Origin of the sequence: Corynebacterium atrinae, from assembly GCF_030408455.1 — a bacterium.
Lineage (GTDB): Bacteria > Actinomycetota > Actinomycetes > Mycobacteriales > Mycobacteriaceae > Corynebacterium > Corynebacterium atrinae.
This window is the reverse complement of record NZ_CP046977.1, coordinates 1,828,924-1,884,164: the sequence shown is the minus strand read 5'-3', so window position 1 is coordinate 1,884,164 and position 55,241 is coordinate 1,828,924. Positions and strand designations below refer to the sequence as shown.

General features: G+C 62.2%; 55 protein-coding genes, 1 tRNA gene and 1 other RNA gene (2 of these 57 only partly in view). 31 read left to right on the top strand and 26 right to left on the bottom strand.

Annotated features, from left to right (window positions below):
• From CATRI_RS09195 to uriH, 3 genes are all read left to right on the top strand, one after another.
• Positions 1 to 440 carry the 3' portion of a GNAT family N-acetyltransferase gene (locus tag CATRI_RS09195; RefSeq protein ID WP_290216864.1) on the top strand. The gene continues 352 nt to the left of window position 1, outside the view, so only the last 440 of its 792 coding nucleotides appear in the window; its start codon lies off the left edge, out of view; the stop codon is at positions 438 to 440.
• A gap of 175 nt (positions 441 to 615) precedes the next feature.
• Complete coding sequence (locus CATRI_RS09190; RefSeq protein ID WP_290216862.1) at positions 616 to 1,023, top strand: hypothetical protein; 408 nt, start codon at positions 616 to 618, stop codon at positions 1,021 to 1,023.
• Positions 1,024 to 1,027: 4 nt separating this feature from the next.
• Complete coding sequence (uriH, locus tag CATRI_RS09185; RefSeq protein WP_290216861.1) at positions 1,028 to 1,975, top strand: uridine-preferring nucleoside hydrolase UriH; 948 nt, start codon at positions 1,028 to 1,030, stop codon at positions 1,973 to 1,975.
• Here the strand turns inward: uriH and CATRI_RS09180 are convergent.
• Positions 1,972 to 2,772 carry an HAD-IIA family hydrolase gene (locus CATRI_RS09180; RefSeq protein ID WP_290216859.1) on the bottom strand — a complete coding sequence of 267 codons (801 nt, stop codon included), beginning with the start codon at positions 2,770 to 2,772 and terminating at the stop codon, positions 1,972 to 1,974. The two genes, uriH and CATRI_RS09180, sit on opposite strands and share 4 nt — an antisense overlap.
• A gap of 18 nt (positions 2,773 to 2,790) precedes the next feature.
• Positions 2,791 to 3,045 carry an acyl carrier protein gene (locus tag CATRI_RS09175; protein ID WP_290216857.1) on the bottom strand — a complete coding sequence of 85 codons (255 nt, stop codon included), beginning with the start codon at positions 3,043 to 3,045 and terminating at the stop codon, positions 2,791 to 2,793.
• Between the two features lie 45 nt (positions 3,046 to 3,090).
• On the opposite strand from CATRI_RS09175, the gene CATRI_RS09170 reads away from it, so the two are divergent.
• Positions 3,091 to 4,125, top strand: a complete 1,035-nt coding sequence (locus CATRI_RS09170; protein WP_290216855.1) for an alpha/beta fold hydrolase — start codon at positions 3,091 to 3,093, stop codon at positions 4,123 to 4,125.
• On the top strand, positions 4,122 to 4,934 hold the full coding sequence (locus tag CATRI_RS09165; RefSeq protein ID WP_290216853.1) for a serine hydrolase domain-containing protein: 813 nt from the start codon (positions 4,122 to 4,124) through the stop codon (positions 4,932 to 4,934). Before CATRI_RS09170 ends, CATRI_RS09165 begins: the two co-directional genes overlap by 4 nt.
• On the opposite strand, the gene CATRI_RS09160 is transcribed toward CATRI_RS09165, so the two are convergent.
• The gene (locus CATRI_RS09160) at positions 4,921 to 5,529 is read right to left on the bottom strand and encodes a DUF1707 SHOCT-like domain-containing protein (RefSeq protein WP_290216851.1); all 609 of its coding nucleotides are present in this window, start codon (positions 5,527 to 5,529) and stop codon (positions 4,921 to 4,923) included. The genes CATRI_RS09165 and CATRI_RS09160 overlap by 14 nt on opposite strands.
• A gap of 83 nt (positions 5,530 to 5,612) precedes the next feature.
• Positions 5,613 to 8,360, bottom strand: a complete 2,748-nt coding sequence (gene aceE / locus CATRI_RS09155) for a pyruvate dehydrogenase (acetyl-transferring), homodimeric type (RefSeq protein ID WP_290216848.1) — start codon at positions 8,358 to 8,360, stop codon at positions 5,613 to 5,615.
• A gap of 361 nt (positions 8,361 to 8,721) precedes the next feature.
• On the opposite strand from aceE, the gene CATRI_RS09150 reads away from it, so the two are divergent.
• The 4 genes from CATRI_RS09150 to CATRI_RS09135 all read left to right on the top strand — a co-directional run bounded on the left by CATRI_RS09150 (position 8,722) and on the right by CATRI_RS09135 (position 11,053).
• Entirely contained in the window at positions 8,722 to 9,153 is a 432-nt protein-coding gene (locus CATRI_RS09150; protein WP_290216846.1) for a DUF3052 domain-containing protein, read from the top strand.
• A 74-nt stretch (positions 9,154 to 9,227) separates the two neighbouring features.
• Positions 9,228 to 9,303, top strand: a tRNA-Val gene (locus tag CATRI_RS09145).
• Between the two features lie 236 nt (positions 9,304 to 9,539).
• Complete coding sequence (locus CATRI_RS09140; RefSeq protein WP_290216844.1) at positions 9,540 to 10,010, top strand: hypothetical protein; 471 nt, start codon at positions 9,540 to 9,542, stop codon at positions 10,008 to 10,010.
• A 242-nt stretch (positions 10,011 to 10,252) separates the two neighbouring features.
• Positions 10,253 to 11,053, top strand: a complete 801-nt coding sequence (locus CATRI_RS09135; protein ID WP_290216842.1) for a DDE-type integrase/transposase/recombinase — start codon at positions 10,253 to 10,255, stop codon at positions 11,051 to 11,053.
• A gap of 54 nt (positions 11,054 to 11,107) precedes the next feature.
• On the opposite strand, the gene CATRI_RS09130 is transcribed toward CATRI_RS09135, so the two are convergent.
• Genes CATRI_RS09130 through CATRI_RS09110 form a run of 5 tightly spaced genes read right to left on the bottom strand, consistent with a single transcriptional unit; the run spans position 11,108 to position 14,312 of the window.
• Entirely contained in the window at positions 11,108 to 11,419 is a 312-nt protein-coding gene (locus CATRI_RS09130) for a hypothetical protein (RefSeq protein ID WP_290216838.1), read from the bottom strand.
• The gene (locus CATRI_RS09125) at positions 11,416 to 12,153 is read right to left on the bottom strand and encodes a hypothetical protein (protein ID WP_290216835.1); all 738 of its coding nucleotides are present in this window, start codon (positions 12,151 to 12,153) and stop codon (positions 11,416 to 11,418) included. The genes CATRI_RS09130 and CATRI_RS09125 overlap by 4 nt, the downstream gene beginning before the upstream one ends.
• A gap of 52 nt (positions 12,154 to 12,205) precedes the next feature.
• The gene (locus tag CATRI_RS09120) at positions 12,206 to 13,126 is read right to left on the bottom strand and encodes an SURF1 family cytochrome oxidase biogenesis protein (protein ID WP_435384158.1); all 921 of its coding nucleotides are present in this window, start codon (positions 13,124 to 13,126) and stop codon (positions 12,206 to 12,208) included.
• A 15-nt stretch (positions 13,127 to 13,141) separates the two neighbouring features.
• Positions 13,142 to 13,663, bottom strand: coding sequence for a low molecular weight protein-tyrosine-phosphatase (locus tag CATRI_RS09115; protein ID WP_290216833.1), 522 nt, complete (start codon positions 13,661 to 13,663; stop codon positions 13,142 to 13,144).
• Positions 13,626 to 14,312 (bottom strand): HAD hydrolase-like protein, encoded by a 687-nt coding sequence (locus tag CATRI_RS09110; protein WP_435384157.1) that lies wholly within the window; start codon positions 14,310 to 14,312, stop codon positions 13,626 to 13,628. Before CATRI_RS09110 ends, CATRI_RS09115 begins: the two co-directional genes overlap by 38 nt.
• A 37-nt stretch (positions 14,313 to 14,349) precedes the next feature.
• Here CATRI_RS09110 and CATRI_RS09105 point away from each other — a divergent pair, with 37 nt between their 5' ends.
• The 5 genes from CATRI_RS09105 (at position 14,350) to CATRI_RS09085 (ending at position 19,273) form a co-directional block, all read left to right on the top strand.
• Complete coding sequence (locus CATRI_RS09105; protein WP_290216829.1) at positions 14,350 to 15,483, top strand: Nif3-like dinuclear metal center hexameric protein; 1,134 nt, start codon at positions 14,350 to 14,352, stop codon at positions 15,481 to 15,483.
• Positions 15,484 to 15,494: 11 nt separating this feature from the next.
• On the top strand, positions 15,495 to 16,217 hold the full coding sequence (locus tag CATRI_RS09100; protein WP_290216826.1) for a zinc ribbon domain-containing protein: 723 nt from the start codon (positions 15,495 to 15,497) through the stop codon (positions 16,215 to 16,217).
• 12 nt (positions 16,218 to 16,229) lie between these two features.
• Positions 16,230 to 17,369, top strand: a complete 1,140-nt coding sequence (locus tag CATRI_RS09095) for a bifunctional RNase H/acid phosphatase (protein WP_290216824.1) — start codon at positions 16,230 to 16,232, stop codon at positions 17,367 to 17,369.
• A gap of 49 nt (positions 17,370 to 17,418) precedes the next feature.
• An RNA gene (gene rnpB, locus CATRI_RS09090) (RNase P RNA component class A) lies at positions 17,419 to 17,821 on the top strand.
• A gap of 54 nt (positions 17,822 to 17,875) precedes the next feature.
• Positions 17,876 to 19,273: an RNB domain-containing ribonuclease gene (locus CATRI_RS09085; protein WP_290216822.1), complete on the top strand. Its 1,398-nt coding sequence runs from the start codon at positions 17,876 to 17,878 to the stop codon at positions 19,271 to 19,273.
• Here CATRI_RS09085 and CATRI_RS09080 read toward each other — a convergent pair.
• The gene (locus CATRI_RS09080; protein ID WP_290216820.1) at positions 19,270 to 20,508 is read right to left on the bottom strand and encodes a galactokinase family protein; all 1,239 of its coding nucleotides are present in this window, start codon (positions 20,506 to 20,508) and stop codon (positions 19,270 to 19,272) included. The genes CATRI_RS09085 and CATRI_RS09080 overlap by 4 nt on opposite strands.
• A gap of 134 nt (positions 20,509 to 20,642) precedes the next feature.
• On the opposite strand from CATRI_RS09080, the gene CATRI_RS09075 reads away from it, so the two are divergent.
• Positions 20,643 to 20,855 carry a hypothetical protein gene (locus CATRI_RS09075; RefSeq protein WP_290216819.1) on the top strand — a complete coding sequence of 71 codons (213 nt, stop codon included), beginning with the start codon at positions 20,643 to 20,645 and terminating at the stop codon, positions 20,853 to 20,855.
• Positions 20,856 to 20,916: 61 nt separating this feature from the next.
• On the opposite strand, the gene CATRI_RS09070 is transcribed toward CATRI_RS09075, so the two are convergent.
• The gene (locus CATRI_RS09070; RefSeq protein WP_290216817.1) at positions 20,917 to 22,773 is read right to left on the bottom strand and encodes a CYTH and CHAD domain-containing protein; all 1,857 of its coding nucleotides are present in this window, start codon (positions 22,771 to 22,773) and stop codon (positions 20,917 to 20,919) included.
• A gap of 64 nt (positions 22,774 to 22,837) precedes the next feature.
• Complete coding sequence (locus tag CATRI_RS09065; RefSeq protein WP_290216815.1) at positions 22,838 to 23,974, bottom strand: DUF2786 domain-containing protein; 1,137 nt, start codon at positions 23,972 to 23,974, stop codon at positions 22,838 to 22,840.
• 173 nt (positions 23,975 to 24,147) lie between these two features.
• On the opposite strand from CATRI_RS09065, the gene CATRI_RS09060 reads away from it, so the two are divergent.
• From CATRI_RS09060 to CATRI_RS09045, 4 genes are all read left to right on the top strand, one after another.
• The gene (locus CATRI_RS09060) at positions 24,148 to 25,485 is read left to right on the top strand and encodes a glutamine synthetase family protein (protein ID WP_290216813.1); all 1,338 of its coding nucleotides are present in this window, start codon (positions 24,148 to 24,150) and stop codon (positions 25,483 to 25,485) included.
• A gap of 18 nt (positions 25,486 to 25,503) precedes the next feature.
• On the top strand, positions 25,504 to 28,605 hold the full coding sequence (locus tag CATRI_RS09055; protein ID WP_290216811.1) for a bifunctional [glutamine synthetase] adenylyltransferase/[glutamine synthetase]-adenylyl-L-tyrosine phosphorylase: 3,102 nt from the start codon (positions 25,504 to 25,506) through the stop codon (positions 28,603 to 28,605).
• 95 nt (positions 28,606 to 28,700) lie between these two features.
• Positions 28,701 to 28,985: a hypothetical protein gene (locus tag CATRI_RS09050; RefSeq protein WP_290216810.1), complete on the top strand. Its 285-nt coding sequence runs from the start codon at positions 28,701 to 28,703 to the stop codon at positions 28,983 to 28,985.
• Positions 28,986 to 29,046: 61 nt separating this feature from the next.
• Positions 29,047 to 29,754, top strand: coding sequence for an AAA family ATPase (locus CATRI_RS09045; protein ID WP_290216808.1), 708 nt, complete (start codon positions 29,047 to 29,049; stop codon positions 29,752 to 29,754).
• A 20-nt stretch (positions 29,755 to 29,774) separates the two neighbouring features.
• Here CATRI_RS09045 and CATRI_RS09040 read toward each other — a convergent pair whose 3' ends face one another.
• The gene (locus tag CATRI_RS09040; RefSeq protein ID WP_290216806.1) at positions 29,775 to 31,130 is read right to left on the bottom strand and encodes an MFS transporter; all 1,356 of its coding nucleotides are present in this window, start codon (positions 31,128 to 31,130) and stop codon (positions 29,775 to 29,777) included.
• 104 nt (positions 31,131 to 31,234) lie between these two features.
• Here CATRI_RS09040 and thrC point away from each other — a divergent pair, with 104 nt between their 5' ends.
• The 6 genes from thrC to CATRI_RS09010 all read left to right on the top strand — a co-directional run bounded on the left by thrC (position 31,235) and on the right by CATRI_RS09010 (position 35,588).
• Entirely contained in the window at positions 31,235 to 32,683 is a 1,449-nt protein-coding gene (gene thrC, locus CATRI_RS09035; RefSeq protein ID WP_290216804.1) for a threonine synthase, read from the top strand.
• A gap of 12 nt (positions 32,684 to 32,695) precedes the next feature.
• Positions 32,696 to 32,854, top strand: a complete 159-nt coding sequence (locus CATRI_RS09030) for a hypothetical protein (protein WP_290216802.1) — start codon at positions 32,696 to 32,698, stop codon at positions 32,852 to 32,854.
• Positions 32,851 to 33,708, top strand: coding sequence for a trypsin-like serine protease (locus CATRI_RS09025; protein ID WP_290216800.1), 858 nt, complete (start codon positions 32,851 to 32,853; stop codon positions 33,706 to 33,708). The genes CATRI_RS09030 and CATRI_RS09025 overlap by 4 nt, the downstream gene beginning before the upstream one ends.
• Before the next feature lie 15 nt (positions 33,709 to 33,723).
• Positions 33,724 to 34,257 carry an NUDIX hydrolase gene (locus CATRI_RS09020; RefSeq protein ID WP_290216797.1) on the top strand — a complete coding sequence of 178 codons (534 nt, stop codon included), beginning with the start codon at positions 33,724 to 33,726 and terminating at the stop codon, positions 34,255 to 34,257.
• Between the two features lie 131 nt (positions 34,258 to 34,388).
• Positions 34,389 to 34,853, top strand: coding sequence for a DUF2231 domain-containing protein (locus CATRI_RS09015; protein ID WP_290216794.1), 465 nt, complete (start codon positions 34,389 to 34,391; stop codon positions 34,851 to 34,853).
• Positions 34,854 to 34,865: 12 nt separating this feature from the next.
• Entirely contained in the window at positions 34,866 to 35,588 is a 723-nt protein-coding gene (locus tag CATRI_RS09010) for a VIT1/CCC1 transporter family protein (protein ID WP_290216792.1), read from the top strand.
• On the opposite strand, the gene CATRI_RS09005 is transcribed toward CATRI_RS09010, so the two are convergent.
• Positions 35,585 to 35,941: a zinc ribbon domain-containing protein YjdM gene (locus CATRI_RS09005; RefSeq protein WP_290216791.1), complete on the bottom strand. Its 357-nt coding sequence runs from the start codon at positions 35,939 to 35,941 to the stop codon at positions 35,585 to 35,587. The genes CATRI_RS09010 and CATRI_RS09005 overlap by 4 nt on opposite strands.
• Positions 35,942 to 36,069: 128 nt before the next feature.
• Here CATRI_RS09005 and CATRI_RS09000 point away from each other — a divergent pair, with 128 nt between their 5' ends.
• The 4 genes from CATRI_RS09000 (at position 36,070) to CATRI_RS08985 (ending at position 39,329) form a co-directional block, all read left to right on the top strand.
• Complete coding sequence (locus CATRI_RS09000) at positions 36,070 to 37,029, top strand: metal ABC transporter substrate-binding protein (protein WP_290216788.1); 960 nt, start codon at positions 36,070 to 36,072, stop codon at positions 37,027 to 37,029.
• 37 nt (positions 37,030 to 37,066) lie between these two features.
• Positions 37,067 to 37,924 carry a metal ABC transporter permease gene (locus tag CATRI_RS08995; RefSeq protein ID WP_290216786.1) on the top strand — a complete coding sequence of 286 codons (858 nt, stop codon included), beginning with the start codon at positions 37,067 to 37,069 and terminating at the stop codon, positions 37,922 to 37,924.
• Positions 37,921 to 38,679, top strand: a complete 759-nt coding sequence (locus tag CATRI_RS08990; RefSeq protein ID WP_290216785.1) for a metal ABC transporter ATP-binding protein — start codon at positions 37,921 to 37,923, stop codon at positions 38,677 to 38,679. The genes CATRI_RS08995 and CATRI_RS08990 overlap by 4 nt, the downstream gene beginning before the upstream one ends.
• 89 nt (positions 38,680 to 38,768) lie before the next feature.
• On the top strand, positions 38,769 to 39,329 hold the full coding sequence (locus CATRI_RS08985; RefSeq protein WP_290216783.1) for an NADPH-dependent FMN reductase: 561 nt from the start codon (positions 38,769 to 38,771) through the stop codon (positions 39,327 to 39,329).
• A gap of 5 nt (positions 39,330 to 39,334) precedes the next feature.
• On the opposite strand, the gene CATRI_RS08980 is transcribed toward CATRI_RS08985, so the two are convergent.
• From CATRI_RS08980 to glnA, 4 genes are all read right to left on the bottom strand, one after another.
• Entirely contained in the window at positions 39,335 to 40,021 is a 687-nt protein-coding gene (locus CATRI_RS08980; protein ID WP_290216781.1) for a CPBP family intramembrane glutamic endopeptidase, read from the bottom strand.
• A gap of 242 nt (positions 40,022 to 40,263) precedes the next feature.
• A complete protein-coding gene (locus CATRI_RS08975) occupies positions 40,264 to 40,776 on the bottom strand; it encodes a TetR/AcrR family transcriptional regulator (RefSeq protein WP_290216779.1) in 513 nt (170 codons plus the stop codon).
• A gap of 9 nt (positions 40,777 to 40,785) precedes the next feature.
• Complete coding sequence (locus tag CATRI_RS08970; protein WP_290216776.1) at positions 40,786 to 41,298, bottom strand: SRPBCC family protein; 513 nt, start codon at positions 41,296 to 41,298, stop codon at positions 40,786 to 40,788.
• A 323-nt stretch (positions 41,299 to 41,621) separates the two neighbouring features.
• Positions 41,622 to 43,058 (bottom strand): type I glutamate--ammonia ligase, encoded by a 1,437-nt coding sequence (gene glnA, locus CATRI_RS08965; protein WP_290216774.1) that lies wholly within the window; start codon positions 43,056 to 43,058, stop codon positions 41,622 to 41,624.
• 152 nt (positions 43,059 to 43,210) lie between these two features.
• Here glnA and CATRI_RS08960 point away from each other — a divergent pair, with 152 nt between their 5' ends.
• Positions 43,211 to 43,687 carry an RDD family protein gene (locus CATRI_RS08960; protein WP_290216772.1) on the top strand — a complete coding sequence of 159 codons (477 nt, stop codon included), beginning with the start codon at positions 43,211 to 43,213 and terminating at the stop codon, positions 43,685 to 43,687.
• A gap of 6 nt (positions 43,688 to 43,693) precedes the next feature.
• Here the strand turns inward: CATRI_RS08960 and CATRI_RS08955 are convergent, their stop codons facing one another.
• The 8 genes from CATRI_RS08955 to sucB form a co-directional block, all read right to left on the bottom strand.
• Positions 43,694 to 45,313: an aspartate:alanine exchanger family transporter gene (locus CATRI_RS08955; protein ID WP_290216770.1), complete on the bottom strand. Its 1,620-nt coding sequence runs from the start codon at positions 45,311 to 45,313 to the stop codon at positions 43,694 to 43,696.
• Between the two features lie 104 nt (positions 45,314 to 45,417).
• Complete coding sequence (locus CATRI_RS08950; protein WP_290216768.1) at positions 45,418 to 46,209, bottom strand: DUF4191 domain-containing protein; 792 nt, start codon at positions 46,207 to 46,209, stop codon at positions 45,418 to 45,420.
• Positions 46,210 to 46,219: 10 nt separating this feature from the next.
• Positions 46,220 to 47,263 carry a lipoyl synthase gene (gene lipA / locus CATRI_RS08945; RefSeq protein WP_290216766.1) on the bottom strand — a complete coding sequence of 348 codons (1,044 nt, stop codon included), beginning with the start codon at positions 47,261 to 47,263 and terminating at the stop codon, positions 46,220 to 46,222.
• 61 nt (positions 47,264 to 47,324) lie between these two features.
• A complete protein-coding gene (lipB, locus tag CATRI_RS08940; protein ID WP_290216764.1) occupies positions 47,325 to 48,104 on the bottom strand; it encodes a lipoyl(octanoyl) transferase LipB in 780 nt (259 codons plus the stop codon).
• A gap of 82 nt (positions 48,105 to 48,186) precedes the next feature.
• Positions 48,187 to 48,576 (bottom strand): glycine cleavage system protein GcvH, encoded by a 390-nt coding sequence (gcvH, locus tag CATRI_RS08935; RefSeq protein WP_290216762.1) that lies wholly within the window; start codon positions 48,574 to 48,576, stop codon positions 48,187 to 48,189.
• A gap of 56 nt (positions 48,577 to 48,632) precedes the next feature.
• Positions 48,633 to 49,733 carry a glycine cleavage system aminomethyltransferase GcvT gene (gcvT, locus tag CATRI_RS08930; protein WP_290216760.1) on the bottom strand — a complete coding sequence of 367 codons (1,101 nt, stop codon included), beginning with the start codon at positions 49,731 to 49,733 and terminating at the stop codon, positions 48,633 to 48,635.
• Between the two features lie 14 nt (positions 49,734 to 49,747).
• Positions 49,748 to 52,627 (bottom strand): aminomethyl-transferring glycine dehydrogenase, encoded by a 2,880-nt coding sequence (gene gcvP, locus CATRI_RS08925; RefSeq protein WP_290216758.1) that lies wholly within the window; start codon positions 52,625 to 52,627, stop codon positions 49,748 to 49,750.
• A 349-nt stretch (positions 52,628 to 52,976) separates the two neighbouring features.
• Positions 52,977 to 55,004 carry a 2-oxoglutarate dehydrogenase, E2 component, dihydrolipoamide succinyltransferase gene (gene sucB / locus CATRI_RS08920; protein ID WP_290216756.1) on the bottom strand — a complete coding sequence of 676 codons (2,028 nt, stop codon included), beginning with the start codon at positions 55,002 to 55,004 and terminating at the stop codon, positions 52,977 to 52,979.
• A gap of 124 nt (positions 55,005 to 55,128) precedes the next feature.
• Here sucB and CATRI_RS08915 point away from each other — a divergent pair, with 124 nt between their 5' ends.
• On the top strand, positions 55,129 to 55,241 hold the 5' end (the start) of the coding sequence (locus tag CATRI_RS08915; RefSeq protein ID WP_290216754.1) for an oxidoreductase. 280 nt of this gene lie beyond the right edge of the window; the window shows 113 of its 393 coding nt (coding positions 1–113); the start codon lies at positions 55,129 to 55,131; the stop codon falls past the right edge of the window.

Here is a 55,241-nt window from a genome sequence, read left to right as displayed (position 1 = left end):
ACCTGCCGACTGGCTACCGCCTTGAGAAGGCGGAAAACGAACAAGACCTGCGCGAGGCATCGGCCCAGGCGGGCGCTGTGTTTGGGGATTCCCCCGAACGGACCCAGCGGAGGTGTGAGGAGCTTGTCGCGCGGGCGAACGCGGAGCCGGATAGCTTCGAGATGTGGCTGGTCCGCGGGCCGGAGGGCGATGTGGTGTGCACCGGCCGGGTTGATTTCGTCGCACACACTGACTTCGCTGGGCTGTGGGGCGGCGCCTGCAATGAGGCCCATCGTGGTCAGGGGATATATCGCGCGCTGACTGCTCAACGCGCGCGCTCGGCCCAGGAGCGGGGAAAGAAGTTTCTCCAGGTTGATTGCACGGAGTACTCGCGCCCAATCCTTCAGCGCGCCGGGTTGGTTCCGGTCACTGTCACCACTCCGGCCATCTGGACCCACTAAAGCCTCAACCTCTACTTGAATAAACGGGGGTTGAAGTGGAGGTTTAGAGTTGCCGGTGTGACGGGTGGGGAGAATACTCGGTGCCAATCGCAAGGTGCACGAGAGGCCGTTGGGGAAGACGAACCTCGTCTTGCACTGCTTAGGCAGTGTTCGTGTTGGCCGAAGGAAATTCGACATGACCACCCTTGCACCAGAACTCGCACGCTGGCTCGGCGCGGCCGACTCCTCGGTCATTGATGACCACCCGTGGGAGCACTCCGACGTGTCTGCGCACCTGCCCGACACGGCTGCCGCCGCCGTTCTCACCGTGACGGGGATGCCGCGCGCTCTGCGCCGGGACATCGAGACGGCGATGGTCGTCTGCGTCCCCTCCGGGTCGCAGTTGTCCGTCCCCGGGGCCGATCCGCTCACCGCTGAGTGGTTTACTGCTTGGCGACGCTCCGCGGGCCCTACCGAGGGCGTCTACCTCGCCTGTCGGCAGGTCATCACCGGCACGCCGGGTGAGTTGGCGCACCTCAGCACGGTGGTGAGCAATCTCGCCACCCGCCACCACTTCACGGCGGAGCTGGTTTTGGTTGACTGAAGGCATGACTCAGCCACGAAAGATCATCCTCGACTGCGATCCCGGCCACGACGATGCCGTCGCCATGTTGCTGGCCGCGGGTAGTCCCGCCATCGACCTGGTGGGGGTGACCACGATTGGTGGAAACCAGACCCTCGATAAGGTCACCCGCAACGCTCAGCGCGTGTTCACCATCGCCAACCTGCACGACATTCCCGTGTACGCGGGTTGCGCCCGACCGCTGGTACGGGCACCACGTACCGCCGGTGATATCCACGGCGATAGCGGGATGGACGTCGAAGGCTATGAGCTGCCTGATCCTACCGTCGAGGTGGAGGCGGGCCACGCCGTCGACTTCATCATCGACACTGTCATGGCCTCCGAACCCGGCAGCATCACTCTCGTGCCGATTGGGCCCCTGACCAATATCGCACTGGCGGCACGCAAGGAGCCCCGCATCGTGGAGCGAGTCGCGGAGGTGGTGCTCATGGGTGGGGGATACCACGAGGGAAATGCTTCCGCCGTGGCGGAGTTCAACGTCCTCGTTGACCCAGAGGCCGCGCACATCGTGTTCAACGAGCCGTGGGAGGTCACCATGGTGGGCTTGGACCTCACCCACCAAGCCCTCGCCACCGATGAAATCGAGGCGGAAGTCAAGGCCATCGGCTCCGACATCGCGGACTTCGTCGTTGCGCTGTTTGGGTCCTTCCGCAAGGCATATCGCGCCAACCAGGGCTTTGAGCACCCCCCGGTGCACGACCCCTGTGCGGTGGCTTACCTGATTGATCCCGCGGTCGTCGATACGCAGAAGGTGCCCGTGGACGTGGAACTGAATGGCACGCTGACAGCAGGCATGACGGTGGCGGATTTCCGCGCACCGGCGGGGGACGAGTGCCACACGCAGGTGGCAACCACCCTCGACCACCGCAAGTTCTGGGACCTCGTCATCGACGCCGTGCGGCGACTGTCTTAGGAGTAGTAGCCGTCGCCGAAGGGGTCGAGGATGTTGTCGGCGACGTCGGCAATACTGTCGGCGATCCGGGTCGGACGGTAGGGGTACCTGCTGACCTCGGAGTCATCGGAAATGCCGGAGCGGACGAGGATGGTGCGCATGCCGGCCTCGAGGCCTGATTTGACGTCGGTGTCCATGCGATCGCCGATCATGACGGCACGCTCGGAGTGAGCACCGATGACGTTAAGCGCCGAGCGCATCATCACCGGATTCGGCTTACCGATGTAATAGGGGTCCCGGCCCGTCGCCGCCGTAATGAGCGCCGCGACCGAGCCCGTGGCGGGGAGGATGCCCTGAGGGGCGGGGCCGGTGACATCGGGGTTGGTGCAGATGAAACGGGAACCGCCGAGGATGAGATTGATGGCAGTGGTGATCGACTCGAAGGAGTAGGTCCGGGTCTCACCCAGCACCACGAACTCCGGGTCAACATCCGTGAGGATCCAGCCCTGGCTGTGCAACAGAGTGGTCAAACCCGACTCGCCGACGACATAGGCCGTGCCCACTTGGCGCTGGTCGGTGAGGAAGCGGGCCGTGGCGGTACCCGACGTCCAGATGCGCTCCGGCGGAATGCGCAGGCCGGTCGCAGCCAAACGCGCGGACAGGTCCCGCGGGGTATGAATCGAATTGTTGGTCAACACCATGAACTCGATGTCATTGTCCATGAGTTCACCGAGGAATCGATCAGCCCCGGGAATCATCTCGCCCTCGCGGATGAGGACACCGTCCATGTCGGTCAAATAAGAAATGCTGGCAGTCATACTCGCCATTGTGCCCCTTTACTCGGGATCTTGTGTGGCTACGAGCTCCGCAAGATCGCCAATCGTTCCCACACTAAACACCGTCGGATCGTCGAGGCGAACGTTGAAGGTATCTTCGATGCGCACGGCGATCTCGATCATCGCCAAAGACGTGATCCCCAGGTCGGCGATTCGTGACTCCGGGGTGAGCGACGCGGCGTCTACTCCGGAGGAGTCCTCGATGATCTGGGTCAGCTCGGGGGACAGTTCTGCGGGGCTCGTCGGTGAAGTCATGGCTCTTAGCTTAAGCCACCCACCCCGGCTGGGTACGCTCGAGATATGGCTCCCATGCTCCACGACGTCCCAGCGCTCCTGCGCAGCTGGGTGCTTCGCCTCACCCCCTCGGGGCGCCGGCACCTAGCACTGGAACAAGGGGCACTGCATTCGGGGCAGCGTGAACCCGGCCTCACGGACATCGACCGCACCGGCGCCGTGGACAACGACGGTATTTCTGTTCATTGGTACGAGTATGGCGACGTTACCCCGGGGGATACCGCGGTGACCGTGGTATTCATCCACGGATTCACGCTCGCCGCCGAGTCCTACTATCGGCAGGTGAACTACCTGCGGCAGCGGTGGCCGCAGGCGCGTTTCCTGCTGGTTGATTTGCGCGGTCACGGCCAAACCGGCACGGTTCGGCCCGAGCAATGCACGGTCGATGGCGCCGCCGATGACGTCATGGCCGTCCTGCGCGCCCGCGACATCCACGGCCCGGTCATCTTCGTGGGGCATTCGCTTGGGGGATTGGTGGCCCTCAATCTCATTCGCCGCTGTCCGCCGGGGTTATATGCGCACATTGCTGGGCTGGTCCTCGTCGCCACGTCCATCGAGGCGCTGTCGGCCCAAGGAGTTCCGCAGTTGCTCGCCTCCCCGGTCGCCGACAAGATCTACCAGGCGGTCGAAGCCTCCCCGGAGGAAGCCAACAAGTTCCGCGAAGAAGCCACCCGCTTTCTCGCGCCGAGCCTCGCCGTGGCGGTGTTCCACCGGCCCACCGACTACGAGGTCATCGAATTCCACGCCGCGATGATTCATGAGACCCCGCTGGAGACCTTCGTCGGATATTTCGACGACCTGCAATCCCACGACGAGCTCGCCGCCGGGGAGAAGCTGCACGCCATCCCCGGCTACGTCATCGCCGGTGAGAAGGACGATGTCACGCCACTGAGCCAGGCCGAACGCCTCTGCGAGGTGTGGCCCGAGGCGTGGATGCAAATCTCACGCGGCTCGGGGCATATGATCCCGCTAGAATCCCCCGGGATCCTTAACGCCGCCATCGATCGCCTCGTTGGCATGGCATTAGACTCAGACGAATGAGCGCTCTGGAACTGCTGAAGGACTGGCCCGTCGACAACGTCGCGGCCGCCGTCATCAACGGCGATGACATCGACCGGGTGGGGGACTTGGGCAAGGTCTTTGAGCTGGCCAGCGTCACCAAACCCTTAAGCGCCTATGGCTTCCTCATGGCCATCGAGGAGGGCATCTTCGAGCTCGACACTCCGCTTGGCCCGGAGGGATCCACCGTGCGTCACCTGCTCTCCCACGCCTCCGGCGTCGGCTTTCGCGCCGACGATCGCGTCCGCCCGGTGGGTCAGCGCCGGGTGTATTCCAATTACGGTTTCGAGCTGCTTGCCGACGCCGTCGCCTCCGCCGCCGGCATGTCCTTCGCCGACTACCTCCGCGAAGGCGTCATGGAACCGCTGGGAATGCAGTGGACGAGGCTGCGGGGCTCCGCGGGCTGGCAGGCCGAAGGCACGGTCCACGACCTCATCACCTTCCTGCTTGAGCTCATGCACCCGACGCTGCTGCACCCCTCCACGATGGCCGAGGCCATCACTGTCCAGTTCCCGGAGCTCAACGGCATCATCCCTGGCTACGGCATGATGAAGCCCTGCCCCTTCGGCCTCGGATTTGAGATCAAGGGCGACAAGGACCCGCACTGGACGGGAGCGTCGATGCCCGCCGATACTTTCGGGCACTTCGGCCAGTCCGGCACCTACCTGTGGGTTGCCCCCGGAACGGGCCGCGCGATGGTGGCCCTCACCGACCGACCCTTTGGCGACTGGGCTAAGCCACTGTGGTCAGAGACGAACGAGGCAATCTGGCAGGAACTCAACCACCCATGATGCGTTGCCACAGGCCGGGGCCTTGGGCATTGCGGGTGACCACGGTCACGCTGGAGCCCTTGACCCGTCCGGTGAGGATCACCCGTGGGGCGCCGGGCGCCGGCGACGTCGTCTGCACATCGACGGAGGACAAGAAGTCGCGGAGGCGGTTTTCTACGTAGACGCCCGGCGGGACGATAACTTCAATCGACGACCCCGTGGCGTTGATGTCAAACGTGCACACGGGGCTAGTAGCCTGAGCCTGGCGCAGGTCCAAGTACATGGACGAGCCGGTGAGCTTGAATACCGAATGGGCAGGTACGGTCCATTGCCCGGTGCGCCGGATCGTGCCCATCGTCGATGAGACCGGCTGGGACGACGGTGCCTGAGGAGGCTGGACTACCTGGCCCGGCTGGGACATCGGGACCGGGGGACCCTGATACGTGAAATACCGAGCGCGAATCTGATCCAGCACCGCCTTGTCATTGGTTGACCAGACGACGTCCATGATCTCATCAAACTCCGCGATAGTGAGGCGGCCGGCACCGACCAAACGCGTGAGGTTGGCCTGGAGGTCTTCTCGGTCGGCGTCGCGGGGTGGGATCGGTCGGCTCATGGCAACAGTCTAACGGTGACAAGGGGGCGTCGATAAGCAAAGGGCGGCAGCGCCCTTAAAGGGGACTGCCGCCTCATCACTGCCTACGCCTTGGTGGGATCATCCAAGTGGTACTTGGCGGCCGCCTGCGCGGCGACCTCAATGTCGATCTTCTCCTCGCGGGCCAGGCCCAGGAGGACGGCGACGACGACGGACTCAGCATCGGTGTTGAAGTAACGACGAGCCGCCGGGCGAGTATCGGAGAAACCGAAACCATCAGTGCCCAGGACAATGTACTGGCCGGGAACGTAGGCGCGGATCTGCTCCTGCAGGTCAGTAGCGAAGTCCGAGACCGCAACGTAGGGGCCGGAAGACTGCTTGAGCTGCTTGGTAGCGAAAGCCTCCTCGACCTCCTCGCCCGGGTGGCGCAGCTGCGCCTTGTTCTTCGCCGCACCGTCGCGAGCCAGCTCGACCCAGGAGGTGACGGAATAGATGTTGGCCTGAACGTTGTAGTCCGCGGCCAGTATCTCCTGCGCCTTGATGGCCGCCTGCATGCCAATGCCGGAGGCGAGGATGGATGCCTCGTGCCCATCGGCGTCGACATCAGCGGCGGGGGAGAAGAGATACACGCCCTTGTGCAGGCCCTCGACGTCGAGATTCTCCGGCTCGGCCGGCTGCGGGGTCGGCTCGTTGTAGACGGTGAGGTAGTAGATGACGTTTTCGCCGCGACCCTCGCCGTACATGCGATCGATGCCCTCGCGGAGGAGGTGCGCGACCTCGTAAGCGAACGCCGGGTCGTAGGACACGACGGCCGGGTTCGTGGAGGCCAGGATCTGAGAGTGGCCGTCCATGTGCTGCAGGCCCTCACCGGTCAAGGTGGTGCGACCGGCGGTGGCTCCGATGAGGAAACCGCGCGCCATCTGGTCGGCGGCCGCCCAAATGCTGTCGCCGGTGCGCTGGAACCCGAACATCGAGTAGAAGATGTACAGCGGCACCATCGCCTCGCCGTGGGTGGCGTAGGACGAGCCGACCGCCATGAAGGAACCGACGGAACCGGCCTCGTTGATGCCCTCGTGGAGGATCTGGCCATCGGTAGCCTCGCGGTAGGACAACATGAGGTCGTGGTCCACCGGCACGTAGTTCTGGCCGTGCGGGTTGTAAATCTTCAGCGTCGGGAACCAGGAATCCATACCGAAGGTACGAGCCTCATCCGGGATGATCGGCACAATGCGCTCACCCAGGGTCTCATCCCGCATGAGCTCCTTGAAGGTACGCACGAGCGCCATCGTCGTGGCGACTTCCTGCTTGGAACCCTTGCGCACCGAGCGCAGCTTATCCAGCTCCGGAACCGGCAGCGGCGTGTAGGTCTGGCGACGAGTAGGAACATACCCGCCCAGCTCCTTGCGCCGGGCCTGCATGTACTTGATCTCCTCGGAGTCCTCACCGGGGTGGTAGTACGGCGGCAGATAAGGATCGTTTTCCAGCTGCTCATCAGAGATCGGAATGCCCTGCTTATCGCGGAAGGCCTTGAGATCCTCCGCCGTGAGCTTCTTCATCTGGTGAGTCGCATTGCGGCCCTCGAAGTTATGCCCCAGGCCATAACCCTTAATGGTGAAGGCGAGGATCGCGGTCGGGCGGTCCTTCGTCTCCATCGCGCGCTGGTACGCGGCGTAGACCTTGCGGTAATCGTGGCCACCTCGCGGCAGCGCCCAGATCTCCTCATCGGTCATGTCCTCGACGAGCTTGAGCGTGCGCTCATCGCGGCCGAAGAAGTGCTCACGCACGTAAGCACCATCGTTGGCCTTGAACGTCTGGTAATCACCATCCGGAGTGGTGTTCATGACGTTGACCAGCGCGCCGCTCTCGTCCTTTTCCAGCAGATCATCCCACTCGCGGCCCCAGATGACCTTAATGACAGACCAACCTGCGCCGCGGAAGAAGGACTCCAGTTCCTGAATGATCTGCGTGTTGCCGCGCACCGGACCATCCAAGCGCTGCAGGTTGCAGTTGACCACGAAAGTGAGGTTGTCCAGGTTATTCAACGCCGCGTGCTGCAGCAGACCACGGGACTCCGGCTCATCCATCTCGCCGTCGCCGAGGAACGCCCACACATGCTGATCCGAGGTGTCCTTGATGCCGCGGTTGTGCAGGTAGCGGTTGAATCGCGCCTGGTAGATAGCGTCCATCGGGCCCAGACCCATCGACACCGTGGGGAACTCCCAGAAGTCCGGCATGCCGTGCGGGTGCGGATAAGAAGGAATGCCATTGCCCTCGCCGCGGGACACTTCCTGGCGGAAGCCGTCCAAGTCATCCTCGCTCAGGCGACCCTCGAGGAAGGCGCGGGCGTAAATGCCGGGGGAGGCGTGGCCCTGGAAGAACACGTGGTCACCGCCGCCCGGGTGATCCTTGCCGCGGAAGAAGTGGTTAAACCCAACCTCATACAGCGGGGCGGCGCCGGCGTAAGTAGAAATATGGCCGCCCACGCCAATGCCCGGACGCTGAGCGCGGTGCACCATGATCGCCGCATTCCAGCGCATCCACCGACGGTAACGCTTCTCGATCTCCTCATCGCCCGGAAACTCCGGCTCCATGGTCGTGGGGATCGTATTCACGAAGTCAGTCGAGGTCAGGTTAGGCAGGGGAACGCGCTTCGCAGTGGCACGCTCCAACATGCGAAGCATGAGGTAGCGGGCACGGGCGGGAGAGGATTCCGCCAGCAGACCATCGAGCGAATCCATCCACTCGCGGGTCTCCTCCGGATCCGAATCGTTGAGGTAAGAAGCGACACCGTCGCGAAGCGCGGGATAATTAGTGTCGTCCATCCGGCTGTGCGCGATCCGATCTTCTGCCATTGCTAGCCTCCTGGTTTGTGGCGTTTTAGGAAGAACTGGCTGCGCCCGGTTTTGTCCGATTGCAGCCAGATGTCTCCACCAAGGATACGTGTTTTCCTTCGCCAACGTTCCGGCGGGTGGTTGTGAAGGTTGCAAACCGCGCTGGGGTGGGAGGGTGCGAGCGTGCGGCGCATTCTGCGGCGAATGCGAAGAATAAAACAGCGTATCGACGCCCCGCGTCCCCCACCCCACCCCGTCAGCGCTACGCGCCACGGGGCCCAGAAACAGGAATTTCCTGGCCAATCCTTGTATATTGCCAGTTGGAACTAAATCGATGGGCCAATGAAACAGTCATCGGCCCGGAACGAGGAGGAATAAATCAGTGGTGGATGCTCCGGGCGTAGCTAGGCAAAACGCCAAGGACTACGCACAAACTCTCGGTATCACACCAGGGATGACCGTCCTGGAGGTTGGCTGGGATGAAGACAGCGACAGCAGCATCTCAGAAGCCATCGAGCAGGTCATCGGCGACGACCTCCTCGACGAAGAGACCGACGAACTCTGCGATGTCGTCCTCCTGTGGTGGCGCGAAGAAGACGGAGACCTCGTCGACGGCCTCGTCGACTCCCTGCGTCCCCTCTCCGACAGCGGAAGCATCTGGCTCCTGACCCCGGGTGCCGGCAAAGAAGGCACCATTGCCCCCGGAGAAATCTCCGAATCCGCCCAGCTCGCAGGCCTCGTCCAAACCACCGCCACCCGCCTCGGCGAATGGCAAGGCAGCTGCCTCGTAGCCCGCGGTTACTCGAAGAAGTAGCCCCACTTTTAAGCTTCCACCTTCGCGTGGTAAATTCGACGCTCGGTGCTCACGTCATCCGAGGCGAGCGTCAAGCGGCCCTAGCTCAGCTGGAAGAGCAACTGGTTTACACCCAGTAGGTCGGCGGTTCGAACCCGTCGGGCCGCACCAGGTCAAAGGCCCTTTCCGCGTCCTGCGGGGAGGGCCTTCATCCAATTCCGCGACATCTTCGTGTTGGGCATCGTCCCGAGTGGGCGAAACCGGCACTCGCTAACAACTTGGTGGGTGTGGAAGGGGGATTGACCCCGGAGTTGTTAGGAAGTGCTGGTTTTGGGCTCCGCATGGAACTCCCCCCTTGCTGTCAGTCTGGTTGTGAAGCTATTTCCCCCGCTTCTAAGGAGACGACCATGACCGTGACCATCCCACCCACAATCGAACAGGAATGGACAACTGAGCAGATGAGGGAACACGCCCTGGCCTACACAACCACCCGCCACGGGTACAAAGGCACCTACCTCGCCGTCCACGGTATTTCCCGCTTTCAGATGCGCCGGTTCGTGGCACTGACCGCCGACGGGGATCTTGCCACCGGGCGTGGACCACGTTTAACTGGCAGCATGACCACCGATGACGCCGCTGAAATCCGACGGCTGGAGGCAACCATCACCGACCTCACCGACAGACTCGCTACCGCCGAAGCCTGTGCTACTACCGCTGAGCATCAACGCGACACCCAAGCCGAGACGGATTCGGCGAGTATTACCGAACTTAAAGAAGTGATCGGCGCCTTGGGAAAAGCTATCGCCACCATGCAGGAAGCTGGCACGCGTGTCGACGTGGCGGAAAACAACTCACCCCAGCCGAGCACACAACCCTAGAACACCTGCAAGAGCAGGAAGAAGACATCCTCACGAAGCTACGTACTGCTGGGTGGACGAAGAAAAACGCCCTTGACCTGGTAGGCCTGTCGGAATCGACCTACCACTACCGCCACCGTCCCCGACCACGCGTAACCAACCCGATCCCGCATACACAGCGGTGCGGGTTAGTTCGACTCAGTGATCAGGAAAAGGACAAGATTCGCGCCCTGCTGACCGCCGGTAGGGCGGAAGGGTTAAGCGTGGCTGAGATCTACTGGCGTCACGTAGATGACCGGCGGGAACCCTACCTGGGATCACAGTCAAGTTTTTACCGTCTGGCCCGGATGATGCGCGCGTTCACACCGGTGCCACGGGCACGCACCCGCCCGGCACGCAGCCCGGTACCGCAGGTCACGGCGACGGGACCGGGGCAGGTGTTTGTGTGGGATGTGACCTGGATTCTAGGGAGCTTGGTCCGTCAGAAATGGGCACTGTATCAGGTCATGGATTTGTATTCGCGCAAGATCGTTGGATGGACAATCCAGCCTGGTGAAGACACCGTGATTGCTACCGACCTCATTGAGCAGTGCCTCGTTGATCAGGGGATCGGCACGGTGAAGATCGTGCATTCAGATAACGGGTCCATCATGACCAGCAAGGCCATGACTGCCCTGCTGGGGAGGTACAACGTGACTCAATCGTTGATCCGTCCGTCGGTGAGCAACGATAACCCGCAGTGTGAGTCATTGCACCGTACTGTCAAGCGGCACCGTTTGGCGTTGGAGGTCTACACCGATATCACCCAGGCGTATGAGACTATCGCGGCTGTTATCGAGGCGTACAACACTACTGATCATCATTCGGGGATAGCGTCGTTTACTCCTGAGGAGGTGTTCACCGGTGAATGGGTGGCGACGTTGGAGCACCGTCGGCGTCGTAAGGGTGTCTATTACCGTGATCATCGCCAGCGGTTTCATGCCCCGCCGAAGGTCTGGACGGTGCCGCATGCGGTGACGATCAATCTTGCTAAGCCGCCTGAGGAGTTCGTCCTTGCCCAGTAGTCACCCCCCCTTTTTCTTCACAACTACTTGACACCCAGCGCCCGGAGCCGCGGACTAGCTAATGATGCTGCGCACCTGATCGACCGCGGCCTGGGCGCCCGCGGGAGTAGCCAAGTCGAACGACAGATCGTGGACCTGGTCGCTCTTGGTCAGCCGCAGGCTGCCGCTGGTAGAGCTGCCCGGGTCGAGCATGAGGAGCACGTTGGTCACGTCGGCGTCCGCGGCAGCGGCGGTGGATTCGATGAAGTGACGCAGCTGTGAGGGGGTGGAAGGCAAGGTGGCTTCTTCGGGGTGTGCCTCGGGCTCGGGAGTATGTGGCGGCGGGGAGGGCTCCGACTCGCCAAACAACTTGTTCCAAATGCTCATTCGGTGCTGTCCATTCGTGGGTGGGTCTCGCGCGCCAGCCTGTGGTCGGCGGCAGCGTCTTCCTCGCTCAAGATACGCGCCACCTCGGGAGCATGCTTTTCGGGCGCCCATACGTGGAGGGTGAAGTCGTTATTGGTCAGCCACTTGTGTCCCTCGGGCGTCGCGTGGATGAAGACGTGGGTGATGGCGTCGATGTCCACCCACTCGCCTTCGACGGCGACGTCGTGATGGACCTCTTCTCCATGGTGGCGGTAGTGGAGTTCGCCAACGGGGTTGTCGTAGAAGTCGGGGCCAAAGTGGAGGTCACAGTGGACGTCGGAGAAGGAAGAGCGGGTCGAGGCAGCTTCAGCGATGCTCCACAGGAGAGTGGCGGAGCTGTCGTTGGATTGGATGTACTCGGGGTCGAAGAAGAAGACGCGGGGGAAGAGGGGGGTGCCGTCTTCCTCATCGAGGCTGAGCAGCGCCGTGAGGAACTCAGCTTGGAATCCTTGAGGGCCGCCGTAGTAGTCAAAGTCAACGTCGTCGATGGTGATGTCGCGGGTGGGGGTGAAGCTTAAGGCTGCGGCTCGGTCGAGAGCCATGTGGAGGACCTGGGCGGCGAGTCGTGGATCACACGAGGACGTGTGCGCAGGGTGATGGTGCCTTCGTCGGTGGCGGGGGAAAAGGATGCCACCAGCCGCGTTGACGTTCTGCTCTGCGCCGGAAGTTCCGAGAAATCTATTCCAGAAGCCCATGATCAGTCCTGCCGTTGGAGGGGACAAGCAATAGCTATGAGCACCAGACTATCTAGAAACGCTCGCGGCTGCGGCGGGAGAACTTGTCGTAGTGGTCGGGGCTTTCGTCGCCGTAGCGGGCGCGGCGTCGGGAAGTTGTGGTGGAGGGTGCGGTGTCGATGTCTTCGACGACGTCGATAAGCTCTTCATTCTCATCGCGGACGCGGCGGCGTTCGCGCAGCTCAGCCCAGATGAAGTAGCCCAGGCCGAGGGGGGCCATGATGCCGAAGGCGATCCACTGGAAGCCGTAAGAGAGGTGAGAGCCGCGATCGAGCTTGGGCACGGGGATGGCGTTGATTTCCCCGGGTTCTCCTTCGGAGAGTTGGACGTAATCCTGGTCAAGGGTCAACCCGGTTAGCTCGGCGACCTGGGAGGTGTTGATGCCATAGACCTGCGGCTCCCCTTGATCCAGCAAGGGTGGGGTGGTGGGTAGCGCCTCGTTGAGGCGGGCGTGGCCGTGGATCGTGAGGTGCTCGGAGGGAGCGGGTGCGAGATCCGGAATCGAGCCTTCGAGTGGGGCGGAGAAACCGCGGTTGACCAGTATCGTCTCACCGGAATCGAGTTGGAATGGGGTGAGAGCATGGAAGGCCGGCTGGCTGTCGACGGGGCGCAGGCGCAGGACTACCTCGGATGCGGGAAGGTAGTGGCCGGTGAGGGTGACTCTCCGCCATTCGTCACCCGGGCTGATCGCCCCATCGGTGCCGAAGATGTCTTGCACCGGGACGGGATCGGTGCGGAAGGCGGCGTCAATCTGCTCGTTGCGCTCGACGATCTGGTCGTCCTTGTTCAGCTGCCACGGGGCGAGCACGGTGAACGCCGCGTAGGAGAAGCCAAGGATGGCGAGCAGCGCGAGAATCCACCCAGGCTTGAAGAAGGACTTCCAGCCCTTCTTGGTCGCCCGGGTTGAGTTGTATCGCTCCATGGTGCCGCTCACAGCCGCCCAGTCTACCTATCGGGCGGCGTTGACCTGAACCCGCTCCCGGACCCACGCGAGGATGCCATTGACGGACGCTTCGATCTGCTCGCGGGTTTCCACAAAGCCCTCCGGCCCGCCGTAATAAGGGTCGGCCACAGACGCCTCCGCGGGGGCGGTGGGGTCGAAGCTCCGGAGGAGGCGGATGCGCTCTTCGGGTACTCCGCGGGCGATGAGTTCGGAGCGGTGGCCGGTGTCGAGGGCGACGAGTAGGTCGGCGTCGAAGTCATCCGGGCCGAATTGCGAAGCGACGTGTTCGGAGCCATCGTGTCCAGCGGAACGGAGTTCGGCGACGGCGCGCTTGTCGGCGCCGAGTCCGACGTGCCAGCCGCCGATTCCACAGGAGCTTACGCGGACGGCGTCGCCAAGCCCGGCGGCGTCGATGGCGTCGTGGATGATGACCTCGGCCATGGGGGAGCGGCAGATGTTGCCGGTGCAGACGAAGTCGAGGTGAAGGCGGCTATCCTCGCGTGCTGTGCCGGACGTGGAGCCAGTCATTGACGATCCCTTCCAATTCCTTGGGTGTATGAGCGGTGAAGCGGGCCTCGGCCCACTCGTCGGGGGTGCCGTAGCCCCAGGTGACGGCGGTGGTGTCGATCCCGAAATGGGCGGCGCCTTCGATGTCATGGGAGCGATCACCGACCATGAGGATATCGGATGTCTGATCTTCCCACCCATTGGAGGCCAGAACATGGTCGATAACGGCGGTTTTGGAGCGCCGCGGCCCATCTTCTTCCGCCGCACCGAGGAAGTCGATGAAAGGTAGAAAACCCTCCCGGTCCAGGATTTTCCGGGCGAAGCCCTCGCCTTTCGACGTCGCCGTGGCCACCGTCAATCCGGTGGCTTTCCACTCGCGGACCAACTCAAGCATCCCGGGAAAAGCCTGCGCGTCGGCCCACCCGCCGCGGGCGGTGTAGTCAAGGTAGATGGCCAAACCTTCCCGGGCCTGTTCTGGGCTCATACCCACGTTTTGCAGGGTGATCTCCATCGGCGGGCCGGCGATTCGGTTAATGAACTCCTCGGAGGGATGGTCCCAGCCCATCTCGTCGAGGGTGTGCAGGAAACCAGCGCGGATGCCGGGGAGGGAATCGACGAGGGTGCCGTCGACATCAAGAAGGAGAATGCTCACGGCCCCAATGTGCCACATCGGGCTGTGTCTTTCGGCCCGTCTACACTAAGGAGCCATGACGACCGTCGCTGATATCCGCCAGATCCTGGAGTCCGCCTACCCGCCAAAACTTGCTGAGAGCTGGGACGCGGTCGGCCTTATCTGCGGCGACCCGGACGCTGGTGTGACAAAGGTCGCTTTCGCGTTGGATTGCACCCAATCCGTGGCGGAAGAGGCTGTGCGGCTGGGCGCAGACATGCTCGTGGTGCATCATCCATTGCTCATGCGGGGCGTGACCTCCGTGGCGGCCGATACACCCAAAGGCAAAGTCATTCACACGCTCATCACCGGTGGAGTGGCGTTGTTTGCCGCGCACACCAATGCCGATTCCGCGCGCCCCGGGGTCAATGATGTGCTCGCCGAGCTCGTCGGCATTACTCCCGGTCGGCCTATCCTCCCGCAGAGTGGCAGCGCCGTAGATAAGTGGGGAGTGCACGTGCCCTCCGTGGCTGCGTCGACGGTAAAGGAAGCATTGTTCGCCGCCGGGGCGGGCACCATCGGGGACTACTCCGAGTGTGCCTTCACCATTGAAGGCGTCGGCCAGTTCACGCCCCAAGAGGGCGCCTCACCGGCCGAGGGAAAGATGGGGGTCGCCCACTGCGGGCCGGAACTGCGGGTGGAGTTCGTCGCCCCTGCTTATCGACGTCGAGGTCTCATCGATGCGCTCCGCGCAGCCCACCCCTACGAGGAGCCCGCCTTCGACATCGTGGAAATGGCCGACACCTCAGACCTCGATGAGGCCTATGGGCTCGGCCGCATCGGTGAGTTGCCCGAGGCAATGACCTTGCGGGAATTTACTCAACAGGTGGCCAACGCCCTGCCACCCACCGCCTGGGGCGTGCGCGCGGCGGGTAATCCCGAGGCGCTGGTGAAAAAGGTCGCCGTCAGCTCCGGTTCGGGGGACAGCTTCCTCGACGCGGTGCGCGGGCTAGGGGTAGACGTGTACGTTACTTCTGACCTCCGGCACCACCCCGTCGACGAGTACCTTAGGGCCGGCGGCCCGCCCGTCATCGATACCGCCCACTGGTCCAGCGAATTCCCCTGGACGTCGCAGGCGGCGGCGATCGTGGGGGAACAGGCGGGCGTCGATACGCATATTTTAGATATCCGCACGGACCCCTGGACCCTGTCCACCCACGCAAGCGAGTAAGAAAGATAACCATGAAACTCGATCCCTCCCTCCAGGAACTCCTCTTGGAGCTCTCCTCTATCGAACGCTCCCTTGAAGTGGTCGGCGACGCGGCCTTTGTCACCGAAGAACAAAAGGAGTTCGACCGGCTGACCAAAGAGCTCGCGCGGATGCGCAACGCCGCCAGCTCCTCCCAGATGGCCGTCGATGACATGGAAGCGGAGATCCTGCGCATTCAGGAAGATGAGCGCAAGCTCCGCCGCCGCGAGCGAGATGACAAGGCGCAGCTGACGGCGGAAACCGATCCCGAGCGCCGGAAAGACCTCGAGCACGACCGCTATTCCGCGAAGTCGCGCATCGCTGACCTCATGAGTGAACTCGCGGAGACGCACAATCAGATCCACGCCCTGCGCAACAACCGCGACGTGCACGGCGCCCGCGTCGACGAACTGACCCGCCAGGTCGAAGCGGCGGCCCGTGCTGCCGAGGCAGCCAACGCCGCCCACACCATTCAAACCACCCCCGAGCAGCGCATAGCTGAGCTGCGCGGGCAACTGCCGGCCGATGTCGTCGCCGAGTATGACCTGCAGAAGAAGGACTCCGGCGTCGGCGCCGCGGACTTCAACGGACGCACGTGCGGAGGCTGCTTCATGGTGCTCGGCGCGGCCGACCAGAATCGGGTGCGCAAGGCCGCCGCCGATGAGCTGCCGCAATGCCCGGAATGCGGCACCTACCTCATTAGGAAGACGGCCTAGCTCGTGGCCGACATGTCGAAGGTACTGATTTATACCGATGGCGGATCGCGCGGCAACCCCGGCATCGCCGGCTCCGGAACCGTGGTGTACGCGGCTGATGGGACGCTGCTCCGCGAGATCATCTACGTCGTGGGGCAGAAGGCCTCGAACAACGTTGCCGAGTATCACGGAATGCTCCGCGGACTCGAAGCCGCCGTAGAACTTGGTGCCCGCGACGTGGAAGTCCGCATGGACTCCAAGCTCGTCGTGGAGCAAATGAGCGGCCGGTGGAAAATCAAACACCCCGACATGCAGGCGCTGGCACTCGAGGCGCGCGATTTAATGAAGAGCCTCGACCACGTCACCTTCACGTGGGTGCCGCGGGCCAAAAACAAAGAAGCCGATCACCTCTCCAACCTCGCCATGGACGCCGCTGCGGAAGGTCACCCGCCGGGAATCGTTGGCGGGGAAGCTTCGGGTGAGGAGGTCGCTGATGGTGACTGCGACGTCAAAGTGGGCACCCCCTCGCACTGGACCGGAGCCTCCACACCACCCACCAAGCTCATCCTCCTTCGACACGGCCAGACCGCCATGTCCGCCGCGAAACAATACGCCAGCCGGACGGATGCCGAGCTCACCGACATCGGACTAGAGCAGGTCCGCGCCGCCGCCGCACACCTGGCCGCCGGAGAAACTATCGACGCCATCGTCTCCTCGCCCATGCGCCGCTGCGTCCAGACTGCCTCGGCAGCCGGGGAGGCCCTGGAACTTGATGTCGAGATCATCGACGACCTCACCGAGCGAGACTTCGGCACGTGGGAAGGCCTCACCTTCGACGAAGCCCACGACCAAGACCCCCGGCTCCATGCCGAGTGGATCGCCGACCCTACCGTTTGTCCACCAGGCGGCGAGGAGCTCACGGCCATGCACAAGCGCGTGCGGGCAGTGCGACGCGAGTTGACCCAGAAGTACCCTGGCAAAACTGTCCTCGTGGTCAGCCACGTCACCCCCATTAAGTCCCTTGTGCGGCAGGCCCTGGATGCCGGACCACACGTGGTGAACAGGATGTTCCTCGACCTGGCCTCCATCAGCATCGTCGAGTTCTTCGATACCGATGCCCGCGTCGGCTCCTGCCTCCGCGTGTTCAATGACACCTCCCACCTGCGCGCATAACGAGATTCCTGTCCGGCTGAGTCCGCGAGGTAGACTCACTCCTTGCGAATGAGTCGGCCGGGTAATCGCGGCCCCCGAACCACCCCCATGGGTGCAGGCGGGTGTCGAGGAAAGTCCGGACTCCACAGAGCACGGTGGTTGTTAACGGCAACCCGGGGCAACCCGCGGGCACGTGCAACAGAAAGTAAACCGCCACGATCCTCCGGGATTGGGGTAAGGGTGAAAGGGTGCGGTAAGAGCGCACCGGCAGGTCAGGTGACTGGTCTGGCCAGGTAAACCCCACCGGGAGCAAGGCATCAAGGTCTGCCACGTCGCAGGCCGGTTCGGATGATTGAGGGTGACTCGCCCAAGTTCGAAGGTAGCTGCTTGAGGCGGCCAGCGATGGTCGACCCAGATGGATGATTGCCGCCCCTCGCGGGGTACAGAATCCGGCTTATAGGCTGGCTCATTCGCTCCCACTCTCCTCCTGCACCGCCAACTGTCCGATCGTGGAACAATGGGTCCCCATGAAGCTCTACGCAGCGCAGCTCGACTTCCGCGGCATCGCGGAAGAATTTTCCCTGCCGACGGAATTTCCGCCGGAGGTGCTCGCTGAGGCCGCCACTGTTCGGGATCGCTATGCCAGCCAGCGACGGGATGCCCGAGATATTCCGCTGGTCACCATTGACCCGGTCGGCTCCATGGATTTGGATCAGGCGGTGTTCATCGAGGCCACCGATACCGGCTTTCGAGTTCGCTACGCGATCGCCGATGTGGCCGCTTTCGTGGAGCCGGGCTCGGTGCTGGAGGCCGAGTCTTTTCGTCGCGGACAGACGATTTACCTACCCGATGAGCCCGTTCGCCTCCATCCGCCGGCATTGTCGGAAGGGGAGGCGTCGCTGCTGCCTGGTGTCGATCGGCCGGCCGTGCTGTGGACGTTTGAGCTAGATTCGGCCGCAGAGGTCATTGATTTCCACCTCGAACGCGCGTTGGTGAGGAGTGTGGCTCGCCTGGATTATGACGGCGTCCACGAGGATTTCCGCAACTCACGCTTGCACCCGTCTATCGAGTTGCTTCCCGAGGTCGGTCGGTTGCGGGAGGCATCCGCGTTGCGGCGCGACGCCATCAATTTGCGCCTGCCCGCCCAGAGCGTGTCCCATCTTGCGGACGGCACGTATGAGCTCGTCGTTGAGCCACGTCACGAGGTCATGGACTGGAATTCCGAGATCTCGCTGCTCACGGGAATGTGTGCGGGACGGCTCATGGTCACCCATGGCACGGGACTCCTGCGGACCTTGCGCCCAGCAAACTCGGATTCGCTTGCCGTCTTCCGGGCGGAGTCTCGTGCCTTGGGCTACGAATGTCCCGATGAACAGCCGCTTGGCGAGTTTCTTCAAACCGTTGATGCAACCGATGCTCGCGGCATGGCCGTGATGCGTGAGGCTCAGAAGCTGCTTCGCGGTTCCGGCTATGCGCTGGTAGAAAGCGGCGATGCGGAGGTCCACGCCGGTATCGGCGGCTACTATTCGCACGTCACGGCGCCGCTTCGTCGGCTCATTGATCGCTTTGCCACCGAGTACTGCCTGGCGCTGTGTCAGGGGAGTGCCGTGCCCGAGTGGGCCAGTATCCGCGCCGAAGATGTCATCGAAGCCATGAATCGCACGTCTACCTTGGCCAACAACGTTGACCGCGCCGCTCTTGATCTCACAGAGGCGACAGTCCTCAGCCCGTGGGTTGGCCACAATTTTGACGCCCTCGTTCTCACGTCCGATGCTGAGCGTGAGCAATCCCGGATTTTCGTCACGGACCCGCCTGTCCTAGCCAATTGCCTCGGAGCCCCGCCTCAGAGCACAGCCACAAAGGTGTCGCTGGTGAGGGCGGATATCACAGCCCGAGACGTGGTTTTCGCCTGGCCGGCTGACTAACCAACTTGGGCAGGGGAACCGATGCCGAGGTCCACAAGAGTGAAACCATCGGCGGACAGATCCGCCGAGAAGTTGCCGGCGTGGCGCTTATCGACGCCCGCGATCACCGCCGCAGACATTCCCGCCACCGCCGCACGTGCCCCTGCAGCACCGCGCACAAGAATGAGTTTCACCAGGTCGGGTTGGGCATTGAGCCCGTAGCTTTCTAGGCCCGCCTGAGACTCGGCCATGAGAGACCACAAATCTTCGACGCGGCGAGAGCGCAAGGATCGGCTGAGCTGTTCGGCTCGTCCGGTCTCCTCCTGGTCGAAGGTCAGCCAACTCGCCGCCTGATCGAGGGTGGGCTGTCCCTCGGCGCCGTGAACCTTGTGGACCGCACGGAGCCAGTCGAGGACGCGCGTCGGGGCGTCGGGAAGCAAGCGAAGCGACTCCGTGCCAAAGGCACGGCAGGCCGCATCCAGGAACCGACGACGTCCTTGAATAGCCGACGTCTGATCAACATCAGCTTCCGGACCAATGACCGCGAATACCCGCATCCCTGCGGATGCCGGGTGGGGAGCCTGAGTAACGGACCCATCTGCGTAATTGATCACCGCGACCTGGCCGGCAGTGCCGCGCAACGCGGCCGTATAGCGGGAGCGCAGCGCGGGGGCGGGGGAGAAAGCTTCGGCAGCTTGCGCGCACACCTCCGCTAGACGAGCACGCAGGGGTGCCTCATCGCAATCTTCTGCAGACCCGAGCAGGGCCAGGGCAAAGGCAGCCTCCGTCGAGGCAATTGCCCCCAGCCCTGCATCAGCAGGAATGTCATTGACCACGGTGACGTCCATGCCTGACGTGTCGCGGGAGAGTAGCTGGCGGTGGATCATGGTCCACACAATGCCGCCGAGTCGCTCGGCGACTAAGCCGCATTGGTGGTCAACCAGTCGTTGATTCGTCGCCCGTTCTTCGATTGCGCCGAGGCTGATTTCCTCCGTGGTAGTACCTGTTCCCTCGAGCGTCGTGGACTGCGTGGTGACCTTAATCAGATCATCTCGGCGGGGGGAGAAAGCGACCGCAACTCGCTGTGAAACCTGGGCGACCAGCGTTATTCCACCGGCGTAATCGACATGCTCGCCCATCACGAGCCACGTGCCTGGACAATCCGCTACCTGGGTACTTTCCACCCCAGTTTCCTCTCGATGCAATTGACGGGCACGGTCGAGGATGGGGCTGGGGGCGGAGGGCCAGATCGGCATGGTGGAGTACTCCTTCATCGGGCCTGGGCAGCAGGGGCAAATTCTCTAGCGATTCTCTACTCTAGCCCGCCCCGTCGAGCCGGAGCGAAGGTAGCCTAAGAGGCAAAACTGACATTTCCTACAAGGAGGACAGCATGGCACTACAAGACGAGAAGTGGTTCTTTGACCCGAAGACCGGAGACGTCCAGCAGGGTAAGGAAGGCGGCTGGGAGAACCGCATGGGCCCTTACGACACCCGCGAAGAAGCCGCTGACGCCCTAAAGATCGCTGCTGCCCGCAATGCTGCGGCCGACGAAGAAGACTCGGAAGACAAGGACTGGGGAGAGCCTGCCTCCTGGGAAAAGTAAAAACGTTCACTGAGTGAGGGCCCCGGTTTCTGCTGGAAACGGGGCTCTCGTCTTGTCCGATCTACTTCTTCTTGCCCTTCTTCTTAGCCTGCTTGGAAGCCTGCTTGGCGGCTTGTTTCGCTGACTTTTCCGCCGACTTCAGTAGCCGCGCATACGCCGCCTTAATCGCCTTGACTTCTTGGGTATAGGCCTCAAGCGCCCGCAGGCCGAGGGTGCGTTCACGTTGATACAGCAGCCCATAGCCAAAGGTGTCTTCTCCACGGCGACGCGCCTGCTCAGCCATTTTGACTAGACGATCTCGCGACGTCACAGAATCCTGGAAATCCCCCAAACTTGCCTGCATTGCCTTGCAAGCGTTGTAGAGACGCTTTGTCTTCAAGTTTGTCGCTGCACCAACAGCTTCGGCGGCGTAGCGAACCTTCTTAGCTGACTTGCGCATGTCGTGGAAGAACACCTCCCGCTCGTGCAGGCTCAGTTCTGGGTTTTCCCAGTTCTCAATTGCCTTGTGGTGGCGTTTGATGAGCTTGCGGTATGCCAGATCCAGGTGTTCAGAAAGGATGGCTTCCACTTCGAGCGGAGTGCGGTCAGCGGCTGGATGCGAATCTGAGTCAGTGGAAGGAGCGCCTTCGGCAATCATGTCCTCCTCTTCCTCCTCGGTGTCTTCTTCCGGGTCGAATCCATCGGTGAAGACCGGGAGGATAGGTTCGCCAGGTCCGCCTTCGGCAATCATGTCGAGGTCTTCTTCCGCATCCGCCTCGGTGACCGGATCTACCGGGGGAGTTTGCAGGGCTGGTGCTCCGATTGCAGGGGGATGAGCGAGCAAGTCATCGATTGCGTCGAGAAGGTTGAGGTAGCGCTCCGAATTGAGGGTGGCAACGACGCGTCGGTGCGCGCGGCGATATTCCGAGCCCATGTCCTCTCGAAGGTGTTGGCGGGTGGCTTCATCTAAGACGCCGGAGTCTTCAGAGTCGAGCAGTCGAAGAAAGCGTTCCTCAACTACCTCTGCGTCTCGGGCATGACCGAGCATGCGTGCCAGCAACTTCAGCTCCTCTTCGATATGACCAATTTTGTCGCTGGCCAAAATGTCATCGAAGGTTTCCAAATGGCTGCGTAACTCCCTGGTGGCTACGCGCATTTGGTGTACCGAGTCCCACTCGTTGCGTCGGACTTTGGGATCAAACTCAAGGAGTTTGTCCCGGTTGAGTTTCAGAGCGGCGATTACTGCAGCAGTGGGGGAGTTGGCAGGAAGATCTGCGTCGATGAAGAAGGTAGGAAGTGGTGCCGCTGCTTCGGAAGTGCCCAAGGCCATGACGAGCTTGGACGGTGACGAAGATACTTTGGCACCTGCGCTGATGAGAAGGGAGGTAGCGGAGGGCATGATGTCGGCGGCAGTATCCGTCCCGGCGACGTCTCCGGAAAGCTCGACTTCCCATTCCCGCCACGTGGTGTTGTCTCCGCCGGGAAGTAGCGACCAAGCGGAGACGTGATCGTCACAGAACTCGGCCACGGGGGCACCCCCCTCGCCGCCAAGAGTTATCTCTGTGCGATGGTTGTCCACTTGAGCAATGGGTTTCAGCTCGTTGTTGCGTACTAAAGCGCGCACCTGGTCGCGGAGTTCTTCTGGTATCCGAAGAATCCCATCGATTGGTTCGCCGAGGGGGGCGTGCACTTCTAAGCGTCCGGCGGAACCCGGGAACTTTATGTGCCAGCCATCATCGCTGCCGCCTTCACGGCGCCTCAGAGTGATCTTTGATCGGGTGAGGCGGAGATCATCGGTGTCGTAGTAAATGGCAGACAGTTGGTGATGAGCTGTAGCCATTACTGATTTGACACCCTCTATCTGGGTCAAATCGGGGCACGTGGCGTTATCGGCTACGGCGAACTTGGCTTCGACCTCGAGAAAGGCACGAGTACTCATCAAGAACTCCTATAATTAGTTTTACTAGGGCTTATGTGCAATTTCTAGCTTAGCGCCGCTCCTCTCACCCGGCTCGCTGAGCGGTAGTCGGGCTTTTCGCAGAGAAGTGGGAGTTAGTCGCGGCGTTGAAGCCATCTTCAAATCCTCGCCGATGTGTGGGGGAAAAAGTCATGCTGCGGGCCGATCCGAAGACGCTTTCCATGAAGTCGCTAGCGGCCTGACCTCGGCGCACGAGCAGAGCTAGAGCCATACTGTCACTTGGTTGTGGCTCGGGGACTTCCTTGTTGGCGGCGGCGAGCAGGGTGCCGATGCGGGTGGCGAAGGCAAGGAGGAAGGACCTACGGTACGGGGCGGTCTGGCGAAGCTGCGCCGCCTCGCGCGCACCGGGCGAGGTGCGCATGAAGAAGTCCCGCTGACGATTGAGTTCAGCGAAAAGCTCGACTACGTGCCACACATCCTCGGGGTGGCCGACAACGCTCGCGATATCCACTGAAGGAATGAGGATGCTCTCACACGAGTTGGGACGCGCAACATTGCATAGCAACAGGTATTGGTATCGCACCCACGTGCCGGTTAGTCGGATGCGCACGGAAACCAGCTGGGAGTCTGCAAAAGTGGAGTCATCCTCAGTAGCTGAGTCGAGACGGTAGCGCTGGCGGAGTTGCTGGGCCTTGGCTATGAAGGACTCGGCCTCCGCTTCGTAGTTCGTCGATTCGGCCTTTTTCAGGAGGAGGGCGATTCTTTGACGGATGCGAGCCTCCGCTGTGGACGGTCTTCCGTCGGCGGATGGCTTCGTGGTGGTCCCTTGAGCGCCTTGACAAGCAACGTCACGAAGCAGCCCGAGGCAGGAGACATCGGTGACGATGTCTGCATCGCGCAGGCGAGGCACAGCGCCGAGGCGCGCTTTAATCATTTCCAGTTCGGGGATGGGGAGGGTGACGTCCTGGGTAGTCAGGCAATGCCGCTGCCAGGCCGCCCGGATTGCCGGGGTTGTGCAGCCGTGAATGCGGTTTTGGGCCTCGAGCAAGAGAGGATCAATGTTGGTGCCGCTCACGTGGCGGAGGTCATCGGGCGTCCAGCCTCGGCTGGCGCTGATCATGAGGAGATCTGAGATTTCGCCTTTGAGTTGGCGGCGGTAGACCAGCTCTGAAGCTGCTTCTGCCTGGAGCTTGTGCTTTACATCGTCGCTGAAGTTAGGCATGTAAGAGGTCCTGTTCGTTTATTTGTTCGATTGGTTGGTAGTTCTAGTTCAGCAGGCGCCCCCGACATTGCTACCCCCGCGCGCAGGTTGCTCCGGAGCGAACAGCGACGATGAGAGGAATTTTCACCCCCGCTTGTCATCTAGTGTCGGATTCCGTCATTAGGGTTAGTGGCATGAATCGACAACAGGAATTCGTGCTGCGCACCGTCGAAGAACACGACATTCGTTTCATCCGTCTTTGGTTCACTGACATACTTGGCTACCTCAAGTCAGTGATGATGAGCCCCTCTGAGCTGGAAAGCGCTTTTGAGGAAGGGGTCGGCTTCGATGGGTCCTCCATCGAGGGCTTCTCCCGGATTTCCGAATCCGACACCATCGCGTTGCCCGATCCTTCCACTTTCCGCGTCTTGCCATTCGATGCAGGAAGTCCTGAGATTCAGTCTGCGCAGATGTTCTGCGACATCACTACGCCCGACGGGCAGCCGTCGTGGTCTGACCCTCGCCAGATTTTGCGCCGTCAGGTCAAGCTAGCGGCGGATGAGGGTTTCACCTGCATGATCTCACCCGAGATTGAGTTCTACCTGGTCACCAATACAGATGATCTGTCCGCTCTCATGCCCACGGACAACGGTGGCTACTTTGATCAGGCGACGAGCAACATGGCCCCGAAGTTTCGACGGGAGGCAATGGTGGCCTTGGAATCAATGGGGATTGCTACGGAGTTTTCCCACCACGAGACCGCGCCAGGCCAGCAGGAGATTGATTTGCGCCACGCTGATGCCCTGACCATGTCCGATAACATCATGACCTTCCGTTATTTGATCAAGCAAGTAGCGATCGCGAGTGGGGTGCGCGCCACGTTCATGCCAAAGCCGTTCACCGAACACGCGGGTTCCGCCATGCACTCGCACATCTCCCTGTTTGAAGGCGACTCCAACGCCTTCCACGATCCCGATGATGACATCTCGCTGTCGAAAACAGGGAAGCACTTCATCGCCGGCGTTCTAAAGCATGCTGCAGAGATCTCTGCGGTGACGAATCAATGGCCCAACTCCTACAAGCGCATCGTGTTCGGAAACGAAGCTCCGACCTCCGCCACCTGGGGTGTGTCCAACCGATCGGCTCTAGTCCGCGTGCCCACCTATCGCCTAGCCAAGGCCGACTCGCGCCGGGTGGAAGTCCGCTCCCTGGATTCGGCTTGCAACCCCTACCTGGCGTATTCGCTCATCATTGCCGCCGGGCTCAAGGGCATCCGTGAGCAATACCCATTGGATGATCCGGCCGAAGACGACATCTCGCAGCTTACCCGCCGCGAGCGCCGCGCCATGGGATACGAGGATTTGCCGGCCTCCCTCGACCAAGCCCTTCGACTGTTGGAAAAATCCGAGTTTGCGGCTGATGTCCTCGGTGAGCACGTCTACGAATACTTCCTGCGCTCTAAGTGGAAAGAGTGGCACAACTACCAAGAGCAGATCACTCCCTGGGAACTACGGAACACCCTCGACTATTAAAAGGAGCGCTTTCCTCTTATGTCTGCAGCAGCCCAACCTCGATCGACTGTTCCCTCCCCGGCCGTCCTCAACCTGACAGGTCCGCATTCATCGGCCGATCTCACGTGGCTTGGTTGGGACAACCCCGATTCCACGGATCTGCTGTGGGCTTTGGCCAGCGCGGGCGATTCGGACCTGGCGTTGAATACCATCGTGCGGCTGATGAATGCCCTGGGAGATGATCGATTCGAACTCGATCGGGGATTGCGCGACAACACCGACCTGCGCATAAGGCTGTTCGCTCTGGTGGGAGGGTCAACTGCGCTAGGTGATCACTTGGTGGCCAATCCCGAGTTATGGCGCGAGCTGGACAAGGAGCTTCCCCATCCCGAAGAGCTCATGCAGACGATGCTCGGCGCAGTGGGGGCAACACCAGCGTCCATTGTTGTGTCGGAGGAAGATGGTGAGGACCTCGGCCCAGATACTGCCCGGGAGGATCTTTCCACCCCCGGTACGTACCGGGCAGCTATCTGCGGGCCGGAAGCCAAGAATGACTTGAAGCTGGCGTATCGTACGCTCATCATGCGCATCGCCGCTCACGACTTTGCTGGTACCTTCGTCTCCCGCCGCCATGTCGGGTTACAGCAGCCACGCATCGATTTCCGCACTGTCACAGGTCTGCTCTCATCGCTTGCTGACGCCGCCCTCACCGCCGCCCTGTCTGTTGCCGTCACCGGTGTCTATGGGGAAAAAGACGTGGACACTCGCCTGGGGATCATTGCGATGGGGAAGTGCGGTGCACAGGAGTTGAACTACATCTCCGACGTTGACGTCATTTTCATTGCCGAGCCACCCAGCCCACGGGCCACGCGCTTGGCTGGCGAGTTCATGAGGATCGGATCGGCCGCCTTCTTCGAGGTTGACGCCAACCTGAGGCCCGAGGGAAAATCTGGCGCGCTTGTACGTACGTTGGACAGCCACGTCGCCTATTACCGGCGATGGGCAGAAACCTGGGAGTTCCAGGCTCTGCTCAAGGCACGGCCGATGACCGGCTACGTGCCGCTCGCCCAGGCTTACGTGGAGGCGTTGGCCCCCATGGTGTGGTCCGCCTCCCAACGAGAGTCCTTCGTGGAAGACGTCCAGGCAATGCGTCGTCGAGTGTTAGAGAATGTGCCGGAGAACCTGCGTACCCGCGAGCTCAAGTTGGGTGTCGGTGGACTTCGCGATGTTGAGTTTGCGGTGCAACTATTGCAGCTCGTTCACGGCCGTTCGGACGAATCCCTGCGAGTGCTTTCTACCGTTCAAGCCCTCGCGGCACTCGTCGATGGCGGCTTCGTCGGAAGAGAAGATGGTCACCAACTGATTGAGGCTTATGAGTTCCTTCGCCTCTTGGAACACCGGTTGCAATTGCAGCGCCTGCGTCGGACGCACACCCTTCCCGCTGAAGAAGACGAGAAGAACCTTGCGTGGTTGGCGCGCACGAGTGGGTTTGCGGCCAGCGCTAAGAAATCCGCCATCGAAGTTTTCACTGCACAGCTGCGCAAAATCAGGCTTCTGATTTCGGATCTACACTCGCGCCTGTTCTACCGGCCCCTGCTACACACCGTGGTCAACCTGTCGGTCGATGAGATCACGCTGTCGCCGGAAGCGGCGAAACTGCAGTTGGCGGCGCTGGGCTATCTCCACCCTACCCGTGCCTTCGAGCACCTGACCGCGTTGGCCTCCGGAGCCTCCCGCAAGGCAAAGCTTCAGGCCATGCTCTTGCCAACTCTCATGACCTGGCTCTCGGAGACGGCCGACCCGGACGCGGGACTGCTCAACTACCGCAAACTATCGGAAGCCGCTTACGACAAGGTTTGGTTCCTGCGGATGCTGCGCGATGAAGGAGTCGTGGGCCAGCGCCTCATGCGCATCCTCGGTACGTCGCCGTACACCTCGGATCTGATTATCTCGGCCCCGGACTTCGTCAAGCAGCTCGGGGATGGCGCGAGCGGGCCCAAACTCATGGAAGTGGCGCCAGATCAGGTCAACAAGGCGCTTGTGGCCTCGTCGAAGCGACACGATGATCCGGATAAAGCGGTCGCCGTGGCGCGCTCGCTGCGTCGGGTGGAGCTCGCTCGAATCGCGTCGGCTGACCTCCTGCACTTCATGCCGGTTGAGCAGGTGTGCTTGGAATTGTCGTTGGTGTGGGACGCAGTTCTCCAGGCTAGCCTGTTGGCTGAGGTGCGGGCTGACCTGTTGGAACGGGGCGTCGATACGCCGCCGGCGTGGATCGTCATCATTGGAATGGGCCGCCTGGGTGGGGCCGAGCTCGGGTACGGCTCTGATGCCGATGTCATGTTCGTCTGCGAGCCCACCGAGGGAGTCGACGACGGTGACGCGGTGAAGTGGGCGATCGGGATTTGTGATCGCATGCGTTCGAGGCTGTCCAAACCTTCCGGTGATCCGCCCTTGGAAGTGGATCTCGGCCTGCGCCCGGAGGGGCGATCCGGGGCGGCTGTGCGAACCATCGAATCGTATGAGCGCTATTACCGGGAATGGGGAGAGGTTTGGGAGACCCAGGCCCTGCTCCGCGCGACTGTCGTTGCTGGTGATGAGGGGGTGGGTGAGAAGTTCCTGCGCATGATCGATGAGTTTCGGTATCCGGAAGGCGGGGCGTCGGCAAGCGAGATTCGGGAGATCCGCCGCATGAAAGCGCGGATCGATGATGAGCGGCTACCGCGCGGTGCTGACCGCAACACGCACACCAAGCTTGGTCGCGGGGCCTTGACTGACATCGAGTGGACCGTTCAGCTCCTGACTATGATGCATGCCCACAACTTCCCGGAGATGCACAACACTTCCACGTTGGAGATCCTCGATGTCATCAAAGAAAAGGGCATCATCTCGCCGGGGAAGGTGGCGACTTTGCGTGAGGCGTGGTTGATGGCTACCAACGCCCGCAATGCTCTCGTGCTCGTGCGCGGGAGGCGCACTGATCAGCTGCCGCAACCCGGCCCCGCCCTGGCGCAGGTGGCGGGCGCGGCTGGCTGGGATCCGGAGGACTACCAGGGGTTCTTGGAGGCCTATCTAAAGATCACCCGTCAGGCGCGGCAGGTCGTCGACGAGGTGTTTTGGGGTGAGGAGACGATGGAGCCCTGATGCGGGGGCAGGGCAAACCCTTAAGGGCCCTGTTCCTGGCAGGGTGCAGTGCCTACGCTGGGCCGTGACCAACACTCAGCACTAAGGAGACCATCATGGCCGTATCTCTCTCCATCGACCTGGCCGATGCTACGTTCGCAGATCTTCGCGCGCTTGTCGACGCCGCCCGCACCGCTGGCGTCAGCGACAACGTCACCCTCGAGCTGGAGGACACCACGTTGCTCGTCATTGCCGATGGCACTGCAGAGCGTCCGGTCGCCACGACCGGTGAGCCGGTGATCAAATCCCATCAGGCACCCCGTGGGCCGGCGGTTGGTGATGCGGCTATTCGCAGCGTCATTGATATCCTCACCGGCCGTCAGGATCCGCCCCGCCATTAACCTTCCGGCCCCGTGTCCCGTCTTCCGCGGATGCGGGGCCGAAAAGCACTAACATGAACACATGTTCATCACCGCGGTGCGCCTGGAAGATTCCCAGGACGACAGCTATGTCCGCCATCTTCCCGTGGTGCGACACCTCGTGCAGCTAAATGGCCTGCGCTTGAATAGCCCTGTCACCATCATCGTTGGTGATAACGGGTCGGGAAAGTCGACTCTCGTGGAGTCCATCGCCGTTGCGGTGGGATTCGACAGCAGTGGTGGGCCCCTGCGCAAGCATTTACCTGCTAACGCTGCGCCCTCGCACTCCGAGCTGGCCCAGTGGATCACTCTGCATGGCAAAGAGATTCCGTTGCGGGGCTATTTCCTGCGCGCTGAGACTCATTACGATGCGGTTGATGCTCTCGAGGTGGAGGCCCCAGACCCCGTTGATTCACTCAAGCACATGTCGCATGGTGAATCCGTGATGACCTTGCTCGACGAGCAGATTAGCGAGGCCGCCGGGCTGTATCTTTTCGATGAGCCTGAGTCGGGGCTCTCGGTGGTGAGGCAAATGGCGCTGGTTGCGGAGATCCACCAGGCCGTGCGGCAGGGTAGCCAGTTCATCATCGCCACTCATTCACCGATCATCCTGGCGGTTCCGGGTGCGACGATCGTTGAGATCAACGAGGAAGGCATGGCGGAGACGGTCTACGACGAGGCAGAGGCGGTCGTGGCGACGCGGGAGTTCCTGGATGATCCGGCCGGTACCCTGCGCTACCTCATGGAATAGCCCCGAAGTTATCCCGGGAGCTAGCCGTCCGAGGATTCCACAATCCGGACGGTGCCGCTGCCAAGTCCCTCTGCCTCGCGGCGAGCGCGACGGCGAGCGACGATGAAGCGGAAGGTGATAAGGCCGAGGATGCCGATGCCCCACGCGATGATGACGGCCCACCAGGCCAGACGGAAGTCGGCCCAGGTATAGGCGGCACCGTCGGAGGAATAGTCGAGGAGGAATCCTACGGCTTGGGCGGCGAACATGCCCGCGAAGAAGCCGCCCATGTTGGACATGCCGGTGGCAGTGGCAACGATGCGGCGGTCGAGGCCCTCACGGATGTCGTCGAAGCCGTAGTTGGAGGAGGGGGTGAACAGCGCCATGACGATGTTGACCACGATGATTGCGGAAACTCCGCGAGGTTCGGCGGGCAGGAAGAAAATGATCCAGGTGAGGCCAATGCAGCCGGCGAAGAGGATGGCGGCGACGACGCGGTTGCTACCCAGGCGGGCGGAAATGGGGCCGAGGATAGGCCCGGCGGCCATGGATGCGACGACGTTGATGGACAAGACCATGCCGACGGTCGAGGGAGAAAGGCCCATGCCCAAGGTCATCATCGGCACACCCCAGAGCAAGGTGAAGACGATCTGCGGCATCATTGAGGCGTAGTGGTTGAAAAATCCTTGCCAGCACAGTGGTTCGCGGAACACGGTGGCCAGGAGCTTGCCCATGGGCATCCGTTCTGGTGCGGGCTTCTTTTCCGTCTCCTTCCCCTTTTCCGCTGCTGCCCAAGCCTCGGGGGAATCGGCCACCGCGACCCACGCGGCCAGCGCGATGATGATGCCCAGTGCGCCGAGGCTGAGGAATGCGGGGGTCCAGCCGGGCCCGTGCAGGAGGGTGAGGAAGGGCACGGCGGAAAGAAATTGACCGGTCTGACCGATGGCAGCTGTCATCTGGGTAAACAGCGGGGTCTTTTTCAGGGGGAACCAGTAGGGGAGGATGCGCATGACCGACAGGAAGGCGGTGGCATCGCCGGCCCCGATGAATACGCGGGCGATGATCGCTACCCAGTACGAGGTCGAGAACGCCAAAATGACCTGGCCCAGGGCCATGATGATCGCGCCGACGACGAGCATTTTGCGCGGTCCGAAACGGTCGGTGAGCATGCCGACGGGAATCTGCGCGAAGGCGTAGACGCCGATTTGGACGGAGGTGAAGACGGCGATGCGGGAGGCATCGACGTCGAAACGCTCAATGGCATCGACTGAGGCGACGCCGAAGGAGGTGCGCCCGGTAATCGCCACGACGTAGACCAGCACGGCAAACACCCAAACGGTGATAGCTTTTCTGGTTACTTGTTCACGGGGGTGGGGGTCGAGGCGCGGCTTGTTCACCCATAAGACCATATACCCCGGGTCGGGGCGTGGGGGCTGTTCTAGCAGGGTTTAGTTTCAACCATCGGCATGCGGGTGTGCGAAGGGCAAGTAAGGTGGTCTCCGTGAAATACATTTCGACGCGAGACGCTTCCCGTACCCCCGTTTCCTTCACCGATATCCTCCTCGGTGGGTTGGCGCCGGACGGCGGGCTGTACCTGCCCGAAGAGTATCCTCAGCTCAGCGATGAGCAGCTCACCCGCTGGCGCAGTCTGCTCGCTGAAGAAGGCTACGCCGCCTTAGCCGCAGAGGTGCTGGGGCTCTTTGTCGATGACATCCCGGCCGCGGACCTGGAGGCCATTGCGCATCGGGCGTACCACACGCCGAAGTTCGCCAGCGAGGAGATCGTCCCCGTCACGCACCTGGCTGGTTCGTTGTATATCGGCCACTTGTCGGAGGGTCCCACCGCGGCCTTCAAAGACATGGCGATGCAGTTGCTCGGCGAGCTCTTTGAATACGAACTTGCGCGGCGCGGCGAGACCATTAACATCCTCGGCGCTACCTCAGGCGATACCGGCTCTTCCGCCGAGTACGCCATGCGCGGACGCGACGGCATCAGGGTGTTCATGCTTACCCCGGCTGGTCGGATGACTCCGTTCCAGCAGGCTCAGATGTTTGGCCTCGACGATCCCAACATTTTCAACATCGCCCTCGACGGGGTTTTTGATGATTGCCAGGATGTGGTCAAGGCCGTGTCTGCGGATGCGGAGTACAAGCGCGAGCACCGCATTGGCGCCGTCAACTCCATCAACTGGGCTCGCTTGATGGCGCAGGTGGTCTACTACATCTCCTCGTGGCTCAAGGTCACCGAGAGCAATGATCAGCTGGTTTCTTTCGCTGTGCCCACCGGCAACTTCGGCGACATTTGTGCTGGTCACATCGCCCGCCAGATGGGCCTGCCAATTGATCGCCTTATCGTCGCCACCAACGAAAATGATGTGCTGGATGAGTTCTTCCGCACGGGCAACTATCGGCCGCGCCCGGCTGAGGAAACGATGGCCACCTCGTCGCCGTCGATGGATATCTCCCGCGCCTCGAACTTCGAGCGCTTCGTCTTCGACGTGCTCGGCCGCGATGCTGATCGCACCGCGCAGTTCTTCGGCGTTGATGTCAAAATGGGTGGTTTCTCGCTTGCCGACGACCCCGCGTTCCCCGCGATCGCCGACCCGGACGGGTTCGGCTTTGCTTCCGGTCGCTCGACCCACGAGGACCGGGTCGCCACCATTCGGGAGACGTTCGAGCGCCTTGGAGTCCTCCTCGATCCGCACACTGCGGACGGAGTGCACGTCGCTCGCGGCTGGGTAGGTGAGATCGATTCGCCCATCGTGTGTTTGGAAACAGCCCTGCCGGTGAAGTTCGGCGACACCATTGAGGAAGCCATTGGCCAGCAGCCAGCAGTTCCGGAGCGTTTCCGTGGCATCCTGGACGCCGAGCGCCATGTGGTTGACCTGCCGAATGACGCCGAGACCGTGAAACAGTTCTTGTCTGACTCGATCCGCACCACGACCGTCTAGGAGGCCGCAAGCATGGGCATGGAATTTAAGATGAGTCAGGAATACTTCAACGAGTTCGACCCGGAGAGGTTTGCCGCTCAGATTAAGGCGAAGGCCGCGGAGGAGGAGGCGGCGAAGGAAGCTGCCAAAGAAGCTGGGATCACCGGCACCGAGGACTTCGACGAGGCGTGAGAACTGGCATCTGGGCCACCACCGCAATCATGATCGCTGCCGGGGTGGCCGGCATCGCGGGCTATGCCATCACCGAGCAGGCGGCCCACCCGACTGTCCTGTCTGAGGCCGCCCCCGCGCCAGAGCAGTTCGTACCCAGCGCCTCGGTCCGCGTGCCAACGGACAGTCCTTGGGCGCCCGGCACGGCGGTGAGCATCACGTCAACACTGCCAGTTCCGGGTCAAGAGATCCGCGTTGGTCAGTGCACCATCGCTTACAGCTTCACGGCGGGGGAGAAGGCCTACGCGGTGACGGCTTCGCACTGTGGCCAGGTGGGCAACCACGTCTGGGCGAGCACCTCCGATATGCAGGCGAATTTCGACACCCCGGTGGGAACTTTCATCTACTCCGATCTTTATGATCCTGCCGGGGAGAGGCTCGATGCCGGGATCATCGAGATCACGAATCGGTGGATCCCCATGCGGGCCCCAGATAATGCAGCTGGCACTGCGGTGGCGCAGGAGATCGGCGCCTTGCCGCCCGTGGTCTGCAAATACGGGAACACGACCGGGGAGACGTGTGGCGCGCCGGAGGCTTCCGAGGCGTGGGCCATCCTCACCGGCCACGACGGCTCTGAGCTTGAGGCCTTTGCCTCCACCGCGCAGGTCTGCGCCCAGCCCGGCGATTCCGGTGGCCCGGTCTACGCCGACCTAGAGGGCCAGCGCGTCATCATTGGGCTGGTTTCCGGCACCCGTGGCGCTGCCGATGCCACCGGGTGTGACCTCGGGCTTGAGGCAATGACAATGTCGTATACTGCCATGCCCCAGATCCAGCAGCTCGTCGACCGGGTCGTTCCCGGCGGGGACTACCTCTAGTTAAGGACGCTGATAATGCCCACTCCCGATTTCATCCTCGCCCTGCGGGACAAGGTCGGCCACGATCCCTTATGGCTGCCCGGCGTCACGGCCATCGTCCTGCGGGATGTGCCGCCGGGGGCACCTCTGTGGGCCGTCCCGGAGGTGTTATTGGTCAAGCGTGCCGACGATGGCCGGTGGACCCCGGTGTGCGGCATCTGCGAGCCCGGCGAAGACCCGTCGGAGACGGCTCTGCGGGAAGTCAAGGAAGAAACGCTTATCGACGCCCGCGTCGAAGCCCTCCTCGGCGTCGGCCAGGTCGGGCCCGTCACCTACTCCAACGGCGATGTCACCGCCTACATGGACACCTGCTTGCGCCTGTCTCCGGTAGGGGAGGCCGAACCGCGGGTTGGGGACGAGGAATCGACGGAGGTGGGCTGGTTCGAGGTCTCTCGGCTTCCGCAATCGATCACCCCGCGTTTCCGCCTGAACATTGCGGATGCGGTGGCGCAGTTGAAGCACCCGGCTGGGTTCCGCCCCCGCATTGGCTATCGCAAGCGCGATCGTTAGGGTGTTGGCTGTCTTTTAGCTGTGAGTTTTCCTGCAGTCTGAAATTTCAACTCCCCACCTGGTGTTTTCTCAGGTCAGGGTAGGATTCCCACGCTTTACGTGATCTGGGCAACAGACTATTAATCTCATTTATGACCATGTCAGTTGCCGGGATTCCGGCTCACCCACTCATCGTCCACCTCACCGTGGTAGCGGTCCCCGTGGCCGCGCTCCTTCTTCTCGTCTGGGCCGTGGCTCCACGGCTGCGCGGCCGGTTGGCTACGTTGACCGTAGTCGTCGCCGCAGTAGGTGCCGCAGCTACTCTTGGCGCCAAGTTCACCGGAGAGGCTCTTCTGGAGGCCCAAGGATTCTCGGAGCACAATCCCGGCCCCGTGGCCGATCACGCCGGGTGGGCGGACTTTCTCACCGTGGCCGTGTTCGTCATGTTGGCTGTCGCGGCAGGCTATTGGTTCTTCTCCCGTCGACCAGCGACAGGCAGCGTCATCATGGTCGCAATTCGAGTGTTGGCGGCGGCCGTTGCTGTCGCCGCCCTGGTCACTGTCATTGGCACCGGTCACGAGGGTGCCGCCCTCGTGTGGGCCAACAACGGAAGTTAGGAAACGCACACTATGGCTATATCTCAAGTCTTGCTCGGACATAGGGGCGAAGCTCACAATACTGGCCACAACTCGCGCCTCAATTGGCTTCGCGCCGGAGTCCTCGGAGCTAACGACGGAATTGTCTCGGTAGCCGCGCTTCTTTTGGGCATCATCGCAACCGGGGCTGACGAGGGTCCAATTCTCACGGCCGGCATTGCCGCAACCGTTGCTGGTGCCGTGTCGATGTCCCTGGGCGAGTATGTCTCAGTGTCCGCGCAAAAGGACTCAGAGCGGATGCTCATGGACAAAGAGAAAAGAGAGCTAGCAGAGTTGCCGGAGGCGGAGGAAGAAGAGCTGGTTGGCATTCTTCAGACCTATGGAATTGAACGCACCACCGCCGAGAAAGCTGCCGCGGAGATCGGGGCGGGTGATCCCCTGCCGGTGCATCTGAAGCTCGAGTTGGGAATGACCGAAGGTGAGTTGACTAGTCCACTGGCGGCGGCGGGCTCATCCGCGGCGGCCTTCCTCCTGGGTGCCATCCTGCCGATGCTGGCTGTACTTGTCGCTCCACATGACTACATGGCGTGGATCGTCACGATTATTACTTTGGTGGCCCTGGCGATCACTGGAGTGGTATCCGCCTACCTGGCCGGAACATCAAAGCTTCGCTCAATGTTGCGGCTACTCATCGGTGGTTCGGCGGGCTTGGCACTGACCTACTTCGCCGGTGCGTTGTTCGGCGGAATGGCCTAAGCCTTCTTGACCACGCTTGATTTCAGTTTCATGGCCCCGAAGCCATCGATTTTGCAGTCGATATTGTGCTCATCGGAGGTATCGATGAGGCGGATGTTGCGCACCTTCGTGCCCGACTTCAGCGGCTGCGTGGAGCCTTTGACCTTGAGGGTTTTGACGACGGTGACTGTGTCGCCGTCGACAAGCACGTTTCCCACCGCATCGGTGATCTCTGCGGGGCCATCGGTCTCAGTGTCTGAGGCCGGGGTCCATTCGTGGCCGCATTCGGGGCACACCAGCAGGGGGTCCATCTCGTAGGTGAACTCGCTCGCGCACTGGGGGCAGGGCGGCAATTGATCGGTGTCGGTGCTCATGGGGTCATTATGTCAGCGTCAGTCATGCGAGATGAATTCATTCATTTGTCGTCATGTGCACCCGCCGGGTACTATTGGGAACTGCTTTCAATAGTGTTCCAATTAGAGTTCAGGAGTTCACCCCAATCATGCGCCTCCAGCGATCTGCCTCCCTCATTGGACTTGCCGCAGTCTCCAGCCTCGCGCTAGCCGCCTGCTCTTCTGCCAGCGATTCCGACAATGGCGCCAACGACGAGCTGACCATCGTGGCCACGACAACTCCGCTGGGCAGCGTGACGGAGCAGATCGCCGCCTGCGCCGGTGGCAACTACACCACGTTGATGCCGGTCGGCGCCGATCCGCACGATTTTTCCGCCTCCTCCGCGCAGATCGCGGCGTTGATGAAGTCCGACGTGGTGATCGCCAATGGCCTAGGCCTCGAAGATGGACTGGCCACCACCCTGGACCAGGTCGAACTCGACGGCATCCCCGTCGTGGACGTGGCTGAGGAATTCAACCCCCTTCCCTTCGGTGATCACGATGACCATGATCACGCCGGACATGAAGGGCATGACCACGGCGAATTTGATCCGCACTTCTGGCTCGATGCCGGGCGCATGGCACAGGCTGCGGAGCTCATTGGCACGAAGGCCGCAGAACTCTCCGAGGATTCGAAGTGGTCCGAGTGCGGAAACGACGTGAGCAAGCAACTCGCCGAGCTCGACGGGGAGCTGCGGGAGACCCTGGCTAAGGTTCCGGCGGACAAGCGCGTGATCGTTACTGATCACGATGCCTTTGGGTACTTCAACGCCGCCTACGGCTTCGAATCCGCCGGCGTGGTCGTCCCTGGTGGCTCCACGGAAGCCGAGCCCTCGTCCCAGGATCTCGCAGCGCTGGCCGCGACCATCAAGGACCGGGGAGTTCCGGTGATCTTCTCCAACACCGCCGTTGGCCAGGGCCTGGTCGACTCGCTCGCGCGGGAAGTAGGCAATGACGTGCAGGTCGTTCCGCTGTACGTTGGCAGCACCGGCCCGGCTGATTCTCCGGCCGCAGACTACCAAGGAATGATGCGCGAAAACGCCCGCCTCATCGCCCAAGCGCTCTCCTAACACCTCCCTTGGCGGCAGAAGGGACTACCGTAGACCCGTGATCGATTGGCTAATAGAACCGTTCTTGCTGGGATTCCAGCAGCGAGCCCTCATCGGTGGACTCATCGCCGCCGTGATGAGCGCCACCGTGGGCGTGTGGCTCGTTCTGCGCGGCATGAGCTTTTTCGGAGACGCCTTCGTCCACGGCGTCCTGCCGGGAATCGCGGCGGCGGTCGTCTTCGACTTCAGCCCCATCCTGGGTGCCGCCGTCGCCGCCGCGGTGATGGTGGGGGCCGTGGAGGTGATTCACCGGCACACCAACCTCAAAGAAGACACGGCTATCGGCCTGTTGTTCGTGGGCATGATGGCCCTGGGCGTGGTCATCATTTCCCGCTCGAGTTCCTTCACCGGCTCGTTGACCAGCATCCTGTTCGGTGATGCCCTCGGCGTGTCATGGGCGGCGATCCAGCAGCAGGCAGTGCTGGCGGTTGTGGTGATCGTCGGTTCGCTTCTGCTCTACCGGCCCCTGCTCGTGCTGTCTTTCTCCCCGGTCAAGGCCGAGTCCCTGGGCATGCGACCCAAGCTCACTCATGCCCTCCTGCTCGTGCTCATCGCCACCGCCGTCATCGGCAGCTTCCAGGCCGTGGGCACGATGCTGGTGTTCAGCCTGCTCGTCGCCCCGCCCTCGGCCGCGGCACTGCTTTCGCGCTCCATTCCCATGATGATTGCGCTATCGGCGGTGATCGGCGCCGCCTCCGTCGTCATCGGCCTCATCCTCAGCTACTACTGGGGTACCGCCGCCGCGGCCACGATGGCGCTCGTGCCCATCGTCTTCTTCCTCCTCGTCATGGAAGTCCAGTATCTCCGCCGTCGGCGCACTAAACGCCCCGCCGTTACCGCGGGAGTGGCAGCATGAGTGAATTCGCGCACGCCCGCGACCTGAGCCTGGGCTATGACCGCACCATCGCCGTGCAGCCATCGGATTTTTCCATCCCAGCGGGCAAACTCACGGCCATCATCGGCCCCAATGGGTCCGGCAAGTCGACGCTGTTGCACGCTCTCGGCGGGCTCATTGAGCCGCTCGGCGGCGAGTTGGTGGTGTTGGGGGGACGGGCCGATGCGGCTAAACGGCGCATTAGCTACGTCATGCAATCCGTGAGCTTCCCGGAGGGCGTGCCACTGTCAGTGCGCGAGATCGTCTCCATGGGCCGCTATCCCCAGTCGGGGTGGTTTGGGCGGCTAAACGCCGCTGATAAAAAGCGTATCGACGCCGTCATGGACCGCTTGCGCGTCACCGATCTCGCCCGTCGGCACCTGGAAGAGCTGTCCGGCGGGCAGCGCCAGCGCGTCTATGTTGCACAAGGCCTCGCCCAATCACACGACGTGTTGCTCCTCGATGAGCCGCTCACCGGGCTCGATCTCGTGTCCGCTCGCACGATCGATGAGATCATTCACGATGAGACCGATGATGGCCGCACGGTTGTCCACACCACCCATGATCTGGATGAGGCGCGCGCAGCCGACCATGTCATCCTTATGTCCAACCGAGTCGTTGCTTTCGGGCCCCCGGAGCAGGTCTTAACGATTGACAATCTGCGGGAGGCGTACAACCTCGGTGAGCTGCATGAATCGACGGGAATGATCGTCGATGATCCGTATCGTGAGTGCTAATTTTTAGCCGAAGTGAGGTCGCTCACGATTGTTTTGTGGATACGACACCAAGTGATAATGTTGGCGAGTCAACAAACAGAGGAGTAATCATGAAGATCGCAGTGTTCGTCGGTTCCATCCGTGAGGGACGCTCCGGCATCACCATCGGCCAGTGGGCCATCGAGCAGCTTGAGGCTCGACACGATGGCAACGAGTACGTGCTCGTTGACCTCAAGGAGCAAGACCTTAACCCCATGACCGCCAACCCCCCGCGCATGGTCAAAAACGGCGATTACGCCGACCCGAAGACCCGCGCCTGGGCGGAACTTATCGGTCAATTCGACGCCTTCATCTTCGTCACCCCGGAGTACAACGCCTCCATTCCTGGCCCGATGAAGGATGCTTATGATCAGCTGTTTGAGGAGTGGACCGGTAAGCCCGTCGGCTTCATCGGTTACGGTGCTGGTGCCGCCCGCACCTCCGTCGCGCACTGGCACGACATCGTTGGACGCGTCGGAATGAAGCTCGTCCCGGCCCAGGCCGAATTCTCCTTCACCGAGCACTTCCCCGACATGGTCTTTACCCCGGGTCAGCAGGGCATTGACTGGGTCAATGCCATCGCCGACGAGCTTATCGACGCTGCCGCTATCACCGAGTCCGCCAACGTCTAGGCGGCTTAAGCCGCGGCGGACTGCGCCGAGATCGCCGCGAAGCTCAACCCCGTGGCCACGAGGTTATTCACCGCGTGGCCCACAAGGGGATAAGCCAGCTTTCGACCATTGAACAGGTACAACGCGGTCATGACGACGCCAATCGCAATGTACTGACCTGCCTCCATCAGGCCTGCGGGCGTGAAGCTGCGCAGGTGAATGAGGCTAAACAACACCACCGACGCCACGCTGAGCAACCACACTGGGAACTTGATGCTCAGTCGGCCGATGAGAATCTCCCGGAACACGATCTCTTCCACTACCGGGCCCAGAATTACCGCGATGATGACGGCGAACGCCGAGGTGGCCAAGAACTGGTTCACGGCCTCCTGGTTCGCCGTCGGCGCCCCCTCCGTGCCCTTGAGTAGCAGGAACAACGCCGAGATGGCAAAGATGGCCACAAACGCGATGGCCGTCTGACCTAGGACCTTGAGCGGATGGTTCTTTATCTCGGCCAGGGCCTCACGGAACACCTCCCGAAACATCACCACCGCCAAGATCGCGAGGAAGAAGTACCCTCCCACATTGAGGCTGTTCCAAAAGCCGGTGGTGCTCTTCGGGATGAAGAGCCCGAAGATTTGCGGTAGAAGCTGAGAAACCAGCACATAGATTGCCGCGTAGATCAGGGGCGTGCGCAGGCGCGATGATAACAAGGTGGTTGACTCCCAAGTAGAGAACTGTGTACTTACTTAGGTGAGATTAAGGAATCTCGCTGGGGGAGTCGGGAGGGGCGGCTGGCAACGGGCTGTCAGGGATGGGGTCCCTGCGGTTCGTGAGATCACGCGGTAGAAAGGGCTCGTCTCAGGCGCTCCAGGGCGGATGTGGGGGTCTGTTTCACTATGGTGAAATCACAGCAAGCGCTAGTCGGACCGAGTAGCGCGCCACCGCCAGTAGGTTAGCGGTAGATCTCTGCTGTTTGCTCCCATAGATCGTCGATCGGGGAGCCTGGCGGGAAACGGCCATCGATCTCGAGGATTGCTAGCCCGTGTGTCGAGGCAAACAGGCTCTGCGCCTTGAGCGGATCGCCGGTGACCCGGGCGAATGGGGCGCCCGACCAATCCTCCAGCCCGGGGGGAAGTGCTGAGCGCTCAAGGGGGCCGGTAGTTGCTAACCGATAGTGATGCGGATGTCGCGTTGCTTGAGTGCGGTAGCGGTCAAGCAGATTCGCGACTGTCGTTGCCTCCCACAGTGCGTCGCCCATCTGGAAGAAGGATTGCGTGAGAATGATGGTTCCCAGCTCCTCCTTGTTGGCAACGTGGTTGTATAGCGACGGTGCCTTCATTCCCACACGCTCGGCCAGGCGGCGCATCGTCAGAGTCTCCCAGCCTGTTTCCTCAAGCATCTCTCGCGCCACAGAGATGATCGCAGCGGTCCGGTGAGTGAGGGGCTGGGGTGTGGGGCGATCCATACTCAAAATCTACCTGTGGGCGTGGTCGGTGATGGCCGCCGCCAGCGCTTCGGTGCTGGTGGCGAATTCCTCCTCGAGATTGAAGAAGGGCCGCAGTAGCATCACGGCGGCTCCTCGAAACTCTTCGCCCTGGACGATGGTCACGGTCCCTGGTCTGGGACCTGGGTCGATCCGGAAATAGTGTTCCCCGTCCGCGATGCCTCTCATCAGTGTAGTTCCTCGCCAGCGCAGCTCCTGCCCAGATTTGGCCACGAGGACAACCGGCCGGAAGGTGAATTCTGTCCCACTGGACTGGGTGCGATTGAGTAAAGTCTCGCCGACTGCAGGCGTTCCCGACAATTCAACAGTGTGCGGGTTCCAATCCACGTGTCCGGGCAAATCAGTGATGACTTCCCATGCCTGCTCGCGCGACGCGGTGGCAGTGGCGCGTTGTTCTACGCGGTAGGGAATTAGGAATCCGGCCGTCGCGGTGGCAACACAAAGACCGGTGACGGAAAGGGTGATGATGGTGCGGGTTCTCATGGCAGCCTCCTATGACTAACAGTGTTAGTTCTGAAGCTAACACTGTTAGTTAATGGCGTCAAGGGCTGTCAGCGATGGGAACCCTCTGTAGGCGTGATATCACCCCGTAGAAACGACTCGTCTCAGGCGCTCCAGGGCGGATGAAGGGACCCGTTTCACTATGGTGAAATCACAGCAAGCGCTAGTCGGACCGAGTAGCGCGCCACCGCCAGTGGGTTTGCTGCTGTCCGAACCTATAGACGCAAGGCCCCGCTTCACACCGCGGAGACGGTGGGAGGCGGGGCCTTGCAGGAGCATGTGGGGCCGCGGCTAAGCAGTCCCTCCTAGCAGTCGTAGTACATCTCGAACTCGAGCGGCGTCGGGCGCAGGCGCGACGGGGAGATCTCGTTGTCGTACTTGAACTTGACGTAGGTGTCGATGAGGTCCTCGGTGAAGACGTCGCCTTCGGTGAGGAACTCGGAGTCTTCCTGCAGGGCTGCCAGGGAGGCTTCGAGGGAGGTCGGTGCCTGCGGGATGGAGGCTGCTTCCTCCGGCGGGAGCTCGTAGAGGTCCTTGTCCACGGGGGCGTGCGGCTCGATGCGGTTCTTGATGCCGTCGAGGCCGGCGAGCATCATGGCGGCGAAGCCGAAGTAGGGGTTGCCGGAGGGGTCCGGGGCGCGGAACTCGATGCGCTTGGCCTTCGGGTTGGAACCGGTGATCGGGATGCGCACGGCGGCGGAACGGTTGCGCTGCGAGTACACGAGGTTGATCGGGGCTTCGAAGCCGGGGACCAGACGGTGGTAGGAGTTCAGCGTCGGGTTGGTGAAGGCCAGGACCGCGCCGGCGTGGTGGAGGATGCCGCCGATGTAGTAGCGGGCGATGTCGGACAGGCCAGCGTAGCCGGACTCGTCATGGAACAGCGGCTTGCCGTCCTTCCACAGGGACTGGTGGGCGTGCATACCGGAGCCGTTGTCACCGGCGAGTGGCTTGGGCATGAAAGTGGCGGACTTCGCGTTCGCCACAGCGGTGTTCTTCACGATGTACTTGAAGGACTGCAGGTCATCGGCTGCGTGCAGGAGAGTGTTGAACTTGTAGTTGATTTCCTGCTGGCCGCCGGTGCCCACCTCGTGGTGGAAGCGCTCGAGGTCGAAGCCGGCGGAGCGGAGGTGGCGGACCATCTCGTCGCGGATATCAGTCGTGGTGTCGTACGGCGGGACGGGGAAGTAGCCGCCCTTGACGCGGGTCTTGTAGCCGAGGTTGCGGGAGCCGTCGAGGTTGTACTCCTCGCCGCGGTTCCACCAGCCCTCGTCGGAGTCGACCTCGTAGAAGCTGGAGTTGATGTCGGCGGAGTAGCGGACGGAGTCGAAGAGGTAGAACTCCGCCTCGGCGCCGAAGAAGCAGGTGTCGGCGATGCCGGTGGATGCCAAGTACTCCTCGGCCTTGCGGGCAACGTTGCGCGGGTCGCGGGAGAAGGGCTCACGGGTGAAGGGGTCGTGCACGAAGAACTTCATGTTGAGGGTCTTCGCCTTGCGGAAGGGGTCGAGCCGCGCGGTGGCAATGTCCGGCAGGAGGTTCATGTCGGACTCGTCGATCGTCGTGAAGCCACGGACTGAGGAGCCGTCGAATGCGAGGCCTTCCTCGGCGGCTTCCTCGTCGAAGAGTTCAGCGGGGATGGTGAAGTGCTGTTCGATGCCGGGGACATCGGTGAAGCGAACGTCGAGGAATTCGACGTTTTCATCCTTGATGAACTTGACTACTTCTTCGATGGACTTAAAGGCCATGGTGGCTCCTCGTTGGTAGACAATCTGTTGAGCTGACACCCATGCTACAGGCGCTGGAGATAATATTAGTCGATCGACCGATTTTATTGTCAAGCGGAGTGGGGGTAATCACTCATTCGAACTATGCGAAGGCTCCCGCTAGGCTTTCAGGCATGGCAAACCCCAAGCGCAGCTGGCTCGACGGCCCGCAGATCCCCGGCGAACACGACGACCCCTTTGCCCCCGGCCAATGGCCCGGCGAGAAGCTGGGATTGCCCGCCACAGGACCGAGCTCCTTGGCATCTGTCGCCCGCCGCGCCGTCGGTGTGGCCATCGATTGGTTCATCTGCTGGATGTTCGCCATCGTCTTCGTGCGTTTTTCTTCGTCGCTTGGCGACGTCGCCACGGTCACCCTCATCTTCTGGGTCATCCTGGGCATTGTTTGCGGGTGGCTGTTCTCCCGCACACCGGGGCACATCGCTCTCGGCATGGGAGTTGCCCGGGTCGACGTCGGTGGGGCCCGCGTGGGCCTGTGGCGCGCCGTCGCGCGCACTCTGCTCACCGCCTTGGTTCTGCCCGCCGCGATGGTGGATTCCGACGGCCGCGGGCTCCACGACCGTGCCACCGGCACGGCCGTCATCCGCGGCTAACGCAGGCTAGATCAACAGGATCAGCAGCACCTGGGCGGCGATGATCTTCAGCACCATCGACACCGGGTACACCGAGGTGTAGCCCATGGCGGGCAGCTCGTTCTTGGCTGTATCGGAAAGATAGGCCAGCACGGCAGGCTGCGTTTGGATACCCGCGAGAACGCCCGCGGTCTCGCCGAAGGATAGCTTCATGATCTTGTAGCCGACGACCATGACGAACACCGAGAGGATGAACGTCACCAGCCCGCCGGCGGCGATGATGGTGAGCGAGACCGGGTCGGAGAGCGCGTCGCGGAACCCGGCGCCGGCGGTCGTGCCAATCGCCGCAAGGAACAGCGCGATACCCATCTGCCGCAGGGCCAAGTTCGCCCCGTAGGGGACCTGCCACACGATCTTTCCCGAGCGCCCGATCGCACCCAGGATGAGGGCCACGATGAGGGGGCCGCCCGCGCTACCGAGCTTGAGCTCGGCGCCGCCAGGGATCGGGATGGCGATCATGCCCACCGCCACGCCGATGGCGAGACCGGCAACGAGGGGGAACAAATTGACGTCGGAAAGCCGCCGATAGGAGTCGCCGAACAGGCGGGTGACCTTGCCCATGCGGTTATGTGCGGAGACAACGCGCACGCGGTCGCCGAGCTGCAAGATGGTGTCCGGGGTGGCGATCATGTCGTGATCGCCGCGGCGCACGCGGGTGATGAGCAGGCCGGACAGTTGCGGCCGCAGCTTCGCCAGGGGGATGCCCACGAGGTCATTGTTGGACACGAAGATGCGGCGGTAGTCCAGGTCATGGCCGTGGAAGGGATCGCCGGGCAGGGCCTCGCCGAGCAGCTCTGCGGCGCGCTCCAGCTCTTCCTCGGTGCCGACGACGGAGAGGATGTCTCCCTGCTTCGCCCAAGCCGACTGGGAGGGGATGCGTTGCTCGCCGTCGCGCTCCAGCCGGGAGACGATGACTGAGAGGTTGAGATCTTCCGGCAATTCGGCAATGGCGTGGAGGTCGTCGCGTTTAACCAAGATCCGGCGAGTGTATAGCTCCTGGACCGCCACGCCATGCTCAAGGGCTTCCTGGTCGTAGTCGACCTTCCATAGCTTGCCCAAGAAGGCGATGGTGAGGATGACCAACAGCACGCCGAGCGGATATGCCAGCGAGTAGGCCACCAGCGGGAGCGCCTCCACCGACTTCAGCTCGCCCGCATCCGTGTAGATCGTGGGCAGGGCCTCGACAACGGCTGCCATGGCCGGGGTGTTGGTGAGGGCGCCGGTAAACATACCGGTACCTGTGACACCATGCAGGCCGAACAGCTTGACCAATCCGTAGGTCACCGCCGAAATGACGGCGAAGGCAAGCACCGCGAGGAGATTATTGCGCAGACCTTTGGAACGGAAGTTGGCAAAGAAGTCGTGTCCGGACTCGAGGCCGATCGTGTAGACGAACAGCGATAGTCCGACAATGTAGATGAGGGAGGGGATCTGGATAGCAGGCTCGATTGCAGCCATGACCAGGCCAACGAAAAGGACGGCCGCGACGCCTAGGCGAAAGCCAAAGATGCGTACGCGGCCGAACAACAGGCCCACAGCCATGATGACGAGAAGAGCCAACAAGGGGCTCTCGACGAAAATGTTCACTTAGACCATGTTGCCAGATACCTCAGTGATAAGCAGTACGCCCCCGTCCCCAAAAGTGGGGATAATCGGGGGCATCACAGCATAAAACGGGCACGATTGGACGTTTAGGTGTTTCCGCCCTTACCCTTGTTGGCTCGCTTGAGGCGGCGATTCATGCCACTCATGTTGGCTGCCTTGGGCAGTGGCCCCTTCGGCAGACCCGCGCCGGGGTTGCCGCTGCCGATGCGATCCATGGCCTCGATCTTCGCGTTGACGGCGTAGACCTCGTCCTTCTTATAGTTACGGGGAAGTTTCAGCAGCTCACGCTGCAGCTTCTTCAAGGTGACCTGGCCTTCACCCTCGCCGACGAGCACCTCATAGATCGGCACATCTCCGGCCAAGCGGTTGATGCGCTTCTTCTGTTGATTCATCAAGGGCTTGACACGGTGCGGCTCACCCTCGCCGACGAGCACCACGCCGGGGTTACCCACGACGCGGTGGACTGTATCCATGTGAGTGTTCATTGCCACAGCAGTCTTGGTGTGCCAGACGATGCCGACGGTGTTGCGCATGTTCTCCAGAGTCCAACCGGCGGCACCCGGGGTATCGCCCACTCGGTCATACATCGAGCCTTCGAGGCGCTTAGAGAAGATGTACATGGCCAGCACGAAGCCAAGGCCGATGCCCAGCGAGAGCATGAACCATTGGCCTTTAAACAGCAGGCCGATGAGGAAGAACGCCAAGCCCATGCCGACGATCGCGAGGAGCATCAACGGGATGAGCTTCTTGTCCTGCTTGCGCTGCAGGTTGAAGGCCTCCCAGAACTGGCTCCACGTTTGCTTACGCTTCGCCCGCTTAGCGGCCCTCTCCTCTGATTTGGCGGCCTTCATCGCCGCTTTCTGCTTATCGTCTGCCATGTCGTCTACCTTAGCGTGAGCTCACGGGGGTTTCTGTGGAGGGGCCGTACTTCTGCAGGAGCGTCGTTGCCTCCTGATCAGTAGATCCCTGGGAGGTCTGGGCCAGATGGGAAAGACTGTCGGGAACCACCAAACCACGGGCAGCCATGGCCTCCGAGTAGAGGCGGCCGGCGCGGTAGGAGGAGCGCACCAGCGGGCCGGACATGACGGCGCCGAATCCAATTTCGCGAGCGAAGTCGGCGTGGGCGACGAATTCCTCCGGGCGAACCCAGCGGTCAATGGGGTGGTACATGGGGCCGGGGCGGAGGTATTGCGTGATGGTGATGATGTCGCAGCCCGCGGAATGCAAGTCTTGCAGTGCCTCGGTGATTTCCTCCGGGGTCTCGCCCATGCCGAGGATCAAGTTGGACTTGGTGATCAGCCCATAGTCGCGCGCCTGCCGAATGACATCGAGGGAGCGCTCGTAGCGGAAAGCGGGGCGGATGCGGCGGAAAATGCGCGGCACCGTCTCCACGTTGTGGGCGAAGACCTCCGGGCGGGACTCAAAAACCTGCTCGAGCAGCTCGGGGCGGCCCGAGAAGTCCGGCACGAGGTTCTCTACGCCGGTGTTCGGGTTGAGCTCGTGGATCTGGCGGACGACCTCCGCGTAAAGCCAGGCTCCTTCGTCGTCGAGGTCATCGCGGGTCACACCGGTGATGGTCGAATAGTTCAGGCCCATCTCGCGGACGGACTCCGCAACGCGGCGAGGCTCGTCGCGGTCGAGCGGCTCCGGCTTAGCGGAGTTGATCTGGCAAAAATCGCAGCGGCGCGAGCAGTTGGCGCCGCCGATGAGGAACGTTGCTTCCCGGGACTCCCAGCATTCGTGAATGTTGGGGCAGCCTGCCTCTTGGCACACCGTGTGCAGGGAGGCGCCGGCGACTTTGCGCTTCATGTCTTCGTATTCGGGCCCCGTCTTCACCGCGTTGCGGATCCAGCGGGGTTTGCTCTCGATGGGCGTCTTCGAATTGCGAGCCTCAACGCGGAGCATTTTTCGGCCATCTGGTGCAATAGTCACGCCATCACCCTACTTGGAATTCAAATTCGAGGAAAATACCGGTTGAGAGGTGTATAAGCACCTACTGGCGCTTCCGTCCCGGGCCCTTGGTGGGGTCAGGCGCCGAACCGAACGTGTGGTCGGCGACCTGCAGGCGGCCGGCCAAGGCCGCATCAAGATTATCGACGAGCGCGTCGGTCATCGATGCCACCGTCACGTCCCGCCCGAGCTCCAGGCTCATCGTGGTGACGTCGGCGTCGTCGATGCCGCAGGCGACGATGTGCTCATAGAACTCGAGGGTGTTATCGCAGTTGAGGCTCAGCCCGTGCATGGTCACACCCCGGGTGATGCGGATGCCCAAGGCCGCGATCTTTCGATCGCGGCGCGACGCGGCCGCGTCGGCGGCGGTGACGGTGCTCGGGAGCCAGACCCCGGAGCGGCCGTCGATACGCCCGGCACGGGTAACCCCGGCCTCCCGCACCGTCTGGATAACGGCTTCCTCCAGTCGGCGGACGTAGTCGACGACATCGACAGGTTCCGCCAGACGGACGATGGGGTAGGCGACGAGCTGGCCCTCGCCGTGCCACGTGATGCGGCCCCCGCGGTCGACGTCCACCACCGGCAGACCATTGGTCGGGCGGTCCTCAGGCTGTGTGCGTTTGCCCGCGGTGTAGACGCTGGGGTGCTCAAGAATGAGCAGCTGATCCCCGATCTCCCCGGCGGCGCGCTGGGCAGCTAGCTGGGCCTGTAGCTCCCACGCCGCCTCATATTCCACCACCCCGAGGCGCTGGACATTCAACGGTTCGCTCGACGCCCGGATAGACAGGTCAGCGGGGAAAAACGGGTCGCGTGGTGCAGTCATGATGGGGTTCAGGATACGCGAAAGGCCCCGCAGCCGGTTCGGGGAACAGAACCGGCCACGGGGCCCGTGAATCGACGGTGTGCTACACGCCGTTGGCCTGCGCGTACTCCGCAGCGGTCATGAGCGGACCCGTCTCAGAGACCTCGACCTGGAATAGCCACCCCTCACCGAAGGGGTCGTTGTTAATCACAGAGTAATCATCATGAACCGAGTCATTGACGGCCGTGACGGTACCGGTGACGGGGGAGTAGAGGTCAGACACGGACTTGGTGGACTCCACCTCGCCACAGGTCTCACCCGCCGTGACGGTGTCGCCGACCTCGGGCAGCTCAGCGAAGACGACCTCGCCGAGGCGATCGGTGGCTACGGAGGTAATGCCAATCTTGACGGTGGTGCCGGTGGCAGCGTCAGCGGTGGTGTCGATCCACTCGTGGTCCTCGGAGTAGGCGAAGTTCTCGGGCAGGTTAGCCATGTTGGGGTGCTCCTATGAGTTGTGGGTCAGGATGGTGACGGTACTGGGACTTGATACTAGCGGGCCGGGCGCTGGTAGAAGGGGGTTTCCACGACCGTGTAGGGATGGCGCTTGCCGCGGATATCCACCTCGAGCTCATCGCCGACGGAAACCTCGCCACTGAGCAGGGCGAGGGCCACCGGGTGGCCCAGCGTGGGGGAGGGCTGACCTGAGGTGACATGACCGAGCAGCTCCTCGCCCCGGTAGACCTCGGCACCAGCGCGGGCTGCCCGTCGGCCCTCGCCGCGCAGGCCCACGATGCGCGAAGTGGCCTCGCGGCCGACCAGGGCGTCACGCCCGACGAAATCAGCCTCCTTCTTCTTGAAGGCCATGCCCATGCCCGCCTCCACCGGCGTGATCTCGAGGGTGAGTTCATTGCCGTAGAGCGGCATGCCCGCCTCAAGACGGAGCGAATCGCGGGCGGCCAGTCCGGCCGGGATGAGGCTGTGGGCCTGGCCAGCGGCGGTGACTTTGTCCCACAGTTCCTCGGCGACTTCGTTGGGCACGAACAGCTCGAAGCCGTCCTCGCCGGTATAGCCAGTACGGGCCACCAACGCCTCGATGCCGCTCACGACGACTGGCGAGGCGGAGTAGTACTTCATGTCGGTGATAGTCGCGGCGTCCTCGTCAGCCACCAGCTCGTGGAGGATGGCGACAGAGTTCGGTCCCTGCACGGCGACGAGCGCGGTGGTGAGCGATTCGTTGGCCAACTCCACGTCGAAGCCCTGGGCGCGCTCCTCGAAGGCCTCCCACACCACGTCGGAGTTGCCCGCGTTGGGGACAACGAGGAATTCGTCCTCAGCCAGGCGATAAGAGATGAGATCGTCCATGATGCCGCCGTCGTCGTTGACAATCATCGAGTACTTCGCCTTACCCACTGGCAGAGGAGACAAGGAGGAGATGAGCACGTAATCCAGGAACTCGCCCGCCTGCGGGCCAGTCACTCGGATCTCGCCCATGTGGGACAGATCGAACAGCCCGGCGGCGCCGCGGACGGCGCGGTGCTCCTCGAGCTCGTTGCCATACTTCAACGGCATGTCCCAGACACCGAAGGGAGTAAATGATGCGCCCAGGGCCTCGTGGCGGGAGTGCAGGGGGCTGTGGCGGAGGTCAAACATGTGTGGTTCCCCTTTTAAGAGTCGGAGTCGGTGTCGGCATGAAAGTCGAATGCCTCGGGCGGAGGACACGAGCAGACGAGGTTGCGGTCACCGTAGGCCTCGTTGAGGCGGCGCACCGGCGGGAAGAACTTCGCGCGATGCAACCCCGCCACGGGCCACGCGGCCTGCTCACGGCTGAAGGAGTGATCCCACTCATTCCGCGAGACCGACCACGCGGTGTACGGGGCGTGGTGCAGGACGGAGTCGTCGTAGGCGACGCGGCCGTCGATAATCTCTTGGATCTCCGCCCGGATGGATCGCATCGCTTCAATGAAGCGATCCAGCTCTGCGAGGTTCTCGGATTCCGTCGGCTCGACCATGAGCGTGCCTGCGACCGGGAAGGCCAGGGTGGGGGCGTGGAAGCCGTAGTCGATGAGTCGCTTGGCCACATCCGCGGCGGTGACGCCGGACTCCTTGGTCAGCTCCCGCAGGTCGAGGATGCACTCGTGAGCCACGAGGTCGTTCTTGCCCGTGTACAGCACCGGGAAGGAATCGCGCAGGTTTCGGGCGAGGTAATTGGCGCCGAGGATGGCGTTGGCGGTGGCGCGCGCCAGGCCCTCGGAACCCATCATGGCGATGTAGGACCACGAGATCGGCAGGACTCCCGCGGAGCCGTACTTGGATGAGGCGATGGGTACGCCGGTGTCTTCCGAGGCAGGCTTCGAGGGATCGGTGGTGACGGGGTTTGCGGGGAGGAAAGGAACGAGGTGCTCGGCCACGCACACCGGGCCGACACCCGGGCCGCCTCCGCCGTGGGGGATGGTGAAGGTCTTGTGCAGGTTGAGGTGGGAGACATCGCCGCCGAACTTCCCAGGCTGCGCCAAGCCAGTGAGGGCGTTCATGTTCGCGCCGTCGATGTAGACCTGGCCGCCGACCGCATGGACCTTCTCGCACACGGTGCGCACCGTGTCCTCGAACACGCCGTGGGTAGACGGGTAAGTGATCATGATGGCGGCGACGTGCTTGCCGTACTGCTCCAGCTTGGCATCCAGATCCGCGAGGTCAATCGAGCCGTCCTCGGCGGTGGCAACGACCACGACGCGCAAATTGGCCAGCGTCGCCGAGGCCGCATTCGTACCGTGCGCGGAGGCCGGCACGAGGCAGATGTCGCGCTTATGATCGCCGTTGGCCACGTGATAGCGGCGAATAGCCAGGAGGCCAGCCAGCTCGCCCTGGGAGCCGGCGTTCGGCTGCACCGACACCTTGGCGTAGCCGGTCACGGACTCCAACCAACCCTCGAGCTCCTCAATGAGTGCGATCCAGCCCTGAGCTTGGGAATCCGGCGCGAAGGGGTGAATGTTGGCGAACTCCGGCCACGTAATGGTCTCCATCCCGGCGGTCGGGTTGAGCTTCATCGTGCAGGAACCCAGCGGAATCATCGTCCGATCCAGGGCCAGATCCTTGTCGGAGAGTAAGCGCAGGTAGCGCAGCATCTGCGTCTCCGAATGGATCGAGGAGAAAATCGGGTGGGTCAGCGTCTCCGTCGTCCGCTCCACCGCATCCGGCACGGCAGGTACCGGCTTTTCGACGTCCGCGTCAGTGAACGCCGCAGCCAACGCCGCAACGTCAGCCTCCGTTGCCGACTCACCAAAGGACACTCCCACGGTGTGAGCGTTGATGGGTCGCACCAGGTAGCCGGCTTCCGCCAGCTTATCGACGACCCCCTGCGCCCCACCGTCCGCAACGCGGACGGCAACGGTGTCGAAGAAGGCGTCGTGAAGCACGGTGACACCGCCGGCCCGCAGCGTCTCGGCGAAGCTGGATGCACGATCATGAATCCGCTCGGCGATCGCCTGCAGGCCCGCCGGGCCATGATAGACCGCGTACATCGAGGCCGTGACCGCGAGCAACGCCTGTGCCGTACAGATGTTGGACGTCGCCCGTTCGCGGCGAATGTGCTGTTCACGGGTCTGCAGGGCCAGGCGGTAGGCCGGATTGCCGTCCGAGTCGATGGACACGCCCACCAAGCGCCCCGGCATCTGCCGCTTGAGGGCATCACTGACCGCCATGAAAGCGGCATGCGGACCGCCATAAAACAGGGGCACACCGAAACGCTGAGAATTGCCCACTGCGATGTCCGCCCCCAGCTCGCCAGGGGACTCCAACAAGAACAACGACATCAGATCGGTGACCACGGTGGCGATGCCATCCCGGTCGTGGATCGCGTCAATAATGCTGCGAGGATCGGCGACGTCCCCCTCCGTACCCGGGTAAGCAATAACAACTCCACACAAGTCTTCCCCGACGAGCTCGCCGGTGAGATCAGTGATCTCCACCTCGAGATCGATGGCGCGGGCGCGTTCCGCCGCCACCCCCAGCACCTGCGGATGCAGACGCGAATCGAGGATGACCCGCCGGCCCTTCTTCTTTGCCCGCGACATCAGGCCCACGGCCTCGGCGACGGCGGACGCCTCATCGAGCAACGACGCATTAGCCAGCGGCAAACCCGTCAGTTCAGACACCATCGTCTGAAAATTGAGCAGCGCTTCCAGGCGGCCCTGCGAGATTTCCGGCTGGTAAGGCGTATATGCGGTGTACCAGCCCGGATTCTCCACCACATTGCGGCGAATAACTGGCGGAGTGATCGTGTCCGAGAAACCCTGACCATAAAACGCCTTGAGGACCACATTCTGATCCGCATAAGACCTCAGCTTGGCCTGCGCCTCGGTTTCCGTCAGCGCCTCACCAATAACAGGTGTCTGCTCGACCCGAATATCCGCGGGAATCGCCCCATCAATGAGCTCATCGATAAAGGAGTAGCCGAGCTGATCCAGCATCACCTTCTCCTCGGTGGGGTCTGGGCCTAAGTGGCGAGCCAGGTAGGACGCGGGGTCGGTGACCGGAGAAAGTGACATTCGGTGATGGCTCCTTGAAGCAACGTGGGGCAGGACTCAATGACCACGATTATATGGGCCAGAGCACGTTTGTTGTTGGGTATTCGGAAGCGACCGTTCTACCTGGGGGAAGGTTGGTGATCTCGTGGGTGGTGGGTGCGGGGTGGTGGGTAGCGGTGTCGATTATCGTTTGAAATCGGTGGGTGCGGGTGCTCACTGCGATATGACTTCACCCAATAATCGAGTAGCTCAGTCGGCACTCTCGATTAATGGGTGAAGTCATATCGCACTTTTGGGCCCAGTTGGCCCACACCCACGCACAAAGCCGCCCTCCAACCGAAGTTGAAGGGCGGCCTGCTAGCCGGACTGCTTAGATGTCCAGATCGTCCTGGAAATCAGCGGTCTCGAGGCGATCCTTAATCGTGGTGATGAAGCGACCTGCATCGGCGCCATCGATGACCTGGTGGTCATAGGTGAACGGCAGGTAGCACATCTGACGGATGGCGATGGAGTCCACGCCGTCATCGGTCACGACAACCGGACGCTTCTCGATGGCCGCGGTACCCAAGATGCCAGCCTGCGGCGGGGTCAGGACCGGGGTATCCAGCAGGGCACCTTCCGAACCAATGTTGGTCACCGTGAACGTGCCGCCGGCCAGATCGTCCGGACGCAGCTTCCTGTTGCGAGCGCGCTCGGCCAAATCAGTGATGGCTGCAGCGATCTCGGCCATGGACAGATCCTGAGCCTTCTTGATCACCGGGACGAGCAGACCCTGCGGGGTATCCACGGCGATCGCGATGTTGACGTCGGAGTGGTAGGTCATCTCCTTCGTCTCGGCGTTGTAGGACGCGTTGACGTTCGGGTGAGACACCAGAGCCTCGGCGACAGCCTTGACAATGAACACCAGGTACGTCGGGTTCGACCCATGCTTCTTCACGAAAGCACCCTTGGCGGCCTTACGCAGCTCAGCGACGCGAGTCATGTCGACTTCCTGAACATGGGTCAGCTGGGCGGTCGTCTGCAAGGACTTGATCATCGTCGCAGCGGTGATCTCTCGGATGCGATTGACCTTCTGAGTCGTACCGATCAGCTCAGCCTTCGCCGGGTCAACAGACTTGGTGGACCAGTGCGCGCGGGCATCCTTCTCAGCCGGAGCTGCGGACTTCGCCTCGGAACCACCCTCAGCTGCGGCCAGGACATCCTGCTTGCGGATGCGCCCGCCAACGCCCGTGCCCTCAACCGTGGAGAGGTCAACGCCGTGCTTATCGGCCAGCTTGCGCACCAAGGGGGTCACGTAAGGAACGTCAGCGTTGTTGACCTTCTTCTCGGCCTTCTCAGTCTTCTCGGCCTTTGGCTCCGGCTTCGGTTCCTCCTTCTTCGGCTCCTCAGCCTTCGGCTCTACCTTCTTCGGCTCTTCCTTTTTCTCAGCCTTCTTCGGTGCGCCGGAACCGACGCGGGCGATGACGGCTCCGACGTCGACGGTGTCGTCTTCGTCAGCGAGGATTTCGAGGAGGGTGCCGGCGACGGGGGAGGGGATCTCGGTGTCGACCTTGTCGGTGGAGACTTCGAGGAGGGGTTCGTCGACCTCGACGGTGTCGCCGACGGACTTGAGCCACTGGGTGATGGTGCCTTCGGTGACGGATTCGCCGAGTTCGGGCATCTCAACATCGGTGGCGTCTCCGGAGTCGGAAGACTCTTCGGCAGGGGCAGCCTCGTCGACGGTCTCGTTATCGTCCTTGGACTCTGCTTCCTCGATGGCCTCCTCGGAGGGCACATCGTCATCCGAATCGTCGGAGGAGCCGGAGGGGGCAGCCGATTCGTCGCCGACGCGGGCGATGACGGCTCCGACGTCGACGGTGTCGTCTTCGTCAGCGAGGATTTCGAGGAGGGTGCCGGCGACGGGGGAGGGGATCTCGGTGTCGACCTTGTCGGTGGAGACTTCGAGGAGGGGTTCGTCGACCTCGACGGTGTCGCCGACGGACTTGAGCCACTGGGTGATGGTGCCTTCGGTGACGGATTCGCCGAGTTCGGGCATCTCAACATCGGTGGCCTTGCCAGACCCGCCGGAGGATTTCGGAGCGGACTCCTTCTTCTCTTCCTTCGGAGCCTCCTCTTCCTCGACCTCTTCGTCGGCGGAATCGGAAGAGTCGGTGGACTCATCGGCGTCACCAATAATGGCGATGACGGCGCCGACGTCGACGGTGTCGTCCTCTTCGGCCTTGATTTCCAGCAGGACACCAGCCTGGGGGGAGGGGATCTCGGTGTCAACCTTGTCGGTGGACACTTCCAGCAGAGGTTCGTCGACCTCCACGGTGTCGCCGACCTGCTTCAGCCACTGGGTGATGGTGCCTTCAGTGACGGATTCGCCCAGCTCGGGCATCTCTACGGAGAACGCCATGGTGTTTTGACTCCTCGAAAGTCGTTAGTTTGTCGATAGCTATTCGTTCTCAGCGTACCGGGTTAGGTCATGATCATGTCACCGAACCCCGGCCGCTGGGTACATGCCCCTACAATTGTAAGTCGTGTTCAATCTATTCGGACGAAACAGATCCCGGTCCTCGATCCGTCCGCCCCGAGCTCCTGGTGACACGATCCGCCAAAACGATGCGGATTACCTGCGTAGCTGGGTTGTTGG

Excerpts from the sequence above, each read along its gene's own strand:
- CATRI_RS09130 (WP_290216838.1), bottom strand. The coding sequence starts at position 11,419 with ATGAGCATTTGGAACAAGTTGTTTGGCGAGTCGGAGCCCTCCCCGCCG.
- CATRI_RS09080 (WP_290216820.1), bottom strand. The coding sequence starts at position 20,508 with ATGCCGATCTGGCCCTCCGCCCCCAGCCCCATCCTCGACCGTGCCCGT.
- gcvH (WP_290216762.1), bottom strand. The coding sequence starts at position 48,576 with ATGGCTAACCTGCCCGAGAACTTCGCCTACTCCGAGGACCACGAGTGG.
- CATRI_RS09100 (WP_290216826.1), top strand. The coding sequence starts at position 15,495 with ATGAAACTCGATCCCTCCCTCCAGGAACTCCTCTTGGAGCTCTCCTCT.
- CATRI_RS08950 (WP_290216768.1), bottom strand. The coding sequence starts at position 46,209 with ATGGCAGACGATAAGCAGAAAGCGGCGATGAAGGCCGCCAAATCAGAG.
- CATRI_RS08960 (WP_290216772.1), top strand. The coding sequence starts at position 43,211 with ATGGCAAACCCCAAGCGCAGCTGGCTCGACGGCCCGCAGATCCCCGGC.
- CATRI_RS09085 (WP_290216822.1), top strand. The coding sequence starts at position 17,876 with ATGAAGCTCTACGCAGCGCAGCTCGACTTCCGCGGCATCGCGGAAGAA.
- CATRI_RS09010 (WP_290216792.1), top strand. The coding sequence starts at position 34,866 with ATGGCTATATCTCAAGTCTTGCTCGGACATAGGGGCGAAGCTCACAAT.
- CATRI_RS09170 (WP_290216855.1), top strand. The coding sequence starts at position 3,091 with ATGGCTCCCATGCTCCACGACGTCCCAGCGCTCCTGCGCAGCTGGGTG.
- CATRI_RS09055 (WP_290216811.1), top strand. The coding sequence starts at position 25,504 with ATGTCTGCAGCAGCCCAACCTCGATCGACTGTTCCCTCCCCGGCCGTC.
- CATRI_RS09180 (WP_290216859.1), bottom strand. The coding sequence starts at position 2,772 with ATGACTGCCAGCATTTCTTATTTGACCGACATGGACGGTGTCCTCATC.
- CATRI_RS09000 (WP_290216788.1), top strand. The coding sequence starts at position 36,070 with ATGCGCCTCCAGCGATCTGCCTCCCTCATTGGACTTGCCGCAGTCTCC.
- CATRI_RS09075 (WP_290216819.1), top strand. The coding sequence starts at position 20,643 with ATGGCACTACAAGACGAGAAGTGGTTCTTTGACCCGAAGACCGGAGAC.
- CATRI_RS09110 (WP_435384157.1), bottom strand. The coding sequence starts at position 14,312 with ATGTGGCACATTGGGGCCGTGAGCATTCTCCTTCTTGATGTCGACGGC.
- glnA (WP_290216774.1), bottom strand. The coding sequence starts at position 43,058 with ATGGCCTTTAAGTCCATCGAAGAAGTAGTCAAGTTCATCAAGGATGAA.
- CATRI_RS09020 (WP_290216797.1), top strand. The coding sequence starts at position 33,724 with ATGCCCACTCCCGATTTCATCCTCGCCCTGCGGGACAAGGTCGGCCAC.
- CATRI_RS09070 (WP_290216817.1), bottom strand. The coding sequence starts at position 22,773 with ATGAGTACTCGTGCCTTTCTCGAGGTCGAAGCCAAGTTCGCCGTAGCC.
- CATRI_RS09125 (WP_290216835.1), bottom strand. The coding sequence starts at position 12,153 with ATGGGCTTCTGGAATAGATTTCTCGGAACTTCCGGCGCAGAGCAGAAC.
- CATRI_RS08985 (WP_290216783.1), top strand. The coding sequence starts at position 38,769 with ATGAAGATCGCAGTGTTCGTCGGTTCCATCCGTGAGGGACGCTCCGGC.
- gcvP (WP_290216758.1), bottom strand. The coding sequence starts at position 52,627 with ATGTCACTTTCTCCGGTCACCGACCCCGCGTCCTACCTGGCTCGCCAC.
- CATRI_RS09105 (WP_290216829.1), top strand. The coding sequence starts at position 14,350 with ATGACGACCGTCGCTGATATCCGCCAGATCCTGGAGTCCGCCTACCCG.
- gcvT (WP_290216760.1), bottom strand. The coding sequence starts at position 49,733 with ATGTTTGACCTCCGCCACAGCCCCCTGCACTCCCGCCACGAGGCCCTG.
- aceE (WP_290216848.1), bottom strand. The coding sequence starts at position 8,360 with ATGGCAGAAGATCGGATCGCGCACAGCCGGATGGACGACACTAATTAT.
- CATRI_RS09140 (WP_290216844.1), top strand. The coding sequence starts at position 9,540 with ATGACCGTGACCATCCCACCCACAATCGAACAGGAATGGACAACTGAG.
- CATRI_RS08970 (WP_290216776.1), bottom strand. The coding sequence starts at position 41,298 with ATGAGAACCCGCACCATCATCACCCTTTCCGTCACCGGTCTTTGTGTT.
- CATRI_RS09005 (WP_290216791.1), bottom strand. The coding sequence starts at position 35,941 with ATGAGCACCGACACCGATCAATTGCCGCCCTGCCCCCAGTGCGCGAGC.
- CATRI_RS09190 (WP_290216862.1), top strand. The coding sequence starts at position 616 with ATGACCACCCTTGCACCAGAACTCGCACGCTGGCTCGGCGCGGCCGAC.
- CATRI_RS09065 (WP_290216815.1), bottom strand. The coding sequence starts at position 23,974 with ATGCCTAACTTCAGCGACGATGTAAAGCACAAGCTCCAGGCAGAAGCA.
- sucB (WP_290216756.1), bottom strand. The coding sequence starts at position 55,004 with ATGGCGTTCTCCGTAGAGATGCCCGAGCTGGGCGAATCCGTCACTGAA.
- uriH (WP_290216861.1), top strand. The coding sequence starts at position 1,028 with ATGACTCAGCCACGAAAGATCATCCTCGACTGCGATCCCGGCCACGAC.
- CATRI_RS08990 (WP_290216785.1), top strand. The coding sequence starts at position 37,921 with ATGAGTGAATTCGCGCACGCCCGCGACCTGAGCCTGGGCTATGACCGC.
- CATRI_RS09175 (WP_290216857.1), bottom strand. The coding sequence starts at position 3,045 with ATGACTTCACCGACGAGCCCCGCAGAACTGTCCCCCGAGCTGACCCAG.
- CATRI_RS09160 (WP_290216851.1), bottom strand. The coding sequence starts at position 5,529 with ATGAGCCGACCGATCCCACCCCGCGACGCCGACCGAGAAGACCTCCAG.
- CATRI_RS09095 (WP_290216824.1), top strand. The coding sequence starts at position 16,230 with ATGTCGAAGGTACTGATTTATACCGATGGCGGATCGCGCGGCAACCCC.
- CATRI_RS09050 (WP_290216810.1), top strand. The coding sequence starts at position 28,701 with ATGGCCGTATCTCTCTCCATCGACCTGGCCGATGCTACGTTCGCAGAT.
- CATRI_RS09045 (WP_290216808.1), top strand. The coding sequence starts at position 29,047 with ATGTTCATCACCGCGGTGCGCCTGGAAGATTCCCAGGACGACAGCTAT.
- CATRI_RS09060 (WP_290216813.1), top strand. The coding sequence starts at position 24,148 with ATGAATCGACAACAGGAATTCGTGCTGCGCACCGTCGAAGAACACGAC.
- CATRI_RS09165 (WP_290216853.1), top strand. The coding sequence starts at position 4,122 with ATGAGCGCTCTGGAACTGCTGAAGGACTGGCCCGTCGACAACGTCGCG.
- lipB (WP_290216764.1), bottom strand. The coding sequence starts at position 48,104 with ATGACTGCACCACGCGACCCGTTTTTCCCCGCTGACCTGTCTATCCGG.
- CATRI_RS09030 (WP_290216802.1), top strand. The coding sequence starts at position 32,696 with ATGGGCATGGAATTTAAGATGAGTCAGGAATACTTCAACGAGTTCGAC.
- CATRI_RS08975 (WP_290216779.1), bottom strand. The coding sequence starts at position 40,776 with ATGGATCGCCCCACACCCCAGCCCCTCACTCACCGGACCGCTGCGATC.
- CATRI_RS09015 (WP_290216794.1), top strand. The coding sequence starts at position 34,389 with ATGACCATGTCAGTTGCCGGGATTCCGGCTCACCCACTCATCGTCCAC.
- CATRI_RS09115 (WP_290216833.1), bottom strand. The coding sequence starts at position 13,663 with ATGACTGGCTCCACGTCCGGCACAGCACGCGAGGATAGCCGCCTTCAC.